The 57,671-nt window shown below is 46.6% G+C and carries 37 protein-coding genes and 6 pseudogenes (2 of these 43 cut by a window edge); 13 read left to right on the forward strand and 30 right to left on the reverse strand.

What is annotated here, in order from left to right:
* A protein-coding gene (locus ON05_RS00300; protein ID WP_029315025.1) for a PAS domain S-box protein crosses the window boundary here: on the reverse strand, window positions 1–4,342 show its 5' portion. It extends 641 nt beyond the left edge of the window; 4,342 of the gene's 4,983 nt are visible here — the first part of the coding sequence; the start codon lies at window positions 4,340–4,342; the stop codon falls past the left edge of the window.
* 143 nt (window positions 4,343–4,485) lie between these two features.
* On the reverse strand, window positions 4,486–6,537 hold the full coding sequence (locus ON05_RS00305; protein WP_236618852.1) for a response regulator: 2,052 nt from the start codon (window positions 6,535–6,537) through the stop codon (window positions 4,486–4,488).
* A gap of 563 nt (window positions 6,538–7,100) precedes the next feature.
* Between ON05_RS00305 and ON05_RS00310 the strand changes: the two genes are divergently transcribed.
* Window positions 7,101–7,529: a hypothetical protein gene (locus tag ON05_RS00310; protein WP_010470024.1), complete on the forward strand. Its 429-nt coding sequence runs from the start codon at window positions 7,101–7,103 to the stop codon at window positions 7,527–7,529.
* A gap of 102 nt (window positions 7,530–7,631) precedes the next feature.
* Here ON05_RS00310 and ON05_RS00315 read toward each other — a convergent pair whose 3' ends face one another.
* Complete coding sequence (locus ON05_RS00315) at window positions 7,632–8,942, reverse strand: ABC transporter substrate-binding protein (RefSeq protein WP_010470023.1); 1,311 nt, start codon at window positions 8,940–8,942, stop codon at window positions 7,632–7,634.
* A gap of 197 nt (window positions 8,943–9,139) precedes the next feature.
* Here ON05_RS00315 and ON05_RS00320 point away from each other — a divergent pair, with 197 nt between their 5' ends.
* The 4 genes from ON05_RS00320 (at window position 9,140) to gltB (ending at window position 18,750) form a co-directional block, all read left to right on the forward strand.
* Window positions 9,140–10,423, forward strand: a complete 1,284-nt coding sequence (locus tag ON05_RS00320; RefSeq protein WP_029315024.1) for an inorganic phosphate transporter — start codon at window positions 9,140–9,142, stop codon at window positions 10,421–10,423.
* Between the two features lie 550 nt (window positions 10,424–10,973).
* Window positions 10,974–11,780, forward strand: coding sequence for an SDR family oxidoreductase (locus ON05_RS00325; protein ID WP_010470019.1), 807 nt, complete (start codon window positions 10,974–10,976; stop codon window positions 11,778–11,780).
* Between the two features lie 363 nt (window positions 11,781–12,143).
* Complete coding sequence (locus tag ON05_RS00330) at window positions 12,144–13,964, forward strand: bifunctional serine/threonine-protein kinase/formylglycine-generating enzyme family protein (RefSeq protein WP_010470017.1); 1,821 nt, start codon at window positions 12,144–12,146, stop codon at window positions 13,962–13,964.
* 196 nt (window positions 13,965–14,160) lie between these two features.
* Complete coding sequence (gene gltB, locus ON05_RS00335) at window positions 14,161–18,750, forward strand: glutamate synthase large subunit (protein WP_010470015.1); 4,590 nt, start codon at window positions 14,161–14,163, stop codon at window positions 18,748–18,750.
* A 96-nt stretch (window positions 18,751–18,846) separates the two neighbouring features.
* Here the strand turns inward: gltB and ON05_RS00340 are convergent, their stop codons facing one another.
* Entirely contained in the window at window positions 18,847–19,434 is a 588-nt protein-coding gene (locus tag ON05_RS00340) for a Uma2 family endonuclease (RefSeq protein ID WP_010470013.1), read from the reverse strand.
* Window positions 19,435–19,565: 131 nt separating this feature from the next.
* Between ON05_RS00340 and ON05_RS00345 the strand changes: the two are divergent.
* From ON05_RS00345 to ON05_RS00355, 3 genes and pseudogenes are all read left to right on the forward strand, one after another.
* Window positions 19,566–19,814 (forward strand): annotated as a pseudogene (locus ON05_RS00345) (type II toxin-antitoxin system RelE/ParE family toxin).
* Window positions 19,814–20,137 (forward strand): DNA-binding transcriptional regulator, encoded by a 324-nt coding sequence (locus tag ON05_RS00350; RefSeq protein ID WP_010470009.1) that lies wholly within the window; start codon window positions 19,814–19,816, stop codon window positions 20,135–20,137. Before ON05_RS00345 ends, ON05_RS00350 begins: the two are co-directional and overlap by 1 nt.
* Window positions 20,138–20,387: 250 nt before the next feature.
* Window positions 20,388–20,645 carry a hypothetical protein gene (locus ON05_RS00355; RefSeq protein ID WP_236618853.1) on the forward strand — a complete coding sequence of 86 codons (258 nt, stop codon included), beginning with the start codon at window positions 20,388–20,390 and terminating at the stop codon, window positions 20,643–20,645.
* Window positions 20,646–20,707: 62 nt separating this feature from the next.
* Here the strand turns inward: ON05_RS00355 and ON05_RS00360 are convergent, their stop codons facing one another.
* From ON05_RS00360 to ON05_RS00400, 9 genes are all read right to left on the reverse strand, one after another.
* Window positions 20,708–21,109, reverse strand: coding sequence for a fasciclin domain-containing protein (locus ON05_RS00360; protein ID WP_010470006.1), 402 nt, complete (start codon window positions 21,107–21,109; stop codon window positions 20,708–20,710).
* 79 nt (window positions 21,110–21,188) lie between these two features.
* On the reverse strand, window positions 21,189–22,484 hold the full coding sequence (locus ON05_RS00365) for a CO2 hydration protein (protein WP_010470004.1): 1,296 nt from the start codon (window positions 22,482–22,484) through the stop codon (window positions 21,189–21,191).
* Window positions 22,485–22,532: 48 nt separating this feature from the next.
* Window positions 22,533–24,080, reverse strand: a complete 1,548-nt coding sequence (locus tag ON05_RS00370) for an NADH-quinone oxidoreductase subunit M (protein ID WP_010470003.1) — start codon at window positions 24,078–24,080, stop codon at window positions 22,533–22,535.
* A 72-nt stretch (window positions 24,081–24,152) separates the two neighbouring features.
* Window positions 24,153–25,988: an NAD(P)H-quinone oxidoreductase subunit F gene (locus ON05_RS00375; RefSeq protein WP_010470000.1), complete on the reverse strand. Its 1,836-nt coding sequence runs from the start codon at window positions 25,986–25,988 to the stop codon at window positions 24,153–24,155.
* A gap of 246 nt (window positions 25,989–26,234) precedes the next feature.
* The gene (locus ON05_RS00380; protein ID WP_010469999.1) at window positions 26,235–27,698 is read right to left on the reverse strand and encodes a cell wall metabolism sensor histidine kinase WalK; all 1,464 of its coding nucleotides are present in this window, start codon (window positions 27,696–27,698) and stop codon (window positions 26,235–26,237) included.
* Window positions 27,699–27,726: 28 nt separating this feature from the next.
* Window positions 27,727–29,052, reverse strand: a complete 1,326-nt coding sequence (locus ON05_RS00385) for an iron uptake porin (protein ID WP_010469997.1) — start codon at window positions 29,050–29,052, stop codon at window positions 27,727–27,729.
* Window positions 29,042–30,244, reverse strand: coding sequence for a histidine phosphatase family protein (locus tag ON05_RS00390; RefSeq protein WP_010469995.1), 1,203 nt, complete (start codon window positions 30,242–30,244; stop codon window positions 29,042–29,044). The genes ON05_RS00385 and ON05_RS00390 overlap by 11 nt, the downstream gene beginning before the upstream one ends.
* Window positions 30,201–31,277 carry a glycosyltransferase family 2 protein gene (locus ON05_RS00395; RefSeq protein ID WP_010469994.1) on the reverse strand — a complete coding sequence of 359 codons (1,077 nt, stop codon included), beginning with the start codon at window positions 31,275–31,277 and terminating at the stop codon, window positions 30,201–30,203. Before ON05_RS00395 ends, ON05_RS00390 begins: the two co-directional genes overlap by 44 nt.
* A gap of 257 nt (window positions 31,278–31,534) precedes the next feature.
* On the reverse strand, window positions 31,535–32,479 hold the full coding sequence (locus tag ON05_RS00400; RefSeq protein ID WP_010469992.1) for an aldo/keto reductase: 945 nt from the start codon (window positions 32,477–32,479) through the stop codon (window positions 31,535–31,537).
* A 321-nt stretch (window positions 32,480–32,800) separates the two neighbouring features.
* On the opposite strand from ON05_RS00400, the gene ON05_RS00405 reads away from it, so the two are divergent.
* Window positions 32,801–32,998, forward strand: coding sequence for an antitoxin family protein (locus ON05_RS00405; protein WP_010469989.1), 198 nt, complete (start codon window positions 32,801–32,803; stop codon window positions 32,996–32,998).
* Here the strand turns inward: ON05_RS00405 and ON05_RS00410 are convergent.
* The 9 genes from ON05_RS00410 to ON05_RS00450 form a co-directional block, all read right to left on the reverse strand.
* A complete protein-coding gene (locus ON05_RS00410; protein WP_010469987.1) occupies window positions 32,995–34,170 on the reverse strand; it encodes a glycosyltransferase family 2 protein in 1,176 nt (391 codons plus the stop codon). The genes ON05_RS00405 and ON05_RS00410 overlap by 4 nt on opposite strands.
* A gap of 149 nt (window positions 34,171–34,319) precedes the next feature.
* The gene (locus tag ON05_RS00415) at window positions 34,320–36,155 is read right to left on the reverse strand and encodes an ABC transporter ATP-binding protein (protein WP_010469986.1); all 1,836 of its coding nucleotides are present in this window, start codon (window positions 36,153–36,155) and stop codon (window positions 34,320–34,322) included.
* Window positions 36,156–36,204: 49 nt separating this feature from the next.
* Window positions 36,205–37,416 carry a glycosyltransferase gene (locus tag ON05_RS00420; RefSeq protein ID WP_010469985.1) on the reverse strand — a complete coding sequence of 404 codons (1,212 nt, stop codon included), beginning with the start codon at window positions 37,414–37,416 and terminating at the stop codon, window positions 36,205–36,207.
* A gap of 25 nt (window positions 37,417–37,441) precedes the next feature.
* Entirely contained in the window at window positions 37,442–38,608 is a 1,167-nt protein-coding gene (locus tag ON05_RS00425; RefSeq protein ID WP_010469983.1) for a glycosyltransferase family protein, read from the reverse strand.
* Between the two features lie 17 nt (window positions 38,609–38,625).
* A complete protein-coding gene (locus ON05_RS00430; protein WP_010469981.1) occupies window positions 38,626–39,810 on the reverse strand; it encodes a glycosyltransferase family protein in 1,185 nt (394 codons plus the stop codon).
* A 41-nt stretch (window positions 39,811–39,851) separates the two neighbouring features.
* Complete coding sequence (locus tag ON05_RS00435; protein ID WP_262560987.1) at window positions 39,852–41,042, reverse strand: glycosyltransferase family protein; 1,191 nt, start codon at window positions 41,040–41,042, stop codon at window positions 39,852–39,854.
* A gap of 360 nt (window positions 41,043–41,402) precedes the next feature.
* Window positions 41,403–41,756, reverse strand: coding sequence for a response regulator transcription factor (locus ON05_RS00440; protein WP_010469977.1), 354 nt, complete (start codon window positions 41,754–41,756; stop codon window positions 41,403–41,405).
* Between the two features lie 128 nt (window positions 41,757–41,884).
* Window positions 41,885–42,553, reverse strand: coding sequence for a response regulator transcription factor (locus ON05_RS00445; RefSeq protein WP_010469976.1), 669 nt, complete (start codon window positions 42,551–42,553; stop codon window positions 41,885–41,887).
* 158 nt (window positions 42,554–42,711) lie between these two features.
* Window positions 42,712–42,990: an acylphosphatase gene (locus ON05_RS00450; protein WP_010469974.1), complete on the reverse strand. Its 279-nt coding sequence runs from the start codon at window positions 42,988–42,990 to the stop codon at window positions 42,712–42,714.
* 643 nt (window positions 42,991–43,633) lie between these two features.
* Between ON05_RS00450 and ON05_RS00455 the strand changes: the two genes are divergently transcribed.
* Entirely contained in the window at window positions 43,634–44,443 is an 810-nt protein-coding gene (locus ON05_RS00455; RefSeq protein WP_010469972.1) for a WecB/TagA/CpsF family glycosyltransferase, read from the forward strand.
* 155 nt (window positions 44,444–44,598) lie between these two features.
* Here the strand turns inward: ON05_RS00455 and ON05_RS00460 are convergent.
* From ON05_RS00460 to ON05_RS00475, 5 genes and pseudogenes are all read right to left on the reverse strand, one after another.
* Window positions 44,599–44,826, reverse strand: a pseudogene (locus tag ON05_RS00460) (transposase); the annotation flags it as partial.
* 58 nt (window positions 44,827–44,884) lie between these two features.
* A pseudogene (locus tag ON05_RS00465) lies at window positions 44,885–46,412 on the reverse strand (IS5 family transposase).
* Window positions 46,413–46,527: 115 nt separating this feature from the next.
* Window positions 46,528–47,505, reverse strand: a pseudogene (gene tnpC / locus ON05_RS00470) (IS66 family transposase); the annotation flags it as partial.
* Window positions 47,466–47,603, reverse strand: a pseudogene (locus tag ON05_RS38290) (hypothetical protein); the annotation flags it as partial. The pseudogenes tnpC and ON05_RS38290, both read right to left, overlap by 40 nt.
* Window positions 47,604–47,886: 283 nt before the next feature.
* Window positions 47,887–51,012 carry an alpha-mannosidase gene (locus ON05_RS00475; protein ID WP_010472360.1) on the reverse strand — a complete coding sequence of 1,042 codons (3,126 nt, stop codon included), beginning with the start codon at window positions 51,010–51,012 and terminating at the stop codon, window positions 47,887–47,889.
* Window positions 51,013–51,284: 272 nt separating this feature from the next.
* Between ON05_RS00475 and ON05_RS00480 the strand changes: the two are divergent.
* Window positions 51,285–52,371: pseudogene (locus ON05_RS00480) on the forward strand (ISAs1 family transposase).
* Between the two features lie 169 nt (window positions 52,372–52,540).
* On the opposite strand, the gene ON05_RS00485 reads toward ON05_RS00480, so the two are convergent.
* The 3 genes from ON05_RS00485 to ON05_RS00495 all read right to left on the reverse strand — a co-directional run bounded on the left by ON05_RS00485 (window position 52,541) and on the right by ON05_RS00495 (window position 55,980).
* The gene (locus ON05_RS00485) at window positions 52,541–53,056 is read right to left on the reverse strand and encodes a hypothetical protein (RefSeq protein WP_175307165.1); all 516 of its coding nucleotides are present in this window, start codon (window positions 53,054–53,056) and stop codon (window positions 52,541–52,543) included.
* A 799-nt stretch (window positions 53,057–53,855) separates the two neighbouring features.
* On the reverse strand, window positions 53,856–54,761 hold the full coding sequence (locus ON05_RS00490; RefSeq protein WP_139025550.1) for a DUF3365 domain-containing protein: 906 nt from the start codon (window positions 54,759–54,761) through the stop codon (window positions 53,856–53,858).
* Between the two features lie 499 nt (window positions 54,762–55,260).
* Window positions 55,261–55,980, reverse strand: a complete 720-nt coding sequence (locus ON05_RS00495; RefSeq protein WP_039778378.1) for a hypothetical protein — start codon at window positions 55,978–55,980, stop codon at window positions 55,261–55,263.
* 635 nt (window positions 55,981–56,615) lie between these two features.
* Between ON05_RS00495 and ON05_RS00500 the strand changes: the two genes are divergently transcribed.
* Both ON05_RS00500 and ON05_RS00505 read left to right on the forward strand, forming a co-directional pair.
* The gene (locus ON05_RS00500; RefSeq protein WP_175307164.1) at window positions 56,616–56,885 is read left to right on the forward strand and encodes a hypothetical protein; all 270 of its coding nucleotides are present in this window, start codon (window positions 56,616–56,618) and stop codon (window positions 56,883–56,885) included.
* Window positions 56,886–57,502: 617 nt separating this feature from the next.
* On the forward strand, window positions 57,503–57,671 hold the 5' end (the start) of the coding sequence (locus ON05_RS00505; protein ID WP_010467588.1) for a hypothetical protein. Its footprint extends 746 nt past the window's final position; 169 of the gene's 915 nt are visible here — the first part of the coding sequence; it begins with the start codon at window positions 57,503–57,505; the stop codon falls past the right edge of the window.

Genomic DNA, 57,671 nt, shown 5'->3' on the forward strand with positions numbered 1-57,671 from the left:
ACCCAACAATGGGACCACCGATTGTCTGAGCGGGGACAAATTGTTCCGAGAATTTAAATGGAACTGAGAACCAAAATGTAGAGCCTTTCTCTACACAACTCTCCGCTTGAAGTGTTCCTCCCATCAATTCCACCAGTTGGCGAGATATGGATAGCCCCAGCCCTGTACCTTCAGCTCGCCGGTTCAGGTCTCCAACTTGCTCAAAAGGGTGAAAAATCTGCTCAATTTGGTCTGGAGAAATTCCGATACCTGAATCGGTGATGGTGAACTTAAGTCTGATTTGCTGGGACGTTTGTTGCTCGATCTCTACAGATAAAGTGACTTGGCCTTGATCGGTAAACTTAATGGCATTGCTCAACAGATTCAGAAGAATTTGACGAAGACACTTCTTGTCAGCCTGAATTCCTTGAGGTAGAGAGTCAGCAGGCCGATAGACAAACTGGATATTCTTTTCTTGAGCCCGAATTTGAACGAGGTTCACAATACTCTCTAATAGGGATGGAAAATGAATATCTGAGATATTCAGCTCTAGTTTTCTGGCCTCAATTTTGGCAATATCAAGGATGTCATCAATGAGTGTTAATAGATGTTCACCACTTTGATGAATGGTGTTTAAGGCTTGTTGATGACAGGGCAATATATTGTGATCGCGTTTGAGAATCTGAGCGTACCCCAAAATTCCATTCAGAGGTGTTCGTAATTCGTGACTCATATTGGCGAGAAAGTCACTTTTCGCTCGATTGGCCGCATCAGCTGCTTCTTTGGCAACTTGGAGTTCCTTCGTTCTCAGGACAACCCGATGTTCAAGCTCTTCATTGACCTGCTTCAGTGCTTGTTCAGCTTGTTTGCGATCGCTAATATCTTCGTAAGTCCCTAAAATACCAACCGTATTATCAAACGGATCTTTTAAGGGGATTTTATTGGTATCCGCCCAAACAGTGTCATTTTGCTCTGTGTTGAAAATCTGCAGTACATGTAGTTCAGGAATGCCAGTGGATATTACACGCTCATCATTTTGTTGGCGAGCGGCAAGGTGTTTGTGGGGCTTGGATAATGCATCATCCGTTTTGCCAATGACCTGCTCGGGAGAGTCGAGCCCCATAGATGCAGCAAAATTTTGGTTACATCCCAAGTAAATGGAATCATGGTCTTTCCAGTAGATAAGCTGGGGAATGTTGTCAATCACGAGGCGCAACAGCTGTTGAGATTCTCGCAATTGATTTTCAGTTCGTTTCCGGTCACTGATATTCGTAGAAACCCCTCCAATGGCATACACATGGCCTTGGGGGTCTAAGACTGGAAATTTATTGGCGATATAGGTGTGACGGCTGCCATCTGCATGGGTCACGACTTCTTCTATCGTTTGAGCCTGACCTGCAGCTATAGTATTAATGTCATTTTTTCGCAATTTTTCCGCAATCTGCCGGGAAAATAAGTCGAAATCGGTCTTACCCAGGAAAGTTTGGGGAGCAATGTCAAATAACTCTCCCAAGACTCGATTAAAGATGAGGTATTTCCCCTCTAAATCCTTTAAGTAGATTGCAGCGGGTGAATTATCAATCACTGCTTGCAGCTGCTTTTGACTTCGCCGGAGGGCGTCTTCTGAAGCTTGCCGTTCCATTTCCGCCCCGACCCGAGTTGCAAACAATTGGAGTACAAATTCCAAGTTACTGGTATCAACGGGTAAAGGCTTTGTATCAATAATCCCTAAATTTCCTATGACTTGTCCCTGGGAGTTTTTAATCAGGCAGCTAATATAACTTTCTCCCTGGGGAGATAAGTGCTTTGAGAGAGTGGGAAATTTAGCTGATAGAGCATTAGGGACACAACACCACTCATGTCGATAGGTTTCTAAACAAGGGGTGCCAGCTAAGTCGAAATCATAGGGAGAGGCAAAACTATCTCCAGTCCACATGGCCAAGACTCGGGATTGGGTCCAGGTGTCATCCTTTACCTTGGCAACAAATGCGTAGTGCACCCGAAAGATTTTCGCAAGGTACTGGACACAGGATTGATAAAAGTCTGAACCGGTTTTATCTGCAGTTCCTTTAACGATCGATTCAATTGCATTTTGTTGCTGTTTGCGGCGGGAGATATCACTCAAAGTTGTAATTAAAACTGGGTTGCGTTTGAGAGCTACTTTTCTAATTCGAATCTCTACTGGAAGAGAGACCATCGAGTCCTGGAAGTTTTTGGCAACATCTTCAAACTGGAGGCTAATTCCCTGTTCCGCTTGTTGAAAATGCTTTTGGAATAGCTGTAGTGAATCTTCAGAAACTAAATCCGTTAAATTCATCTGCAAAATCTTATCTCGCGTTAAACCATGGATATCCAATGTCCGCTGGTTTACATCTAGCAGCTGCCCTTGAAGGGTATGAATGTATATACCGTCATAGGCTGTGTTTAAGATGGTCCTTAAATCTTGTTGAGACTGCTTCAAGGCCAGAGTGCGACTACGAACGCGTGCTTCTAGTTCTGAATTAAGCTGCTCCAGCGCTTTAATTCCTTGTAATCTTTCTAGTTCTGCCCCCGCTCTAGCCCCGAAGATCTGCAAAATGGAATACGCAAATTCTCCATCAGGAATGGGAGAAGAACTTAAGCAGCATAAGACTCCGATGGGATTCCCTGCAGAGTTTTGCAGAATATAGCCGATGTAACTTTCTGCGTTCAGGTGAACCAAATCTGGATCTTCAGGAAAGGTCTCCTGCACCCCCCTTTCACAGCAGTAGGCACCATCCCTCAGAGTTATTTCGCAGGGAGTATGTGAGATGGGGTAGAGCACATTGGGCTGCATTTTGCCATCGGAGAAGAAAGCCAGGGTGGAAAGGTCTTCTCCATCCACTTGAGACAGCATCACTTCAGACATATTGAGAGTTGAAGCGATTTCTTGGACCAAGACTTGGAAGAAATCATCCCCTGTGACTCTGGAGGTTCCTTTAAATAACCCTGACAAAGCCAGCTCGGCTCGCTTGCGATCGCTGACATTTCGGATTAAAGCTAAAACTTGTCCTTGTTCAGATGGAAGGATGCGAGCCTCATAATATTGAGTGATATCATTCCTGGCAAGAGAATACTCGAATTGGTGAATCTGTTGTGACTCTAAGACTTCCGTCAAAACCTTCAGGAACTGTTTCGAGATTTCTTCAGGCAAAATTGACTGAATTTGTTTCCCCAAAAAGGCTTCAGGTTGATCAAATAGGTCATCTTGATAATGTCCTCCTTTGAAGCCCAATAATGTGCCATAGCTATTCACCCGCAGCAGCAAATCAGGGAATGTATCAAAAATGGCCTGTAATTCAGCATTGGAGCGCAGGATATCAGAGGAGTTTTCCTCCTGTTGTGCTCGACTTTGCTGTTGTTCTAAGGCAAGACCGGCGAGATCAAGTGCAATATCAAGAAATTTTTGCTCATATTCTGTGGGGACTCTGGAGGTTTTGAAATAAACTGCCATTATCCCTAGGACTTGGATTTGACTATCTAAAATTGGGAAAGACCAACAGGACTGAAACCCTTGGTCGATGGCGATTTGTTCTGCGGTGGTCAGAGGTGAATAGGTACTGAGTTCTGAGATCACGGGTTCCTTCGAATGAGCCGCTTGACTCAGGGGGCCACCTGTATCAGAAATTTTAATCCCCTCGACGATATTGCTCATCTCGGGTGGTAAATGAGGGGCAACCCCCAGACGTAAATAATGATAGGCATCAACCAACAGAACTGTCCCTCTACCCCCCAACAGATGGCATTCAAGACTATCCATAATTGTCTCTAATACTTCTAGACTCGGGGTCCCGGTAGCAAGTTGTTTAAGAATAGTCGTCTGAGCATCTTGCCAGCTCTCAATGTAGGCCTGTTGGGTCACATCTCGACTCACCATTAGCATTTGAGTGGGTTGGGCCAAAGAGAAAGACATTTCAGCAATAAAGGCTTCTCCTCCTTGGCGTTGGGCATATGTTTCACCTTGCCAGCCCTGATTGGGCAATAATTTGGGAAGAATATCTGTTTCTATTCGCCGGGCTTCTTCTTGGGAATAGAAGACTTGCCAAGGTTTCCCTAACAATAGCTCTGGGGTTGAATAGCCAAATAGGTTCAAATGCTGGGGATTAACGTAGGTAATACATCCGGCTTCGCATAGTGCGATCGCATCCGGTGCACCATCAAAAATAGAATATGGATGCGCATCTAAGCTGTTTCCGACCAAAGCTGAATGAGCTGGATCTGAGAGGGCAACTTGTTGTTCTAATTGATGGCAATACTCGACTAGCTCCTGGTGCAAAGAGTCCGATTCAACCAAAACCTGAGTTAAAGTGCTGAGGAGTTGTTGATTGCCCTTTAGATTCATCATCCTTCCCCTGGCAGAGCTACTCACTCCAGCATACCCTTATGATTTGAGATGCCCTCACGTCTAGAAATTTTGCTTCTCAGGCAGAATAACTTGCAAAAAGAGAATATTGAAGCTGAACCCATAAAATTATTACTAATTTAGGGTCATTGTACTGAGGTCCCCACCAGCGGCTCAATTAACTGAATGATGATATCAAACCGAAAATTTTCTGAAAGGGACAGCAATTGTTTGCGAATTACCTCATGTTCTGTCGGTAATTCGGCTAATAGATTGGCGGTGCGGTTAGGGTCAAGGCTCAAAGCCGCATCATAAAGATACTGAAGTTGGTCACTCTCAATGAACTCTAGCTGTTCTGAAGTCAGGGGAGACAACGTTTCAGGCTGTGGAGGACCCTCACCATCGTAGAGATATTCAACCCCTAAATGTAGGGCCAGTTTCTCAAAGATCTCGGATTCTTGAAACGGTTTACGGACAAAGTCATCAAAGCCTAAGGCCAACGCTTTTTCTTTATCTTCTTCAAAGGCAAAGGCTGTGAGTGCAACAATCACTGGAGTGGGTGCGGAATGATTTGCTTTAATCTGCTCCGTCGTCTCATAGCCATCCTGCCCTTCCATACGAATATCCATCCAAATTAGATGAGGATGCCAATCTAGCCACTTCGAAACAGCGGCCTCTCCACTATAGACAGCCTGAACTTCAAATCCCACCATACTCAGCAGCTTAGTCAGGAAACTACAGTTATCAGGCTGATCATCCACAATTAAAATTCGATAGACTGGCTGATTAGGAGCCAGACCGGTTACCTTCGCTTTTTCGACTAGGGATTTCTTTCCACAAGCCTGAGCCCGCTCCACGGGCACCGAAAATTTAAAGCAACTGCCAGCACCTAGGGAACTGGAAACAGACAAATTCCCCCCCATCAAAGATACAAATTGATGGCTGATTGCCAACCCCAAGCCTGTCCCTTCATCCACGACGCTTCGGGCCTGTTCTCCTTGTATAAAAGGGTGAAAAATATGCTCTAACTCGCTCACTGAGATGCCAGGGCCAGAATCTCGAACTTCAAAATTTAGCCAGTAGTGAGGGGTGAGAGGAAGATAAGGTTCCTCATTTAGCTTTGACTCAACAGTGGTTTGATGAATTCGAAAGGTGATATGCCCCTGCTCAGTAAACTTAATGGCATTGCTCAACAGATTCATTAGAACTTGGCGAAGCTTACCTTCATCTGTGCGTACATAATGGGGCAAGTCTGATCCCCATTCCAACTGATAATCCAGGCCTTTATGTTGAGCTTTGGTCGTCCAAATATCTTTTAGCGTTTTCAGTAATTCATGAAAATTAAATGTATCAATGTTTAGAACCACCTGTCCTGAGTCAATGCGGGATAAATCCAAAACGTCATTAATCAGTGCCAACAAGTGTTTGCCACAGCGATTAATGGTTTCTAATTCTTTGGTAAAGGACTGGAGCTGAGGTTCTCGGGCTAGCAATTGGGTATAGCCCAACACTGCATTCAGAGGGGTCCGCAACTCGTGGCTCATATTCCCCAAGAAAACGCTTTTGGCCTGATTTGCTTTGACCGCCTGCTGCTTAGCAATCGTTAAAGCCTGGTTTTGAGCAATCAGTTCTTGCTGTTGTCGTTCAATTTGTTGGTTCGCGACGATTTGTTGACTGTAGAGGGTGTCCAACTCTTTGTTTGTTGCATCTAAAGTCACTAAATCTCGATAGGAGCGCAAGGTTGTAATTACGGTTGTGAGTAACCGCTGTCGCGTGAGATCGATTTTTAAACGGTAGTCATTGATATCGTAATCCCTGATCACATCTAGTTCAGGCGCTTCACCGGGTTGCCCCGTCCTCAAAATAATTCGGATAATCTGATTATTTAAAGTCTTGCGAACATACTTCACCAGCTCTAGACCTGCTTGACTGGTTTCCATCACAACATCCAGGAGTAGCAAAGCAATATCAGGATGGTCGTGCAAAACTGTTTTTGCCTCAGCCCCTGAATAGGCAGACAGCAAATTCAACGGTCTATGTTCAAATTCAAAGGAACCACAAGCAAGAATAGTTGCTTCATGAACCTCTGGATCATCATCAACAATCAGGACTTTCCACGCAGGCAAAATAGAAGCGTTGGCTTGTTCGATGCATTCACTCGGGTCGTCTTCAATTACAAAGATAGGTGCATCAGGCATGAGGCTATCATCTGGATTGTACATTTCCCTGAACCAATCACCTGCACGTTAGTTGGACCATATAGCACCAACACTCTCATGGAAATAAAATAAGACAGATTAGAAGTAGCTTTAGCTGAGAAAGAAAGTTGTTAAACTCACTTGGGGCGAATCTATTATTCCCAATATCTATCTGATTCTACCGTAATCACAAAAAAGGATATATTTAACACCAAATAGGGCGCAAAACGTTAACTTTATCAACAATTCAACCTTCATCTATCAGAGCTATGCATTTAGCTTATTTTTTATCCGTCAAACTATGCATTGATGGAGAAAATAATTGATCAATCTAGTCTGTCTACTACGTCATAATAGGGTGTGATTTTAATCCCATTCATGTCTTATTTGTATGAGTAATGAAATGAACCCTGTAATGAGTGCGTTCATAATGGTTTGAGTCACCATAATGACTCATTTGATGTGTTTGATACTCACCTCAACTCGAAGTGACTGAAACGTACACTTTGGCTGAATAATGGGCATCCTAAGTAAGGAAGATAAGTCACAGGGCAATATTCAGTATGTTGCTAATTGATCAGGTAGACCTGGAAGCAAGAGGAATTACATGCCAAGGGGTTACCGAATTTGTTTTTTTAGATAAATGTTTTCAGAAGGGACAAACCTTTGAAAACTCCCAGCGGGAAAGGGCCATTGCTTCCTGTCGTCAAATGCTGGACGATGGTTTGATGAGCTTAATTGTAAATTATCAAAGCCATTTCACAATTTGGGTGGAATCTGAGCAGTCGCCATCTCCCTGTACATCTTCGTCGGCCACGCAGTCCTCCCATCCGAATGAGGCAGAAACCAATTCAGCAGATTGGAGTTACAAGCAAATCATGACCAAGCTCAATGAGCCGATTAACATGAAAACGGTGATGGCTAAATTGAATGAGCCCCTCAGCTTCAAGTCAATTTTTTCCAAAGCTGAAAAAAAACAATCTTCGGATTAAATTATTGGGCTAGGCAATTATAGGGACGACACCATAGTGACAAAAGACTTGATCTTCTTCTATCACTATGGCTGAAAAAAACGGTTAGATTATCAGGATTGATTATTCAGACGGTTGTACCTGGCCGATGACATTGAGTTTGCCATCCTCTTTAACGGTCCAAACATCATAGACCCCTAAGACATCTCCATTCTCATCAATATCGACGTTGCCACTAGCTCCTTGATAGTTGATCTCCTCACCTTTTTCTAGGAGTTTTAAGGCCTCACAAACATCAGTCGTTTCAGTTCCAGGGCCGTTAGCAACATCACGAAGCTTGGCTGCGATCGCATCTCCGGAATTGGACTTGGCGGCTTGGGCTGCCAGTAGTACCAGGGCAGTGGCATCCCAACTCTGAGGAACATAGGCCGGGGGGGCTTCATTCTTTTTAGACTTCCATAGCTCTGTCAACGACTCTAGCGCGGTTCCATTAGCACCGGGGACGGTTCCAATCGCTTTGGTAATAATAAATTTGCCATCACTGGTTTTACCCACTTGGCCAGCAAATTCATCAGACTTAACTCCATCCGTGAGCATCACCTGTACCCCTTCCATCAATCCTTGCTCATAGGCTGACTTTAAGAGTAGTGCTCCGGTTTCTGGATAGAGAATGGCCACCACAGCATCAGGTTTATTAGCAAAAGCTGCTGCAGCCTCTGTATCGAAGGTGGTTGCTTTGGGATCGTAACGGGTCGGTTTGGCTTCGTTGAGAATCGTACCCCCTAGCTTTTTGAAAGACTTGATAAATTCTTGTTCAAAGCTGACGCCATAGTCGTTATTGATAGCGACAGTAGAGACTTTCTGAAATCCTCTTTCCTGGGCCAACTTTGCTAAGGCTCGGGCTTGGTAGGTATCTGGTGGAGCCGTTCGTGCCCAATATTGGGTTTCACCGGACTTAAAATCGCCTTTCTGGGCACGATCCGTAAATTCTGTGCTGGTACTGCCAGGAGAGATGAGCAGAACTTTGTTGCGAACCGCCACATCAACTGCTGCTTGGGAGACGCTACTGGCAAAGGACCCAACCACTGCAGACACTTTTTTTACCTCTACCAGGTTGGTCATGGCCTGGCTGCCCTTAGTCGGATCGGTTTCATCGTCTTCAGACGTTAGCTCAACGGGCTTGCCATTCACGCCACCACAGGCATTTACGGTTTCCACCAGCAAAGGTACCGTATCAATCATTGGTACACCTAATGGTGCCAAGTCTCCTGTTGAGGGTAGTAGAGAGCCAATTTTTAAGCCCTCATCTTCTCCTGATCCGGGAGCATTGCCGCCGACTTGACAGGCACTTAACAATAAAACAGAGGCTAAAGCGGTAAACCGACGCAGTTGGCGAGGGTTTAGGGCTTGAAACAGTGCTTTTGGGTTATTCATGATGTATTCTTTTGATCCTCACCCGGTAGAGTCTTTCCGTTATCAATCGAATGGTATATCGCTAATGACGTTAAGTCTAAATTAAATCAGCAAATGCAATGGATTTGGGTAAAAGGGATGGATACCGGGGTGGGGTATGTATCCTCCAATTTTGCGATTACTGGAGCATCCCCAAAGAATCTTCTACCGGTTGGGCAATGGTTTTTATTCTTTTTGTCAGTGGACTAGCGTTTTATTTAGCCTGGAATTTAGGGGCCAATGATGTCGCGAACGCCATGGGGACATCGGTGGGTTCCAAAGCGGTTACCCTACGACAGGCTCTGGTGATTGCTGGGATACTTGAATTTACTGGGGCTATTGTGTTTGGCCGCCAGGTCATTCAAACTCTGACCCGCGGGGTGGTAGATGCCCAAGCCTTCGCTAACATGCCTCAAACCTTGAGTTTAGGCATGATGTCGGTGTTGATGACCTGTGGCCTATGGCTACAGATCGCCACTTGGCGAGGCTGGCCCGTGGCCTCTTCCCATGCCACCATTGGGGCGCTAGCGGGATTCAGTCTCGTGGCTCTGGGGCCATCGGCGGTGCAGTGGTCCATGTTGGGGATTATTTCTTTATCTTGGCTACTAACACCTGTTATCAGTGGAGGGATAGCAGCCTTAATCTACCGCCTTATCTCCCAAGGAATTCTGCAGTCACCGAATCCCCTTTCCCGCCTGAATGAATGGATTCCCTGGTTGAGTGCGGGCCTAGTCAGTATTTTTGGTGTGATTGTACTGCCTCAAGTCACCCATCCCCTTTACCAAGTGTTGCAAGCGCGTTGGCACTGGCAACTACCTGAGCAAGATCTTGCGATCGCAATGGGTCTCGCAGCAATCTTGACCCTATCGACCTGGAGTTGGAATAAACTCGATCGGTCTGCTGATTCCTACAATTCTTCTGATTCCTTCAACCTAGAGACTGACGCAGCCACGGTCGAAAGCCAATTGGCCCTTTTTCAAGTCTGTAGTGCCTGCTTTGTCGCCTTTGCCCATGGTTCCAATGATGTCGGCAATGCAGTGGCTCCCCTGGTCGTCATCACAGCTATTTTTGCGACTCAAGCCATACCCACTGCCGGAGCAGTGGTTCCCCTGTGGATCATGATTTTGGGTGGACTGGGGATTGTGGCAGGATTAGCGGTCTCAGGGAAAAACGTAATGGCTACCGTTGGCGAAAAAATTATTCCCCTGCAGCCCAGTAGTGGTTTTTGTGCTGAATTGGCCGCAGCCACAACGATTCTTCTCGCGTCTCGATGGGGACTGCCTGTCTCTACGACCCATGCTTTAGTCGGTGGTGTGATGGGTATCGGCTTATCGCAACGGGGACAGACTATTCAGTGGGCTACCCTGAGGCAAATTGCTGGGGCTTGGGGCCTCACGTTACCGATTTGTATGGGGATAGGAGCACTTTTGTTCTCTGGACTACAGTTCCTCACCGGATTGTAGCCGGAATGTGCTCCTCAGAAATGGATGATAGGTCTCCTCTATTCTCAGATTTAAAGTGGGGCAATCTTCTCCCGGATATGGACCTGAGTGTTAGCAATCACTGTTCCTAGGAAGACGCTCCATTCATATTTAATCTGAGAAATATATGTACTTATGTTGCTGCGATAAGAATATTATAAAAATTATTGCAAGTAGTTGATTTAATTGCTAGCTTGTGCATGTAGTGAAAAGCACCTCATGTTGAATATGTTGTCCACCGTGAAAAGGATGCAAAATGTAGTGTTCAGCACAAGCTAAATTATCTTGTGCTTACCTCAACCTTGAGGAGTCGATTGGATGCTTCAAGGAAAAATGGCCATTAGTTTTGCATTTTTGTAACTATATTTCTCAGAAAAGATTTTAATTTTTTTTACCTCGCTTTTTGAGGTCTATTAACAAATTTTCATCTCAAGTCATTCACTCACCTATTCTGTCGAGCGCTTTCAAGGATAGGACTGCAGTGAATGAACGAAATGCCCCATTCGTTGACCATTGTGTCGGGAGGTATCCCATGAAAATACAAGGAAAAACTGCACTGATTACAGGTGCATCCCGAGGGATTGGCCGTGCGATCGCACAAGAATTAGCCCAGCAAGGAATAGAAAAGGTTATCCTAGTTGCTCGAAATCAAGCCCGCTTACAGGAAGTCGCCACAGAAATAGAAGCCATCGGCACCCAGGCGGTTGTTCTTCCCCTGGATCTGACTCAAACGGTAGAGGTGAATATCGCCATTGCCCAGACTTGGAAGCAACATGGCCCCATCCACTTACTCGTGAACTGTGCTGGGGTGGCTCATCAGGCCCCTTTCCTGCAAACTAAGCTTCCCAAGGTACAGGAAGAGCTGTCTCTGAATCTCATGGGCATTTACAGCATGACTCAGGTCTTGGCGCGACGAATGGCCAGTAAAAAAGAAGGACGAATTGTGAACGTTTCGAGTTTGATGGGGAAAATCGGTGCCCCAACCATGGCCACCTACTCCGCCACCAAATTTGCAATTTTGGGCTTTACCCAAGCTCTGCGCACGGAGCTGGCTGCTCACAATATTAAAGTCACAGCCTTGTTGCCATCTCTCACAGAAACAGATATGACTCGCAATACCCAACGGTTTCGCTGGGTTGCAGCAATGACGCCCGAAAAAGTGGCTAAGGTCTTAGTCAACAGTCTGGCAAAGGAATCTCCCGAAATTCTAGTGGGTTGGCAAAGCCATTTAGCTGTTTTGGGTAACCGATTTGCCCCCAGACTTTTGGAATGGTGGCTTCAATTCACCGCACCTCGGTCTGCACAACCTAAGAAGTCCATCTGGAGTCGAGGGTATTAATGTTTGGAGCCAGTGGGAAGCAATATTATTTCCCGCTGGCTAATGCCTGCAGACTTTTGAGTTCCCTGGGGCCATCTACTGCAAACTCAGTCTTCATTGCAAGCTAATCTCAAAAAGATATTGCCAATATTCGTATCGCCTGAATGGCACCGTGCTCACTGGAGAAATCTAGCTTAAAGGGTGCAATTCAGGTCAAAATCCTCAGGATTAACAAATGCCAAAATCAGGAGATGAACACCTATAGAGATGTTCAGAAATTAAATCCACATAATTCATAAATCGAATTGTAAATTTGCGAACATATATAAATCAGCAACCCTCGGTACTCTGATAGTTACGGGAAGTTTCTATGGTCCAGATTAGATGGTCTATTGTCTGAACCCGGATTGCCAGAAACCAGTCAATCCCAATCTCAATCAACAGTGCCAATGTTGTGGGAGATCTCTTAATTTACTGCGGCATCGATATAAGATTCTCGAACCTTTAGGCCAGGGAGGATTTGGGAAAACCTATTTAGCTGAAGATATTGATAACTTCAATGACCTTTGTGTGGTCAAGCAGTTGATTTGCCCAACCCAAGATCAACATGTAGAAAAGAAGCTACAGCTCTTTTTACGGGAAGCACGGCAGCTTCAGAAGCTCAAACAGAACCCGCAAGTTCCGAGTTTACTCGCTTATTTTGAGGACAATCAACATCCCTATTTAGTTCAAGAATTTGTGGATGGCCAAAATCTGCAAGAGGAGCTAGAGCAAGACGGTATTTTTAATGAGGATAAAATCCACCATCTACTGCTGGATCTCCTCCCTATTCTGCAGGATATTCATGAGCAAAATATCATTCACCGAGATCTTAAACCCGTCAACATTATGCGACGGTATGCTGATCAACATTTAGTTCTGATCGATTTCGGGATTGCTAAACAAGATAGTTTTTCAAAACTGATGCAATCTGGCACCATTCTAGGCACCGAAGGGTTTGCTCCTTTGGAGCAATTTATCGATGGCAAAGTCTGCCCCGCTAGTGACCTATTCAGTTTAGGCGTTTGTTGCTTTAATTTATTGACAGGCATATACCCGGATCATCTCAAGCACCTCCAAGGCTATGCCTGGGTGAAAGAATGGCAAAACCATTTACCCCAACCCATCAGCCAAGAGTTAGCCACCATTATTGACAAATTATTGCGTATCAAACTATGCGATCGCTTTGCCTCTGCCGATGAGGTTCTAGCCGCCTTAGCTACAGTCTCACCCAAGGGTGGAGGTAATGATTTAACCTTTCCCACAACCAACTGGCCCACAGCTATTTCCACCTACATTTCCCCTCGGTACAGGCAAAGTAGGGTGTCTCTTCTCTCTTCTGCTTTAAAGCCCTTTAGTTATGAGGGGCTGGAAGTGGATCCACAGGGAAAATTTATTAATCGCACCCAATATCTGGGTCAGCGGTTCTTAGAAGACCTAGGAAATGACGTCATCGAAATGGTTGCAATTCCGGCAGGGCAGTTTTGGATGGGATCTGCAGACCATGATCCCCAACGATATGGTGATGAAGGTCCACAGCATAAGGTTTCGATTGCCCCGTTTTACTTGGGTAGGGTATTGATCACCCAAGCCCAATGGCAACAAATTATGGGCAGTAACCCATCTTCCTTTCAAGACCCTAAACGTCCCGTAGAACAAGTGTCTTGGATAGACGTGGTGGAATTTTGTCAGCGTCTCTCCCATCGAACTGGGCGACCCTATCGATTACCCAGTGAAGCTGAATGGGAATATGCTTGTCGGGCCGGGACAACCACTCCTTTTCAATTTGGAGCCAGCATCACCTCCGATCTCGCCAATTTTGATAGCAATCAAGCCCATGATTCTGGTCCCCAGGGACAGTATCGAAAACAGACGACGGAAGTGGGGTGTTTCCCCGCTAATGGGTTTGGGCTCTATGACATGGCTGGCAACCTGTGGGAATGGTGTCAAGATACTTGGCACAGCAGCTATCACAATGCCCCGAATAATGGCAGTGCTTGGGAGGAAGACGATAGTTCCTATCGGGTTCTGCGGGGTGGTGCTTGGATCTATTCCGCCCGGTACTGTCGATCCGCTGCTCGATACTATGTCTCCCAGGACTGCAGCAATTTCTATATTGGCTTTCGAATTGCCCTGTCGACCCTAGCCCCTGAAGGAGTGGCCTAGATAGCCATCCCCCTGGACATTCGTGGATTTGATTTCCTTGAATTTGCATTAAAACCTACGGTTAATTTAGTTTCTTCGTAGGAGAATTTAGATTGACTAGAGTTAAAGCTTATAATGCTGGTCTCAGGATTCTTTCCCTTAGGCTGTGGATAAGCGGCCTAGTCCAGTTACAGTTCGAACCTTCAGATCACCCAATATGAACAGCAATACCACTCCTGCCCACCAAGGTCTCTACGATCCACAATTTGAGCATGATGCCTGTGGGTTGGGGTTTGTCGTTCATCAGTTGGGTCAAAAATCCCATGACATTATTGAACAGGCCCTGACCATTTTGGTGAATCTGGATCACCGGGGAGCCTGTGGCTGTGAAACCAATACGGGTGATGGCGCGGGCCTGCTGATGCAGATCCCCCATGGTTTTTTCCAGAAAGAAGCAGCTCGCTTGGGATTTGAGCTGCCAGAACCCGGACAGTATGGGGTCGGGATGATCTACGCATCCCCCGATGCCCAAGAGCGGCAAGCCAGTCGCCGTGCCTTTGAGCAGGTTGCTACCCAAGAAGGCCACAAGGTCCTGGGTTGGCGAGACGTACCCACGGATAATTCCTCCTTGGGTAACACGGCTAAGGCCAGCGAGCCCTTTATGGAGCAGGTCTTTATCCAATCCAGTCCTGATGTGAAGGATGATATGGCCTTTGAGCGCAAGCTGTATGTGCTGCGCAAGCTGTCCCACAATGCCATTCGCCCCACCGGCATTGATGGACATTGGTACATTTCCAGCATGTCCTCCCGCACTATCGTCTATAAGGGCATGTTGATGCCGATTCAGGTGGGGCAGTATTATCCCGACCTCCATGATCCAGATATGGAATCGGCCTTGGGATTGGTGCACTCGCGATTTAGCACTAATACCTTCCCCAGCTGGGACCGGGCTCACCCCTATCGCTACATTGCCCACAACGGCGAAATCAATACCATGCGGGGCAATATCAACTGGATGCTAGCTCGCCAGTCCATGTTTGAGTCAGAGCTATTCGGCGAGGATATGGCTAAAGTTCAGCCCGTGATTAACGTGGATGGCAGTGACTCCACCATTTTCGATAACACCCTAGAGATGCTGTTCTTGGCGGGACGCTCCCTTCCCCATGCCGCCATGATGATGATTCCCGAACCTTGGACGGCCCATGAGTCCATGAGTGCCCAGAAAAAAGCCTTTTATAAGTACCATTCCTGCTTGATGGAGCCCTGGGATGGTCCTGCGTCCATCTCCTTTACCGATGGCACCATGATTGGGGCGGTTTTGGACCGGAATGGCTTGCGGCCCTCTCGCTATTACGTCACCAAAGATAACTTGGTAATTATGGCCTCAGAAGCTGGGGTATTGCCCATTGAGCCGGAGCGAGTGGCGAAGAAAGGCCGCCTCACTCCTGGACGGATGTTTGTGGTGGATATGGCGGCAGGACGGATTATTTCCGATCAGGAACTCAAAGATCAGATTATTTCTGAGCATCCTTATCAGGACTGGTTGGATCAACAGATGGTGAGTGTTGATCAGCTCCCTGCAGCAGACGCTGCTCCCGAATATGATGCTGAAACTGTTCTGCAGCGGCAGATGGCCTTTGGCTACACCTTTGAAGAATTGCGAATGCTAATTGCCCCAATGGCCAATAACGGGGTAGAGGCGATTGGGGCCATGGGAACGGATACCCCCCTAGCGGTGCTTTCTAATAAACCGAAGCTGCTGTACAACTATTTCCAGCAATTGTTTGCCCAGGTGACCAATCCCCCGATTGACTCGATTCGGGAAGCAATTATCACTTCTCCTGAGACTACTATTGGCTCTGAGCGTAATCTACTCAAACCTGAACCAGAAAGCTGTCATCTTCTAGAACTCAAAACGCCCCTCCTTACTAATGCGGAGCTGGCCAAAATTAAAGCCCTGAATGGCGATCCGTTTAAGTCGGTGACCCTGCCAATTTTATTTGATCCCAATGCTGGGGTGCAGGGCTTAGAAGCGGCCATGAAGGGCATTTGTCAGCAGGCAGACGATGCGATCGCAAACGGTACCAGTCTGATCGTATTGAGCGATCGCAACTTGGATCATGACCATGCTCCTATCCCTGCCTTATTGGCTGTCTCTGGTCTTCATCACCATTTAATTCGGGAAGGAACTCGGACTCGGGTAGGTCTGGTGTTGGAGTCCGGTGAACCCCGTGAAGTTCATCATTATGCGGTTCTGATTGGCTATGGCTGTGGTGCCATCAATCCCTATGTTGCCTTTGAAACCATTCACGACATGATTCACCAGGGGCTGATGGTGAATATTGATCCGAAAACGGCCTGTAAGAACTACATCAAAGCCGCCACTAAAGGCGTGATTAAAGTAGCGTCCAAGATCGGAATTTCCACCATTCAAAGCTATCGCGGCGCTCAAATATTTGAAGCCATTGGCCTGAATAAATCAGTAGTGGACAAATACTTTAGCTGGACGGCCTCTCGCATTGAAGGGGCAGATTTAGAAGTCCTGGCAGAAGAAGCGATTCAACGCCATCGCCATGCCTTCCCTGAGCGCGATGTGGAAGTCCATACCCTGGATGTGGGAGGGGAATATCAATGGCGCAAAGAAGGGGAAGCCCATTTATTTAGCCCCCAGGTGATTCATACCCTGCAGCAAGCCACCCGTGCCGGGGACTTTGACCTGTTTAAGAAATACTCAGCCTTGGTAAATGAGCAGAATGAGCAGCTCTTTACCCTACGTGGTCTACTGGAGTTTAAAGATCGCCAACCCATCCCCATCGAGGAAGTTGAACCAATTGAGGAAATTACCAAGCGGTTTAAGACCGGAGCCATGAGCTACGGCTCCATCTCCAAAGAAGCCCATGAGTCTTTAGCCATTGCCATGAACCGTGTGGGTGGCAAGTCTAATACCGGGGAAGGCGGTGAAGACCCGGAACGCTTTACCTGGACGAATGACCAGGGCGACTCTAAAAATAGCGCCATTAAACAGGTGGCTTCCGGCCGCTTCGGCGTTACCAGCCTCTATCTATCTCAGGCCAAGGAAATTCAAATCAAAATGGCTCAGGGGGCTAAGCCAGGTGAAGGCGGTCAGCTGCCAGGGCGTAAGGTCTATCCCTGGATTGCCAAGGTGCGCCACTCCACGCCGGGGGTGGGTCTGATTTCTCCCCCACCCCACCACGATATCTACTCCATTGAGGACTTGGCAGAGCTGATTCACGACCTTAAAAACGCCAATCGAAGTGCCCGCATCAACGTCAAGCTCGTCTCAGAAGTGGGCGTGGGCACCATCGCCGCTGGGGTCGCTAAAGCCCATGCGGACGTGGTACTTGTTTCTGGTTTTGACGGGGGCACGGGAGCCTCACCCCAAACCTCCATTAAACATGCCGGACTGCCCTGGGAGCTAGGGATTGCCGAAACCCATCAAACCCTAGTGCTGAATAATCTACGTAGCCGAATTGTGGTAGAAACGGATGGTCAGCTAAAGACAGGCCGAGATATTGTGATTGCCGCTCTCTTGGGAGCGGAGGAATTTGGTTTCTCCACTGCCCCCCTGGTTAGTCTTGGCTGCATTATGATGCGCGTTTGCCACCTCAACACCTGCCCCGTGGGCGTCGCCACCCAAGACCCACAGTTGCGGGAGAAATTCTCGGGTGATCCTGCCTACACCGTTAACTTTATGAAGTTTATAGCCCAGGAAGTGCGGGAACTGATGGCCCAACTGGGATTCCGAACCCTAAATGAGATGGTGGGCCGTTCAGATGTCTTAGAACCGCGCCGCGCTATCAATCACTGGAAAGCCAAGGGATTGGACTTCTCTAAGATTCTCTATCAGCCGGATGTCTCTGACGATATCGGTCGTTACTGTCAGATTCCCCAGGATCATGGTCTAGAAAAGTCCCTGGATATGACTACCTTGCTGGATCTGTGCCAGCCTGCCATTGAGAAAGGCGAGCAGGTCAAAGCCACCCTGCCCATTAAAAACATTAATCGGGCGGTGGGGACTATACTCGGCAACGAAATCACCAAACGCCATTGGGAAGGACTGCCTGAAAACACGGTTCACCTCCATTTCCAGGGTAGTGCGGGACAAAGCTTTGGCGCCTTTGTGCCTCCTGGTGTCACCCTGGAGCTAGAAGGCGACGCCAATGACTACTTTGGCAAGGGCCTGAGTGGCGGCAAGATTATGCTTTATCCACCTAAGGAATCAACCTTTGTGGCCGAAGAAAATATTATCGTTGGCAATGTCGCCTTCTATGGGGCCACCAGCGGTGAAGCCTATATTCGTGGCATTGCGGGAGAGCGCTTCTGCGTGCGGAATTCTGGGGTGCGAGCAGTTGTGGAAGCCGTTGGCGACCATGCTTGTGAATATATGACGGGCGGTCAAGCCGTGATCCTTGGACCTACGGGTCGTAATTTTGCTGCTGGAATGAGCGGTGGAGTAGCCTATGTCCTGGATGAGGCTGGAGATTTTGCGACCCGATGCAATACGGAAATGGTGGGTCTAGAGTCCCTGGAAGATCCTGAAGATATCAAGGATCTGAAGGAGGTGATTCAGCGCCATGTGGACTATACCCAGAGTGAGAAGGGGGCTAGGGTCCTCGCGGATTGGGAGGCGATGGTCCCTAAGTTTGTGAAGGTAATGCCTCGGGATTATAAGCGGGTATTGCAGGCGATACAGACTGCGATCGAGGATGGCTTGAGTGGGGATGACGCCTTGTCAGCCGCCTTTGAGCAAAACGCTAAAGATGTTGCCAGAATTGGGGGGAGTTAATACTCTTCAAGCAAAGTGATGAGTAAAGTGGTTCCCACTGATTTGCCAATACTTCGAAACTACTCTAGAAATCTAGGCATTATCAGTTAATGGGATTTAAGTATTTCTGCTGAAAATAATGTTTAACTTTAACTCAAAATCTGGCAAAGTCTCTCCACCTGAGAGGGTTTTAGGGTTGTGCAACACTTCAACCATTCGATTAGGACGATAGATTTCTACCCGGAGCGTTTTGGGATTGATTAACCATCCCAAAGAGCAGCCATTATCAAGATATTCCTGCATCTTGGCCTGCAAAACTTCTATATCATCTGTTTCTGAAGCTAATTCCAACACAAAGTCAGGGCAAATAGGAGCAAACCCCATACGCTGCTCTGGCGTCAAAGCATCCCACCGTTCTTGCTTCACCCAGGCTGTATCGGGCGCACGAGTATTGCCATTGGGTAGCTTAAAACCCGTAGAAGAATCAAACACCATGCCCAGCTTTTTACGCCGGTTCCAAATCCCTAAGTCAATGGTAAATTCTGCATTGCGGTTTCCCCCCTCACTTCCAGTTGGTGACATGATAATCACTTCTCCTTGGGCAGTCCGTTCCATGCGCAGATCAGGATTGGCACGGACCAATTCCAAAAATTGCTCATCGGTTACGTACAGAGTTTGGGGGATTTTAACGGGGACATTGACCATTATTCTAGATGCCAGTAAGGTAGGCTCTATTTTTAGTTTTAAGCTTAAACTTGAGGATTAGGACGTTGTATTACGTTTCATAACATTAATTCGTAATTGCACAAACACAGCATGGACTGGTTGATGCCGATTTGGGTGGCGTCATCAAACAGCGTATCGCTCGAAAAGGGCAAGGCAAATCAGGGGGGTAACGCACCATTATCTTTTTTCAAGAAGGAGATAAATCCTTTTTTATGTATGGGTTTGCCAAGAATGAACGCGACAATATTACCCAGGACGAGTTAGCCGCTTTCAAAAAAGCAGCAAAAGAGTATCTTTCACTTACTGAAGCTCAAATAGCCACATTACTTGATAACCAAGCCATGACAGAGGTGATGTGATGAGTAAACCCACACAATACAAGTCAGATGCCTTTGCGGCTATTCACGAATCAATGGAAGCCCTGCACCAAATCGGTGCCATTAGCAAAACAACCATGCGTGAGTTTGACGAAACTTGCCTCACACCTATTCAGCCGATGTCTCCTGATGATATTCGAGCTTTGCGAGAGCATGAACATGCCTCGCAACCTGTGTTTGCCCACTACCTCAATGTTTCTAGCAATCAAGTCTCTGATTGGGAGAGAGGTGTTAAAAAACAAAGTGGTGCGGCCATGCGCCTTTTGACGATTGTAGACAAGAAAGGACTACATGCGATCGCATAAATAAACGCTGCCAAAAAACAGACAACCCAGTTTGAGAATAGAATGCTCAAACCTCCAACTCCAATTTCTCACATCCACTCCGCCTTGCTAGTGACCGTAAGAACATTTCTACCGATTTGGATTTAAATACTGAATTATCGATTTCAAGCCTGAAGAATTCGCTGTCAGTAAGAACAACTATTTCATTCTTGAAATTGATAAATACGATTCCGTGATTTCTCTGTTCAATTCCTAGAGAAATGATCAGATGATGCTAGTGGACAAATCCTCACAGACACAGATGATGTTGACAGAAATATTAGCCGAAGCTTTAGCCGTGACTTCCGATAACTTGCTCTTGGCAAAATTAATGTTTGATTGTGCGAGTGAAGCGACGGATGAACTCAGCTTAGAAGCCAGACAAAGATTAGGACTCGTTCAAGCTGGGCTTTCGTTGGCATTTGAAGGCTTGGAATGCGATGAGTTACAGGAATTGATCCAGCAGGCGGATATTTATTGCGAACTTTAAGGGTACGCCTTTTTACCAAGACCTGATGAAAAGGAGTTGTGATGCTTAAAAGTGGTCTTCGGCTACCCCATCAGTAGAACTCGATCTAATACATGGATGATGCCATTATCCGCTTCAATATCAGCGGCGATCACCGTGGCATTTTTCACTTCAAATTTCTCAGCGGCTCGGATGGGAATAGGGGAACCTTCCACGGAGACCACTGACTCTAGCTCTTGTAGATCCGCCTGAGTGAGCTTGCCAGGGACGACATGAAACGTCAAAATTCGGCTGAGTTGGGGGATATTTTGCAGCAAGGTGTGGATAGTGCCGTCAGGGAGCTGGGCAAAGGCATCATTCACCGGGGCAAAAACCGTGAAGGGACCCGGACTCTTTAAGGTGTCCACTAAATCCGCTGCCTGTACGGCTGCAACCAACGTCGAAAAGTCATCAGACCCAACCGCAATATCAACAATATCCGCCATTATTCGAAACTCCTTTAACCGCAAATTTCAATAAATTTAGCAGTCAATGACTGCTGAGAAGGGATGAAACACACAAGGCCTAGCGATAGTCTTGGCGTTGAATATCCATTAACCGAGCTTCAGGGCGCTTAAACCGATCCAGTTGGGATTCAAAGAAGTCGCGATTGGCCTGTAGATGTTGAGGATCTTCATCATCCAGGGGATAGAGGAGTGCCTGGCGAAGAGCCTGAATCACGGCTGAAGTGACGCAATACATGGACCGCTGAAAGGTAACCCCCAGTTGAATCAGCGTATCGTCCTCGCCTCGGCAATATTGTTGGTAATAGTCCACCAAGTAGGGAGGAAGAAAATGGAGCATATCCTGCATCAGCAGTGTAGGCGGGATACCAGCCGAGCCAACGGGAAACACATCGGCATAGAGAATACCGTAGTGGAAGTCTTCTTGGTTTTCTGGAACCTGTTTGGCTTGGGCATTGTAGGATTTCGTGCCTCGAAAAGGAGAGGTGCGATAGAACACCGCTTCCACATAAGGAAGGGCTGCTTCATAGAGCCACATAAACCCTTTGGATTTGGGGATAATTTCGTAGCACTCACCCCGAATATAGACATGGTGATAAATGGGACGACCTGCGATCGCAAAGATGCCATTGACCAAAAAGTTCATTGCTTCTGGCACCGACGTCAACTTGCCTTCATCGTAGAGATCCGACATCTCGAAAAAGACAGGAGCCATCACTTCCCAGAACAGACCCAAGTTGGAGTAGTAGGATAGCTGCCGCACCTGCTCTATAAACATATCGGGAAACAGCTTATACAGCCCCAGCATGACTGGGTTGCCTTTGAAGTAAACCTTAATCGCCCGATCGGCATTGGCGACATACTCATCCGTATCCAAATAGGGGTCAAACTGACCTCCCATATTGCGATGCCAGAACATGGCCCGCATACAGGCTTCCGCAAATTCCATATTGATGCGGTCATGCCACAGGTGATGCAGTAGCTTAGGCAGTTTACGCTTGACCTCACCCTTTTCCATAAATTCCAGCAATTCTGGATGAGCGGTGGCCTCGCCTCGCCAGATCCGCAAATCGGCATCATCCCCGGCATAGTGATTGTGCAGATCCAGGTACTCTTTGGGTAAGAAATACTTGAAAAAAGGCAACGGCTCTAAGAATACCTGCTCAGCGATATAGAGCAAGTTGCGCCAGTAAAAATCCATCGGCACGGCATAGGCTTTGTAAATCCCGATAATCTGCTTAAGGTTTTCTGGCGTATCCGGTAGCATCGCCCCACCCGCTTCCAGGCGATGAATAATATCAGCGAATTGATGCTGGGAAGGAGGGAGTTTGGTTGGTGTCGAAGTCGGGGCACTCATAGGAATTGCGGATGACTAACAATAAATTAAGAGGGAAAGAGGGGTGGACTAACTGAGGGAGGAAGAATCCCCAGTACTTAGCAGAGTGGGCGTCGGCTCAACTTCAACCATAAAGGTTTTAGGGGTCGGTGTAGAGAGGTGAGCTTCAGCGAGGAGTGCCGCTGTTGTCGGTTCACTCCAACGCACCAACCAAGACGGTTGCAGCCCCAAAAAGATGATCAGCACTGTCAACACTAGGGCTGGAACGCGCTCATTCCATTGCACCTGTGGGTAATAGGCCGTGCTACTATCGAGGCGACCAAAACAGGTTCGGTTCAGCAAAATGACGAAATAGACCGCCGTCAATCCTGTTCCCACCACGCTCAATAGGGTCTGAATTGGGAAGGCAGTATAGCTGCCTTGGAATACCAAAAATTCAGCGATAAAGCCCACCAGTCCGGGAATTCCAGCACTGGCCATCCCCGCAAGCACCAGGAGGGCGCTGACTAAGGGCAGCCCCCGCACCGGGTTCATCAAGCCATTGAGCACGTCTAACTCTCGTGTCCCTACCTTGGTCTCAATCAGTCCGACCAGGTGGAACAGCAACGCCAAAATTAACCCGTGGGCAAACATTTGGGAAATGGCACCCACCACGCTCAGTTCAGTATGGGCTGCTGCTGCCAGGAGAATATAGCCCATATGCCCCACGGAGCTGTAGGCCACCATCCGCTTGATGTCTTTTTGTGCGATCGCAGTCAAGGCACCATACAGCACACTCACCACTCCCCAAGTCGCCAAAACGGGCGATAAGGTTTGCCAAGCATCGGGGAAGAGGGGCATACAGAATCGGAAGATTCCGTAGGTGCCCAGTTTAGCCAGCACGCCCCCTAGCAAAATAGCCACGGGCGTAGAAGCCGCCACATAAGTATCAGGCAGCCAGGTATGCAAGGGGACCAGGGGAGTTTTAATCCCAAATCCCAGTAGCAACAGAATCAGGACCCCATACTGAAGATTGATCGGTAAATCCTGACCGAGTAAAACCTCGTAAGAAAAACTGCTGGCCTCACTAAACCAAATCACCCCTAAGAAGCCCGCTAAAATCAGGCCCCCAGAGGTGGCAGTGTAGAGCAAAAACTTAGTGGCTGCACTGCCCTGTTGGGCGCTGCCCCATATGGAAATCAGCAGGTAAAACGGAATCAGCTCGATTTCGTAAAAGAGGAAGAACAGCAGCAAATTTTGAGCTAGAAACGCCCCCGCAACCCCGCCGTTGATCAGCAAAATCAGGGCGTAAAACAAACGAGGTCGTTTGGTTTCAACGCGGCTGCTATAAATCGCAATCCAGCTGAGCAGGCTATTGAGGACGATTAAAGGGAGTGATAATCCATCTACCCCCAGTTGGTAGTCCAATCCCAAATCCGTTAGCCAAGACCGAGTCTCTTGAAACTGAAGGGCATTGTTACCCAAATCAAATTGAGTCCCCACAGCTAACGTTAAGACCAGGATTGCCCCCGATAGCAAGAGGGCGGCCAGACGAACCTTACGACCCGTGACTTGCTGAGGCAGCAGGGCAATAATGATGGCGGCAATACAGGGAAACCAAATTAGTACACTGAGCATGAAAATTTCAGGTATTAAAAAAGACGGCAGGAGGAGTGAGAGCAAACAGAAGCAGAGGAATCAGTTGCAGGCTTAAAGCAAAGACCGCAGTAGCAGCAGTGTAAGAACGAACACCCCAGTGATAATGGTCAACAGATAGAACTGGGTTTGCCCGATATTTCCATATTTCAGGACTTCACCAGTGGTGACAGAGGTACGGGCAATCCAGTTCACAACCCCATCTACCACTTTGCGATCCAGCCAATCCGTTAGACGAGAAATCCCATCAACGCCAGAAACAATGCTGGAGCGATAGAGGGTCGGGGTGTACATATCGAAGGCAAAGAAGTCTTGAACCGAGGTCCAAGGCAAGCGAACCGGTTTGGGAAAACGGTTACCCACATAAATCAACGCCCCTAGACCACAACCCATCAAGCTAGACGCAGCCAGCAAAAACCCAGCTTCATGGTTCAAAACCGACCAGTGGGGGAGAAGTTCCAGTTTTTGCAGAATGATCGGCAAATGCAATGTTGTACCCGCGAGGATGGTGGTCGGTAAGGTGATGGACCATAGATTTTCTGGAGATCGTACCGTCATTTGCTGACGCTCTCCGGCAAAGATCAAACCAAATTCTCGGATAATGCTAAATCCCGTTAAGGCATTGACGAGCAATACGACCCCAACGAGGACTGGATGCTGAGTCCATAGCCCATCGATTAACTCTAAAAGTGCCCAAAACGTACCGAAGGGCGGTAAAGCGACCAAGCCTACCGTTCCCACCAGATAGCTCAGACCAGAGATGGGTCGACGGCTCCATAAGCCCCCCATCTGAGTCAGGTCTTGGGTGATGGCGTTGAGAATAATTGACCCTGTACTCATAATCAGCAGGGACATAGATAGGGCATAGGTCAGCATCAACAGCAGCGCTGCATTGAGCTGTTGGGTCCCGACGGCGATAAATATCAGCCCCATATAGACACTGGCGGAGTAGGATAAGGCCCGCTTGATATCAATTTGTGCGATCGCAATCAAGGTACCGCCAATCGCCGTAATCGCCCCCACCGCAATCATGGTGGTTAAGGCAATGGGTGAAAGGCTAATTACTGGAGATAGCTTTAGGATCACCCAAGCTCCAGTCGATACCACCACGGAATTCCGCAGAATCGTTCCAGGGACAGGACCTTCCATAGCTTCATCCAGCCAGAGGTGCAGGGGAAATTGAGCACATTTGCCCATGGGACCTGCTACCAGACCTAGGCCCAACCAAGTCATAACTGTCGGGTTAACCTGGGCCGTTTGCGCCCAAATCGCCATTTCCCGATAATCCCAAGTTCCTGCCAAAGGGAAGATAGCCAGCACTCCCATCAACAGGAATAAATCTCCGACCCGCTTGGTGAGAAAGGCATCCCGAGCCCCCGTGACCACCAGGGATTGGTTAAACCAAGTCCCCACAATTAAGTAAGTGGCCAGGGTCAAAATTTCAAGAATAATGTAGCTAAAGAATAGGGAGTTGCAGAGGACCAGGGAACACATCCCCGTTTCAAATAATGCCAGCAGGGCAAAGAAGCGCGCCCACCCCCAATCCATTTCCAGATAACCAATGGCATAGAATTGCGTCAGCAAGTTAAGGCTCGTAATAACAATGCCTGCCCCCAGGGTGATAGAGGAAATTTCTAAGGGGATATCGAGGGTCAGCCCCGACACTTCCAACCAGGTGATATTGATGTACTGAGGGGGCTGGTTCCAAAAACTGGGGAAGGTGACCACGCCATGCAAAAAGGCACAGAAGGTCGTGACAATATTGACGTAACCGGCGGGACGAGGCCCTGTCCGACGAATGATCGAGGGCGTCCACAGGAGGGAAATCACCATGCCGATCAGAGGATAGCAAGGGATAAACCAAGCTGTTTGGATTAAAAACTGCAGCACAACTGATTCCAGAGCTAAAAGAAAAACTTATATAGACTTAAATCTACGTTTATATAGAAATAAGTATATGAATATCTATATAGTAATTCTGTAACATAACTTCAAAAAAATCAAACATCTTTTTCTATCGGCTGAGTTTTTCTACTCAAAGGGTTACTGTCCTCCTTTGGATAGACCAGATCGGATCAATCGAAGTGGAATTGATCTTCAGAAAAATGATCTTGAGAAAGAAAAAAAGATGACTCGTTAGACAACCGTTCCAAACTGTGAAGAGATGGGAAGCGTAATCGTGAAAGTAGAGCCCCTACCCGGCTGACTCTCCACGTCAATTTTACCTCGGTGGGCTTTGGTGAAGGCTTTAACAATGGCAAGACCTAACCCTGAGCCGTCGGACTGACGTTTACCCAATCGAGCAAACCGATCAAATATGCGGAGCTGTTCTTCTAGGGTCATACCTTCGCCGTTATCTTTGACCCAAAAAATAACCTGGGAAAACGTTTGCTTACAGCCCAATTCAATCGTGCCAGAGGCTGGAGTATGCTGAGTGGCATTCCTCAGTAAATTCAGCAGCGCTCCGGTTAATCGCTGGCGATCGCCCATCATGGAGCTAGAGCAGTTCAACTGCAGTTGCCAGTCTCGATCAGCCAAGGCTTGTGCTTTGGTGAACAGTTCGTCCATAAACTGGTTTAAATCGATCATTTCGTATTGAAGAAAATCAGGACGCTCTGATTTGGTCAGGGCAATCATGTCATTGACTAATCGGCCCATCCGATCTAGTTCATCGAGAACCAGCTCAATGGTTTCCTCCTGTTCCTTGGGGTCATCTCCCATCAGTTCTAGATGGCCGCGAACAATGGTAATCGGGGTTCGAAGTTCATGACCCGCATCATTCACAAAGCGTCGCTGGCTGTTAAAGCTGTCCTGAAGTCGATCCATCATGGCATTAAAGACTCTGGCTAAATCAGCCAATTCCCCTGAGCCTTCTGTTGATAATCGTTGAGTTAAATCGGATTCGTTGATGGAGCGGGCTGCGATCGCAAGTTCTCGCACCGGCTTGAGTAACCGCCCTGTCACAAACCAGGCCAACAGCAGGGAGATTACAACGACGGCTCCCTCAATCAAAACAAAGGTATATACACTGGTTAAAGCTTCGTTCTGTTCACCAGCCGTAGCATGGGCAAGGACCATCACACCCAGCTGTTCACTGTCCACGATGAGTGGTTCAGCTTTATAGATAATGGTGCCAATTTCAGGTAGATCTGTCGGTTCCTCTCCCCGTTCAAATTGGGTTGAACTCTCCCATTTTTCATAGAGGTCTGACCCTGGACGCATGGGCTTGAGTAACCGAGGTGGATTCGCGCGGTAAAAGTCTCCACCAATAATAAAAATAAAAAAATTGTCGTCTTCTGGGAGTTGATTGGCTAAGAAATCATCGGCGAACCTCTCCAAATCTTCCACAGATTGATTCGGCTGGCGTTCCCAGTTCATATAGGATTCATGAAAAACTTCTTGTGCTTCAATCAAATCATTTCGAACCCGTAGGGAAACCTGATTGGTAATGAGCGATTTATAGAGCGGTATGGCAAGCCCCGTGAATATCCCCAATAGCGAAATGTACAGCAACAGAATACGCGTCCGAGTTTGACGAAAGAACCGTCTGATCACTGAGCGCTGTCGCCGTCCCAAGGGGGAACGTTTGGAGTCAATCACGAAAGGTCCTCTTGATGATCGAGCCATTTTAAAAACGAAACAGGGTGCGTAGGGTCCCCACCACGATGGGGGACTGATTGGGATCTGGAGCCGTAATCACAACTATGCCAGGCGTAAGGGTAATATGCTCATTCAACTGAACCTGATAAAACACTTCTAAATGCCAGGCAGGCTGAGCATCTGAAGATACGTGAGGTGGGCGGCCGATAATCAATCCCCCCAAGGTGCGATCGCGGAATAAATTCTTATATCCCAGTGTAAAGGCCCAATTGAAGATGTCAGCTTGGAGCTGGTTCGGCAGATCCGTCGCTGTAGCTCGGGTATATCCCGTCCAACCCGATAGGGTCAGTTGTTGACTGATTGTAGCCGTCCCTTGCAGCCCCACGGAATGGGAATTGATCGCATCGCTTTGATCCAAAAATGGATCGTTGGCCTGCTGACTGCCGGTGCCTGTATCCAATCCGTTTAGGCCATAGGTGTAGAGCAATCCGAAGCGAATAGAATCAGCCGGTTCCAGGGTGACTTGAGCAAAGGCAATGGATTCTTCATTAGAAAACACATCCTGATTATCCCCGAGATATCCCAAACTGATATTAATGCGGTCGTTAAAGTTATGGGACAACCCAATCCCCGTACTTCCCCCCTGGCGATACAGAGGATTACGCTGACCAAAGCGAGAAATTGCCCCCCGACTACTGCTACTAAAGAGGGGATTTAAGGGATCAGCAATATCGCTAATCGAACCCCCAATTGCTTGGACAAAGACTTCTGTATCCTCTCCCACTGGGAATTGGTAGTCCAGACGACTCAGGGAAACTTGATATTGATCTGCTCCCTGAATCGATAACCGGGCCAGATCTGTGTCAAACACATCATCGAGTTCAACAACGTTGGCCGTTTGTAGCCGTAGGCGGAATCGATCCTCTCCTGAAAAACTGGTTTCAATATTGAGACGAATACGACTACCAAAACTAGGTTCGTTGGCATTTTTAGACTTTTGACGATCACCGGCTGCCTGAATCCATGAAAAGACGGCTTCACCACTGAATTCAGTGCTAGAAATTGAGTCAGTTGACTCATCTGAATCTGAGATTAACGGTTCTTCGGGTAACTCTGGCCCAGAGCTTTCCCAATCTTCAAGCTGCCAAACAGGAATAACGGGTTCCTCAAGTCGCTGCGACTCCGGTACACGGATTGAGGTAGGAGCTGTTTCCGCGAGGGCACTGGGGGATTTTAGCACCATACCACTCACGACTCCGAAGAACCCACTCCACATCAATAATCGAGTCAAGCCAAACACCGGAAATTGGGAACCTGGCCCTCCCTCTAACTGATTGACACCCCTAGGATGCACAGGCAAAGATACCTTGTTGAAATAAGGCTGGACCAGCAAAATTTATCGTTTGCAGAATGGGTGCGGGTTGAGACGTTGGACAGTGAACAACGCTGACTCGGCCAGCTAGCTGTGGCAATTGCAGCACTTGCTCTGCCCCCATAATCTGGCTGATCATCTGTTGCAATAGGTGGGACGGTGCGACCAACACTCCCGTCATCATGCTCTGTTCTGAGGGATGGCGTTGGTTGAGGGTCCTTAGCCACAGGTGATGAAAGTCAGAACAATGGGTATGCAGTTGAACCGTTTGGGGGTGTTCGGACAAAATAGCTTTGCTCAGTGCCTCAGCTGGATCCCCTTGACTGACGCTAAAGCTCAAATCTTGAGGGCTTAGTAAAGTCCGCAGGGATTCCACGGTCTGATAACGATGCTCTTCACTCGGCACCAGTAACAACCGTAGTCCCTGTTTGCCTGCTTTTAGCTTGGGAAGCGCTTCTCCCAGATGACTGGTATCATTCATGGCTTCTAGGTGGGCTGGTTGACCTTGCCCAGGGAAGCGCAATATGCTGATGCCGCAATTGGATTGCTGCAAGGCTTGAAAATGGTGGCAGGACAGTCCCAGGGCAGTTCCTATCAGGGCGCGAATCGTCCCCCCATGACTGACGACTAATAGGGTTTGTCCAGAATGCCGCGGTAAAATCTGTTGCCAAAACTGATGAGCTTGATCATAGAGATCTTGAACCGGGCGGCGAACCCCTTGAGGTCCAGCCATTTCAAATAGATGGGGATGTTCCATCCAGCAGTGGTAGTCTGTAGCCATCGTTTCCCGGACATATTGGTAGGGGAGTCCTGCCCAACCGGGAAGATCCACTTCTTTAAGATTGGGGTGAGTTTTTATGGGTACTGAACGGTGCAAGGCAGACTGGATCCCTTGAGCCGTTTGCTGGGTTCGCTGTAACGGACTGGTATAAATGGCAGAAAAAGCAGTCTCACGAAGCACGAGACCCGTTTGATGAGCATCTGCAAGCCCCTTCGCGGTTAGAACGGATTCGTCGCTGGCCCCTTGATACCGACCTTGGTCGTTAAACGTACTCCGACCGTGGCGAAGGAGGATGACCCGAGTCGGTGCAGGGGTTTGAGTGTTGATCATCTTTTCTAGACCTCCAAGACTAAACCGTTTTGCTAAATTGAGCTTGCCTAAGGCGGCGGGCATAGCGATTAAACCAGAAGTGATTTAAAGGACGCTCTAAGGCAATCAACCGCTTTTCCAACCAAGGATTGCCCTTGCCCAGGGTTAAGAATCGGACAACTGGCTTGATTAACAGCTCGTGGCGACGACTGCCTAATCCGGCATAGCGTTTCGTAAAGTATTTGTCTTCAGCCAGATTCCACTTTTGGCGTAGATGGTCCAAACTGGCTCGGTCCCAAGCATCACTCCAACGCAACATAAAGTAGGGCAGATCCGACCATTTAAAGTCGGGCAGTTTTAATTGCCCAAACCAGGCCATCAGTCCAGCTTTGTTAGAGGCCAGCCCCAGGGTATCTGTGGTGACGATCGCCTCCCGTTCACTGTAGATGCGTCCTCCTGCCTGAGTGACCATAAAGCAGAAGTCGATATGTTCGCGGGTTGCCAACATGCCTTCATCTAGCAAGCCGATGGTGGAAAAGATGTCTCTACGAACCAGCATGCAGTGGAACTCTACATAGTCACACTGAGTTCGTTGGAGTTGATCTGACACATCTGCGATCGCACGTCCGGTCAAATAGGCCGACTGTTTAATCCGGCGACGGGTCTGACCATCCTTTACTTCTGTTTTGATATAAGATTTGCCCCCAGCGTTATGAATCACCTGATGGGCCGGGTTGCCAATACAAGTCAAGGGACCAACTACTGTGGCATTCGTTTCTTCCGCACAGTTAACTAACTGGGTTAACCACCCCCGCTTGACGATCACGTCATTCTCAATAAAGACCACATAGTCGCTATCCGTATGATCAAGTACATACCGCAACCCCACATTTCGAGCTTGGTTGGGGGAAATATAGTGGTCTGTGGTTAAAAGGGTGAACGACTGTTTTTGGGATTTTTCTTGCAGATAGGTCTGTACGGAGGCCGGGGAACACACATCCACAAACACTAAGTCGAAGGGATAATCCGTATTGGCATAGATGCTTTCTAAAGACGTTTGAGTATAGCTAAACCGCTCTCTGGGACCTACAACAAGGGTGACTTTAGGTGGTTTCATAGTCTCCTCCAAGGAGTGATGGCTTATGTAGAGATAAAGCATTCCTTCCCCGAGCAACCCTCAATTAGCTTTTGCGAGAATTATGCAAATGGCTGGAGCTGGGGACTTTCAGATGGATTCAGTTCAATGGGGATGAGAGGGAAAGGTGAGCGTTATTCAGAACTCGTGTTGTTCTTTAGGGTTTATTCTTCAATTTGTCTTTCAAGGAAACGTGAAAGTGCCATGAGAAAACTTTCATCTTGATGAGAGCATTGACTTTAAGCGGCAACTGGTAATTTGGTCAGACGAACCAATCGTTCTCGTTCTGCTGAAGACAAGCAAATATTTCCTGTTGCTGCATTTGCTTGGGCTTGTTCAGGTGACTTTGCACCTGGTATTGCAACGGGCGATACCGGGTGAGAAATAACGTATTGCAAAGCTGGGGTGACCATCTCGGATCCAGGCTGCAACGCTGTTTTAAGTTGTTCAACCTTGGCTAACTTACGGTCAAGCTTGGCTTTAGTGCGATCGCTGTCATACCATTCCGATCTCACCGTATCCGTAAAGACGGTCTGGGAAGAATATTTCCCCGAAAGCAGCCCTTTATGCAAAGGACCTCGGGCCAGTACGCCAATGCCATGTTCTTGGCAATAGGGTAGAAACTCTTTCTCTGGATTGCGGCTCAGTAGGGAATAGTCCACTTCGACCACGCTACAGGTATGGTTGACGTTGAATCGTTTCAGGACATCCAACCGATCCGTGGAAATGCCGTAGGCACGGATGGTTCCTTCGGCTTTCAGTCGTTCAAACCTCTCTAAATAAACACTCGGGTCTTCAATTTTGCCTTCATGACAAAGCATGACATCAATATAGTCAGTCTTTAATCGATACAGGGAGGCATGGGTACAAAGCCGCACCATGTCCACAGTGGTCATGGGAACCGTCTGACCACTACGGCGACCCCATCGTCCAATTTTGGTGACCACATGAACTTGGTCCCGAATCCCGTGGAGCGCTTTTCCCAACCGTTCTTCTGATAGTCCAGCTGGAATACCGTAGGATTCAGCGGTATCAAAGATATTGACACCATTGTCGAAGGCACTACGGACAGTGGCTAAGGCAGTGGCTTCATCAATTTGCCCCCACTGATTGCCGATGTTCCATGTGCCCATACCAATGGCAGAGACTTGTAGATTGGTGTTGCCTAATTTTCGATAGAGCATATTCGTTAATCCTTGGATTTGTGAGGTTGAAACTGAAAATGGGTTGCTTGTAAAAAATGCTCAAGTAGAACTGATGCAAAGCAATAGTTGTTCGAAATTTTGCAGCCTTCTTATGCTGCATTCAAACCTACTAGTCCCCAATTCTGCGGTGAGAAAACTGGATTCTGTTATTTCCCTTCTAAGATGGGGACCAGTGCAAGAATTGTGTTGAGCCAATCTAGACAGAAGTCGTGGCTTAATTTATTGAATCGATACCAAACCAAAATTTATTTAAAGAGGGAATTCACGCCAGTTTTTGTAAACGAGTCAATGGAGCGTCCGATGCAAATTGTTGAAGCTGTATTTGATGGAGAAGTATTTCTTCCTGATGCTCCCCTAAATCTGCAAGAAGGGGCGCGGGTTCGAATTACAGTTGAATTAATTGAGAAACCTCAGATAAATGAATCTCCTTCGTTTCTTAAAACAGCTCAATCTCTGCAATTAGAAGGGCCATCGAACTGGTCCGAACAAATCAATTAATGTTGCATTAACGAGTGATTCCCACTTTCATCAGATAGAGATTGCTGTCTTATTTCAGCATTACTCCCTGTTTGGGGGAGTAACTTCGAGATATCGTTGTTGGGATGTCGAAAGCCAGATATCCGCTGGGCATTAGCCAAACGATTGGCATGGCGCTTAGAGAACCAGCGATTGAACCGTTTCTCTAGATTAAAGAGCTGTTGCTCAATCCACCGGGTTACGGGTTTGCCAAGAAAAGCGAACTTTTTAGCAATGGGTCGAATTAGCACTTTGCGTCGTCGTTGTCCCAATTTCTGATACCGTTTCTGAAAATAACTGCTCTCTTGCAGCCCCCATTTTTGCTGGTAATGGAGGAGATTACTGAGTTCCCAAGCATCACTCCAGCGCAGCATAAAGTAGGGTATGTCGCTCCACTGCAAGGCCGGGGCAGGTGGATGGGTTAAGAAGGTAACGACGGAGTCTGGTTCCAGGTAAATCAGTCCACCCGCACGGGTGACCATCATGCAGAAATCGAGGTACTCTTTCGTGCAGGAAAAGCCTTCGTCTAATGGGCCAACTCGATCAAAGATAGCCGTCCGCACCAACATGGCATGAAACTCTACAAAGCCTGTCGGTTGGCGATAAAGCTGATCGCAGACTTCGGCAAGGGGCTGATTCTGATAGGGAGTGCGTTCTTGAATTTTCCATCCCCCTGTATGGTCCAGGGTGCCAGAAGGATTGAGTTCACCTCGGGCAAAGGCACTGTAGGCAGCTGGTGCCATATAGGTGCCCCCCGCACAGTGGACGATGGTATGGACAGGGCGATACTGGCAGACTAAGGATCCGACTACAGTGGCTCCTGTTTCCTCTGTACAGTTCACTAATCTCTCCAGCCAGCCCGATGTAAAAACGACATCGTTATCAACAAAGACCACATAGGGGGTTGTGACGTACTGGAGTCCCAAATTTCGGGCTTGATTTGGAGACAAGTAGGTCTCTGATCGAACGACTTGAAACCGGCGAAGCAGAGATTGAAATTCAAGATTCTGTCGAAGTTTATGAGGAGAGTTATTGTCTACATAAATCAACTTGAAAGGGACAAAGGTATTTTCGAAAAGGCTTTCTAGAGATTCACGGGCAAACTGAAACCGTTCTCGGGGAACGACAATTATCGTGACATTAGGGTTTGACATGGGTATAACCTTGAAATCGATGGGATGTAGCTGTTGAGGATCTCCCCTTTTGAGAGGAAGCAGTGGTAAGCGAATCGGAATTCTAATGACCCACCCCGCCCTGCGGGTATCCTTCACAGGAGGGAAGAGTTCGATTTTGACGAAAGTCTTTAGGCGGAGAGAGTCTTAGGGGACAGAGTTGGTTGTTCAGGGTAGATGGCTGACTGGAGTTGGAAGAGGGCTGCGTAATGTTGGCCTTGGTGCATCAGCTCCTGGTGGGTTCCTTGTTCTAGGACTTGTCCAGCTTCGACATAGAGAATTTTGTCAAAGTCTTTGGAAACACTCAGGTCATGGGTGATCAATAGGGTCGTGCTGCCTTGAGTCAGGCGTTTAAGGGCTTGATTGACGGCTTGCTCACTTTTATTGTCTAGACCCACCGTGGGTTCATCGAGAATAACGATAGGGGCTTTGCGGATGGCGGCGCGTGCGATCGCAACCCGTTGCCGCTGTCCTCCCGATAAAGTAGCTCCGCGTTCACTCATGAGGGTTTTGTAACCATTGGGTAAATCCATGATGAACTCATGGGCATTGGCCAGCTTGGCAGCCCGACGCACCTCTGCATCTGTGGCACCCAGGGAACCATAGGCAATATTGTCGCGAATTGAGGTGCCAAACAAAATACTGTCTTGGAGAACAATGCTGATCTGGTTCCGCAAAGAGTCCAGTTGATACCGCCGCAGATCTTGGCCATCAATCAAAATTCGGCCGGAATGGGGGTCGTAGAGACGAAGCAGTAAACTGACGAGGGTTGATTTACCACTGCCCGAGGGACCGACAAGAGCAACTCTTTGACCCGGTTTCACCTCAAAACTGAGGTTTTGGAGGGTATCCTGATTGTCTTGATAGGCAAAGCTGACATCTTCAAACTGAATAGAGCCTTGGAAAGGGGAAGCTGCGATCGCATCTTTGGCATTACGCACTTCTGGCTCTACATTGAGTAGGTCTATAATCCGTTCTGCAGATACGATACCGCGAGAGATTTTAGCCATTTGTTTCGCCAGTTCCCGCGTGGGTTTAAAGGCCGTTTTGAGATAGGTAATAAAGACCAACAGATCCCCTGGAGACGCCTTTCCCTGCTGAACCAAATACACACCTCGCCACAATACCAATGCGGTGGCTATGGCAACCAAGATCTCAGCCGTCCGTTTAAGGCCTGCCGAAAACTGTTGGGTGCGGGCACTTTCTTCTAAACTCTTGCGGTTGTCATGGACAAAGAGTTGCTCTAATACTCGCTCTAAGGATAGGGCCTGGACAACCTTGATGGCACCAATGGACTCTGCAGCCGTTGCTGCCATTGCACTTTCACGACGACGTTGCCGCTGGGAAATTTTGCGAATGCGCTGAGTAATACTGACCGTTGAGAACATAAAAACCGGCAGCACCGCCAAGGCAATTAACGCCAATTCCCAATCCATCCAGAACATCACCCCAACCATGCAGAATAGGGTAAAAATATTGATGAGTAAGGGCAGGGCATGGTTGATAATCACATCCCGTAGGCGATCCATATCGCTGGTGATGCGGGTGAGTAAGTCTCCACTTTTAGCTTGGTAATGAAAGGCTAAGGATAGCCTTTGGAGATGACGATAGAGCTGACTGCGAATATCAGAAATCATTCGGCTCGCGGCTACTGATAGACTGACCAAGCTGATATAGGCAGACATGGCACTCAGTCCTGCCACTCCAACAATCGACAAGGCCAAAATCAAAATCAAAACGGAGGGATTAACCTCTCCCAGAACAGGAAGGTCCGTACTATTGGCATCGGGAAGCAATACATAGTCAAAGATCAGCTTGAGGGGCCAGGGACTGAGTAGGCGGGCCAACACCTCGATCACTAAACCGATAATGGCAACTGAAAGTAGGGCTTTTTCTTGACGGATCTGGGGCCAAAACTGGTGAATCACTTTGCCCAGACCTGGAAATATTTGGATAGGTTGAGTCATACTGGCTCACTCCGAACGGTTGTGGCGGAAGGGGGATGGAATAGGCACCTTAGACGAGTGAAAGCGTTTTAGGCGCAGCAGTCCCCAAAACTTGTTCGTAGACTTGTTGCCATTGACGTTGTTCAACCGATGGGGCCATTTTCTGGAGGACGGTTTCCCTCGCAGCTAATCCGAGTCGTTCGCGGAGTTGGGGCTGGGTTATCAGAGATTGCAGGGCTTGGGCTAACGCATCGCTATCAGCTGGACTGACCACCAAACCATTAACGTTATCTTCCAGAATTTCGCCAATGGCATCGACGTGGGTTCCAACCACTGCTTTAGCCGCTAGCATCGCTTCTAATAAGGCATTGGGGCAGCCATCATGCAAGGATGGTATAGAAAAAATATCCATATAAGGCAGATAGGCTAAGGCTTCTTTACGGCTAACTTTGCCAGTAATCACAATCTGCTCGGCTAATCCGCTGTCCTCAATCACTTGCAGCCAATATTCACGCTCTTTGGCAACGAAATCACCCACAAATAGCAGGGTTGATGGGGTTTTGAGTGCTAGAGATTGGCAGGCATCTAGCAAATATTCCAAACCTTTCTTGTCCCGGAAACTGCCAACAGAGCCAATGACGGTTCCCTGCAGTTTGTTGGCTAGTGCGGGCTGAGATAAATTGCTGAAATCGAGAGGTGCGATCGCATTCCAAAACGCCGATGATTTAGCCCGAATACTAGGGACTAAAGCGCAAGCCCGCTGCATTAAATCTCTGCTCACAAAGGTGGTCCAAGCAGAATTTTCTAGAGTCCATGTAATTTGGCTGAACTGTTGAGGACTAAAGGCATGCTTGTGCAGATCCGCGCCTCGCACGCTGTTAATAACAGGAATTCCGGCCTCTTGTCCTAATAACGTCGTTAGGAACCCCATTTCGTTAATAAAAAAGGCATGGAGGGCATCAAACTGATATTGCCGCTGCAACAGCTGAAGCTGTCCGTATAGATCGCAGAAATAGTCTTGTTCCTTCGCCTGGGTTGACCGGACAGCGGGCTGCAAGCGGTGAACAGTCACCCCATCTTGCTGAGTGGTTCGACAGCTAGGACGTTGGAATTCTCCCGCTGCAGCTTGGGCACGCTGTTCGCGGAATACAGCCCGAAAAACTGCAACATGGACGTCAAATCCCAGCTCGATCAACATATGGGAAATGCGTAGAACTGACTCGCCCACACCGCCAATATCAGGTGGGAATTCCAGAGCAGTGATACAAATCTTGCGTTTCATAATCATGTTCTCCTAACGGGTCTATTTACCGAGCAAGGGCAACCGTCTGATTACAAAGCTGGCGCAAGCGCTTGGCCGTGTTTTCAGAACCCTTGAGATTAATGGCATGAGATGGCTTAGCCGTATGTAAGTGTTGGAGGATGGAATGGGCCAAAGCTGAGGGGGAAAGCTGGTCAGGGGACAACACATCAACGGCCCCCAGTTGGGCCAGTCGGGAGGCCCGAAGCCATTGCTCATCCGCTTGGTCTGGGGAAGGGGAAGGCAGGATCAGAGACCGAACCTGGGTACTCAACACATTCATGGTGGTGTTGTATCCCCCCAAGCTGATAGATAGATCGGCCCCATAGAGGTAATCCATTAAATTCGGAGTAAACCGTTGCAGGGTGATGTTGGGCTGAGAAGAGGTTAAAGTCTTAAGGGAATGGAACTCCGACTCCGACATAAATGGGCCGGCAAAAGCATAGATCCGATGAGGAATAGTCTGGTGCAGAAGGGGACCCACCTCACCAATAGCCTTTAGCAAAGAATAACCGTATCGCCCTCCTCCCACGCTGGCGACAATCCGAGGGGACTTTAGATCCTGTTGCACAGACGAAGTGGCTAGAGATTGGGCGACATACCCGGTGTAAAAGACTTCGCAAGTCAGGGCATGGGCGGAGGGGAAGCAAGTGTCTAGGGATTGGAGATTGCGATCGCAATGGCAAAGCACTAAATCATAGAACTGCCGAATTTGATCTAGAATCCGAGTCTGCTTTCGAGCCAACCCCTTTTCACTCATGGATTGGGTCATGATCAGATCTCTGAGACTGCAGACCACTTTGACTTGAGCTGCTTTAGCGCGCTCTAGTAAGGGCAGCAATTCGAACGCCATCTTGTACTTACTAAAGGGGAAGCACTCAGTAATCACACAGTCCGGCTGGAATTGTTCGAATAGGCCAAGAAGTCTTTGTCGACGAGCGATCTTTACTGATTCAACTGATTGATTCAGGGCAATCAATTCACCTGCTTCTTCCCAAAGAGCAGGGAGATAGACCACCTCCACGCCATCAGGAATTTCAAACTGATCAATGGGCTCTCCACCAATCACCAGACAAACCTGAAAGCCTGGAACTAAACTACGAATAATTTCAGTACTGCGGACTAGGTGGCCCATTCCGGCCAAATACTGGCAGTAAAATAAGATCTTCTTCATCTGACTTCCTCAGGCGATTAAGCCGCGACAGCGGGATGGTTGTCATAAGCAAGGGATCGTACTTGCTGAGCCGTTTTCTGTACCCCATCCAGATCAAATCGAGTGGATTGAGGCTTTGAATTCAGAGCTCTTTCTACCCGTTGAGCTAGACGTTCAGGGGCTACATCAACTTTTTGCAGCATCTGAGCCACCCCAAGCTCGTCTAATCGGCGGACTCGTATCGTTTGTTCTTGATCGTCGTTGCCTGTAAAGGGCAACATTAAGGCATTCACCCCCGTGGTCAAAATATTCATCGTGGTGTTGTACCCCGACATGCTGACTGAGAGATCCGCCTGCTCCATATAGGCGAGTAGGTTGGGAGTATAGCGGTGAATATGTAGGTTATGACAGTCTCGGCCTGCCTGTTTTAATTGCCAAAACACTGACTCAGGAATAAAAGGTCCCGCAAACATCTGAATATGGTGGGGAATGCGCGTTGACAAGTATTCCGCTGCACCGACCATTCCCCTCAGCAACTCATGCCCAAATCGACCACCCCCCACACTGACGAGTATCATGGGAGACTGTCGGCTCAAGGCCCATCGATCCACCAATGTCAGTCGATTATTTTCGGGTTGTTGGGCCACATAACCCGTATAGTGAACCTCACAATTGAGATCCTCAACCCGAGAGAAGCTGTCTTCCAGGGGATGTAAACTGGGGTCTCCATGAATCAGCAACTGATCAAAGTATTGATTCATCAGTCGGCAAATTTTAGCTTCATGGCGGGCTTGGTCTTGCTTGGTCACCACGATATCGCGCAGACTGCAGACCACTTTGGTGCCATTGGCCTTAGCAGCTTCCATTAGCGGAATCAACTCAAAAGAAAACCGCCGTCGGCCAAAGGGGAAGAGTTCCACCATCAGCACATCAGGTTGAAAAGTTGCTATTTGGTTAAGAAGTAAGTGTTTACGAGTTTCCTGAACAACTTCCAAGCTCACGGATTGATCCACCGGACGCAACTCACGAAACTCGATGTCGGTCTTGATTGCTGGCAAATTGACAACAGTGACGCCATTGGGAACCTGGTAATTCTGAATCACTTCCCCCCCATTGATAAAGCAAATCTCAAAGTCTTCCACTAGGCCCCGCACAATTTCCATGCTGCGGATCAGGTGACCCATGCCTAGAATGTGTTGGCAATAAAACATCAATTTTTTCATAACTAATATCCAGAATTTGAATTACAGAAAAGTAGCTGCCCTTAAGCCAAAGCCGGTTCTCGAGCAGGGGGGCGAAGGAACAAGTTGGATAACTGATTCGCAATATTTGGTAGACCCTTGAAATCGAGTTCTAAAGAAGGGGTTGCTCGATCCTCTAGTTGGGCGATGACCGCTTGCATTAAGGTCTTAGGCTGAAGATGATTGGGGTGAATCGCCCGAATCAATCCGTTGTGCATAAACCGTTCTGCCCGAATCAGCTGTTCCTGGGAAGGGGTAATTCGAGGAACCACAACTGTACGTTTGTCCAGAGCTAAGATTTCAGTCAGGGTGTTGTATCCTCCCATAGAGACAACAGCATCAGCAGCATCTAAATAACCAATTAGATTGTCCGTAAATGCTTGAACTTCGACACCAGAAAATTGCAAGGCTTGTGTTTGGATATCCTGCTGCTGGGATAAGGGCATCTCTGGACCGCAGAGAATAACGCTTCGAACCTTCACCTGATTTGGAAGGTATTTCAATCCTGCGAGGTAAGCTTTCACCAAGGGATAACCATCTTCTCCTCCACCTGGAGTCACTACCACCAACTTCTCTGAAGGCTTTATCCGCAGGAACCAGCGCAGTTCCATTCGATTGAGCCCTTGAGGCGATTTACGAATATAGCCGCAATAGTGAACCTTTTTCACAATCGGTAATGGGAATTGGTACTCTTGAGCAACATCAAATAACTCGGCCATTCCCACCACTAGGACTTGGTCATACCAGGATTGGATCGCCTGGTAATATCCCTGTCGTTTCCATTCGCCAATTGTTTTTGCAGGACTATCCAGAATATCTCTAAGGAGTAGTACTTTTTGGGTTTTTGGCTGGTGAGTTTCAAGATGTTCTAGGGTGCTCAGTAACTCCTTTTGAATCCCATAGGGCTTTTTGTCAACAAGCAACACATCTGGTTTGAAGTGCAGCGCTGCTGAATGAATTAAGTGGGAACGCCACTTTAGAGTTTCTTCTAACTCAGTTCCCAAGTATTTTGCGAATAAAGTTCCTGACTGTCCTCGATTAAGGCAAGGAAGTTTGATGTAATCCAAGCCTTTAGGTAGCCGAAAGGCTTGCAGCATCGGTGAACCAGACACCAGTAAAATCGATAGGTCTGTTTGGTCCTTCAGCAGGTATTCACAGATAGAAAGCATTCTGCGGAGATTGCCAAGACCGAATGCGTCATGAGAGTAAACCATCAGTCTCATTGAACGGTCCTCAAAGAATTAGGTCAGTCGATGCAAGGGAATATAGTTAAATTGTTTGAAGTTGACGGTCTGATTTAACCTTTGGTAGGGCTGGAGTTGGACGCCCTATTCCCACATATCCAGTACCGATTACACAAACTTTCATAAATAATGAACCTCTCCTAACTGCGCTGCTCAGTTATCTACACCCTGACAAGGAGGAGTTAAGGTTCAATGAAACTAATGTGAGAAAGGGTTCATGAGAACAGTTTCATGAGAAAGCTTTCATAGAAAGCGTTTTAAGGGTTGGGTAATACAGCAACACCTCAACGTCTCACTGTTTTGAAGAACAAGAATAGATTGACAGATTTATTAATCGGTGAGATGTCGCTGAATCGTTTCTATTAATTCAGAGAATTGAAATGGCTTACTGATAAAATCTGTGGCTCCAGAAGCCAAAGCCAACTCATCTTGATCCACAAAAGCAGTAATTACAATAATCGGAACCTTTAATCCCCGTTGGCGTAAGGTTTGGAGTACAGTCCAACCACTGATAACAGGTAGTCCCAAATCCAACAACACAACATCAAACGCTTCCAGGTTGGCTTGGTCCAATGCCTGCTGACCATCAGTCACCAATGTCGATTGATAGCCATGCTTGAGTAGTCCCTTTTCTACGAAACGGGCTATGCGCTCTTCATCTTCAACCAGGAGAACCCGCTTCATATGGAATAGAAGTGATGCGTCAGTACCAATACTCCCTTTAGGCCGAAGCACTACAAAGTGTATTTATATGAAGCTAGCTCAAACAGCCCTTAAGGAACATGAGAATCTTCTCATGCAGTAAGTTGACTCTAAGTCTTTAACCGATACCCAACCCCACGAACGGTCTCAATAAGTGAGTTGCCGAGCTTCTTGCGCAAATAGCCAACGTAAACATCAACGATATTGGAACCAGGATCGTAGTCATATCCCCAGACCCGATCCAAGAGTTGCTGCCGACTGAGGACCTGCCCAGGGTGCCGGAAAAATGTTTCTGCCAGAATAAATTCTCTGGCTGGCAGTTCGATCCATTGATCATCCACTTTGGCCTTACGAGTACGCAGATCTAAAACCACATTATGGGCTGTCATTGTCATCGCCTCAGGAGGAGTGCCACTAGACACTGTTCTCAGACGAACTCTAACCCTTGCCAATAGCTCTTCAAACCGGAACGGCTTTGTCATGTAGTCGTCCGCTCCTCCTTCAAGTCCAGAGATTTTATCTTGAATATCATCTCTGGCGGTCAAAATGATGACAGGGAGTACAGAACCTTGACCTCTCAAATCAGCTAAAACTTCTAGCCCATCTCTACCGGGTAATCCCAAATCTAGTATCAGTAGCTCAAACCCATCACTTAAAGCGAAGGATAAGGCTTCATGGGCATTTCCTACCGTAGTCGTAGCGTATCCGTGGCTCTTTAAACCTTTTTCTATAAAGGATGCAATTCTAGGTTCATCCTCTGCGATCAGAATATGTGCCATCGATAGTGGGCAGTTGTTTAACAATGACTACTTCTTAGACGATCATAATCACTGATACAGTTCCTCGACAATAAAGCCTGCTAATTTCTTTTTTCCAAAACCTGACAGTTACAATTATGAATATCAATAAAATCTTGAAAAAGATGAGCCAATTGCCATCATCTAAGAATTTCAAACGCTCGAAATTTCCCTAAAGATTCTTCATCAACATCAACCTTACTGACCTCTGCCGCAGGAGGTCCTTGTTTAAACCACTCAATTAGTTTATCCACTTGGGTGCGCTCTCCTTCCGCCATGGCTTCAACGCGCCCATCTGGCAAATTTCGGACCCATCCTACTAGTCCTAGGGACTGGGCTTTAGCTCTTGTACTGTAACGAAAACCCACCCCTTGGACCTTTCCTGAAATCACTGCTTTAAGGCAAATTATATTTGACATAATCGATTAGCAAATCCTTTAGATCACCACCAAAATAAATAATAGAAAAGAGTGGTACCCCATACTCAAAATATTGGCATCTAGCGATGAATACAGAAAAATTAAAAACAGTTCCAGTAGAAAAATAGTTAATTGATAATGAATGTCAATTGTTTAAGGTGATGTAAACATGGCTCAGTACTGCTGTAGCCCGTACAATACAATCTAAATCTGTTGAAAACGTCATAATTCAGTGTTATAACGGCTTAAGTGCTAAAAAAAACACAATATTTGTAGCTTTTTGGTTCATTTACGTATTGAAATCGATTATAAAAGAGCTATCTTTCCCAGGTTCTCAAATACATAATTCCTAGGAAAAGGAGCTAGCTATCACTATTCCGATTATAGGCAGTCGTTGTTTCAGACGTGTAGCAGAGTTATCTATCTTTGGTTAAGGGCTTTTTAATTGAGAATCTTTCTAACTAATTTAAGTTGATTTAGGGCTAATAATAAAGTTAATAGTAAAAAAAATGTCTTAACAGCGTAATATCTTTACCAAACACTGACATCTATATAGAAATGTGCACGAGTTTATATTTTTCTCCAAGAGAAAAAAAGTCAGCGCGGTTTATGTAATATTACTCACTGTTGGAATCTACTCTAAATGCAATCTGAAGCATCCGTTCTAGAACAAAATACTCTTGTGAAAGAACTCCCTCGCATTGATATCATTGGCTCCCGAGTAACGGCAGCTTCTTTTGATGTCCTAAATGAGGTGATTTTAGATTGGGCCAAACAACGACTCAGCAAATGTATTTGTGTTGCCAACACGCATATGTTGGTAGAAGCGCACCGAAGACCCAGTTTTGGCGAAATAGTTCAACAAGCTGATGTTGTGACCCCCGATGGCATGCCCTTGGTTTGGATGCTGAGAATATTGGGAGCTAAAAACCAAGATAGAGTTGCTGGACTTGATCTTCTACAAGACCTTTGCTGCAAAGCAGAGAAGGAAAAAGTTAGCGTCTATTTTTTGGGATCCATGGATCTCATTCTCCAAAAAATGAGAACCCGTTTACAGGTGGAGTATCCTGATTTAGTAATCGCTGATATGGAGCCTTTACCGTTTAGACCGCTCACCGCAGAAGAGGATGACGCTTTAATTCAACGGGTTAATGCTAGTGGGGCTGGCCTTGTAATGATTGCCCTTGGATGCCCCAAGCAGGAATGTTGGATGGCAGCTCATAAAGACCAAATTAATGCAGTTATGATTGGTCTTGGAGGCGCGTTTCCAGTCTATGCAGGTATACATCGCCGAGCAAGCGGCTGGGTCAGGCACATGGGAATGGAGTGGTTTTACCGACTTATCCAAGAACCTAAAAGATTATGGAAACGTTATGCTTCATCCATACCCGTATTCATATACTTAGCTATCAAGCAGCTATGTTATCGGTTTGCCAGTTTAGCTTTTAAGTAATTTGGTGATACCAATTCATTTTCCCCAATCAAAAAAATGCTTGATTAGAATTCTATTCAAGTTTGCATGTCTCTCTTGGCATTGGATAACAGTTTTACTGGCCCTTACCATTGCCTATCACTGAATGCAGTGATTCAGTTTCTTAAAACCGGTCGTTACTGCCCAGGCTGAAGCACTGGTCTAACAGGATTGTCAGCAAAAATACTTTTGAGTGCATCCAGTACAGGGATATCTTGCTTTCTCAAAGTTGAAATATAACCGCGAATGCGGCAGAACTGCTGGGCACCTGCCAAGGAGCGAAAACATCCCGATATCTTCTGCTTCAACTTCATCATGCGGATATCGCGCTCAGCCTGATTGTTATCAAAAGGCACCTGAAAATCATACATAGGGTTTGCTGAAAAAGTAAATTGAGCTAATTCCTGGCATCAAATCGTACAATCAACCCAGTTGTGACGGCCAGGGCCATATTCCTTCACTGGCCCTAGAAAAGCCCCAAGGCAGCCCTGGCAGCTCCATAACGCTTTCCAACACCAGCAATCCCACCCAAAAATGAATGATAAAAGGTGGCGGAGCCACCGCTCTAGATTCATCACCAAGAACGTGATAGCAATCGCACTAGCAGCCGTATCCGCTAACTTCGCCATCACTCGATTCAAGCCAAATCTTCGCTTGGCCTGCCCAAACTTGCCCTCAATTTGGACTCTCACCTTTTCGTCCTCCCGTGCTTGTTGCTTGAGTTGGCCCTGCACCTGGGGGTCTTGTTGAGGTCTTCCTAACGGTGGTCCACTCAATCGGATACCTCGAGCTTTACACCATCGTCGATTAGCTCGGGTTCGATAGATTTGGTCGGCATGGACTGAGAGAGGATAATGGCCAAAGCGACGATGAAAAGCTTCCACTTGATATTGAAGATGCTGGGATTCATTGAACGCATCCCAGCTTAAACGTTCCAGAAACACACATCCGTTGACACAACTGAGGGATAGCTTGGCCCCAAACTCAACAGGTACTCCAGCTTTGCCTCGGACCATCGGTCGGACATGAGGCTGAGTGAGGCTGACAATACGGTCATCTACTCGACGCACGTGCTGTTGATACATCCACTCTTGCTGTCGAAAGACTTCATGAATCACCAGCAACAGACGGTACTGTCGCCGGGACAGTCGGGACAGAGACGCTCCTAAAGCTATCAATCCATCAATGTGGGCTAGATTCCGACGCACATAGCCCAACTGCTGACGAATCCCTTTACGAATCAGCTTGCGACTCGGTTGACGTTTCTTGGCAATGGCCAGATAAGCTTTGCGGGCCTTTTGGCGGTAGGTGCGAGGTTTGCCCTTGAGAGACAGCATGACTTGAGCATATAAAGCATCAAGGATGGCTTCACTCGCTTTGCGGGCATCATTGAGCAGATCTAAGTCTGTCGGATAGCGAATATCGGCTGGCGCACAGGTCGCGTCTATCAACAATTGGCCCTGGTTGGGAGGGGCAGGAGGCTCATCTTCGTCATCTTCAGGAGAAGGAGATGACTCAGGGGACATCACAACAGGAGAACCCTCAGATGCGAGCACTGATTCCACGACTGCGTCGTTGACTTGAGTCAGCAGCTCTAGATTCAACCGTTGGCGAAAGTGAACCAGCATGGAGGCATCAAACGGAGCACTCTCTCGATATTCACTAAAACCCAGAAAGTACTGCAAGTAGGGGTTCTCTCGAATCTGTTCTACGGTCTCTGCATCGGATACACCCAGTTTCTCTTTGATGATTAAGGTCCCTAAGGCCACACGAAAGGGTTTGGCAGGTGCCCCATGGTCTGACTGAATTGCTCTGCATACTCTGACTCAAAGCTCTCCCAAGGAATCAGCTCGGCGAGTTTGACCCAGCGATTCTCTTCTGATAGTTTGCCTCCGAAGGGCAAGTAGAAGTTCTTAAAGGACAGTTGACCGGGGGATGGGCGACGATACATTGGGGTGCATGTGCAAAGGTTTTGAGTATTTTGAACGATTTTCCTTGCACTTCTCAAGGGCGCTCAACACTTGGATACACTGCAAATATTCAACCTTAGACTTTCGAAGCAAGCCCTACATAAACGCCAAGACAGCAGCTTGGTGCTTTCGAAGTCGGTCGAGCAAGTTTTTGGGTGTACTCTGCTTCTGCTTGCCTCGTTTCTTGGGTGCATTTTCATCGACGGTTGGCATTGGATTATGCTTGAATCCATCGGCTAACACTTGGCGATACCGCTGCTCAAACGCCTCGACTTGTCTCGCATCGAGAACGCTTAAGTGTTCAGCTTTTGCCCGCTCTACCTCAGCTTTGATATCTAGCAGCAGTGAGATCATCTCCTCAGCCCAAGGTTGTTTGTAGCGTTCAACAATAAATCGGAGTTCGCGCAAATGATGGGCATTGCATAAGCTATGCGTACAACCATAGCGGGCATAGCTCTTCCAACCATCATGAATACTCGTGCCCGTAAAGTTTGGCAGAATATCCATTTCGTCCATCGCTGCTGTGCCGCGTTTGGCATGGACAAAGTAGTAGGTTAATCCACTCGTACAAGCGACATGCAGCCACCACAACTTGCTGTTGACTCGTAACCCCGTCTCGTCAAAATGTCCCACAGCTGCTTGCTCAATAGCGTCTTTGATCTGGGCTTCAATCGGTTCTAATTGCTGGGCACAGGTTGTACGGGTGTTGCACAGGGTTCCTTCAGAAACCTGACAACCCAAGAGGTCTTTAAGCAGTTCACGGGTGCGCTCAAACGGCAACAGTTGAGCCTCCATCAAATACACCATCAAGCCTTTGAGATTACTGCCATACTGAACCACATTGGTGACATCGCTGGGGAATTTACCCCGGTTCAAGGTTTGACAGTGCTCACAATATTTGACTTCTGCTTGATGCTCGATGACCTGTAATGACAAGGAGGGCAGCTCATGAACCTGGCGCAGTTCATACTCAAGGACGGCGACCTCTGTTAACGAGGCACCACAGCCTTGACATTGAGTGACTGGATGTAACACTACGGCATCGACGGTTTCACGCCATTCCAAGGTACTACCGGGATGGCCTTTTGACCCCCACTTTTACGCTTACTCTTACCCCGTAGACTTTTGGTCCGCTTCCCAAAGCCATCGCTTGAGGGTGGTTTACTACTGTTCCGACTATCTTGCCAAGATGCTCTTCTAGTCGCTCTATCCGTTTAATAAGAAGGGTGACCAGCTCAACAACTGCATCCTCTCCTTGATGGTAGATTGCTCGAATATCAGATTCACTAATTTTCTGGTCAGAGACTTTCTTGTTCAACGAATGAGTACGGATTGACTGCTGGTGTGCTTAAAACATAGTCTCAGATAGAGTTATACCTTCATTCTCAACACAATGATTTAAGCCTGGGCAGTAACAACCGGTCTAAGTGAGGACTTCCTCTTGATCGTCCCCCATTATTGACTTGTAAACATTAGTGTTCTGATTTTCCACGGGGCTACGACATTTGGGCGATCCATCTCATAATTCGTTTCTAATAAATCAATAGTTTGTTTGAAATGGAGGTTCAAATCGTTCGTGACTGTCAATGGTGCTTCTTCTCCATGACATTCATAACAACGCATCACCCAGGCTTTAGGCTGATCCTCGGATCTCTTTAAGGCCATCAGCACTAAATTATCTGTCCCTAGCGATAGGAACTGATTCTGAAGCAGTCGTCCCTGCTTTTTTTGATCTAATGGAATCAACGTCCGGAGAGGGCGATTGATTTCATATCCCTTGTGGGTGGTTCGGGCTGTTTGCCAGGAACCTGCATGGGGGTAAATGGCATAGGTAAATTGATGATGACCGCGATCGCATCCTGGATCCGGCCAATTCGGACTGCGTAATAGCGTCAACCGCAGTTGGTCAGGTTTAGCATCGTAACCATACTTACAGTCATTCAAGATGCTCACACCCGCTGTACCATTAGCTTCTGTTAAGTCAGCCCATTGCAAGGCTGGCACTTCCCACTTTGCCTGTTCTCTATCGGTTAGTTGAATATTTGGCAAAGTAGGTCGCTGAATCGCACCACAGGGAATTTCGTAGGTGGCAGAGTCAGACGATATTGTGAGGGGGAACGCCGTTTTGACCAGTACTTGGCTCTCTTGCCAATCTACTGTAGTTTCAATTTTGAGTAATGGTGCATCCGTATCTAGCACATAGTCCTGGCAAAATTGGGATTGACCAAACTGAAGTTTAACCCGCAATCGCTGCTGTAGGGGACCTTGACTCAACCATTGAATGGATTGCAAGGTTGCTCCCGGTAGTCGCTTGTTCTCGTAACTAGGGTCTATGTTCCAAGCATCCCAATATTGGCCTTTGTCGGTGAAGAACTGGAGTTGATTCCCTGGGCCAGACAACATTTGGCGTTGGGTTGCTTTGTCATAAATTTGAGCTAGCTCTCCAGTTGATTCAATAACTTGCACCTGTAAATAGTCATTTTCCAAGATCCAATTTTTAGGTGCAATGTCGGGTTGAACAGGTTTAGCACTTTCTAACGGAGATAACCAATAGAGCTGATACCCCACTGAAGGCACTGCAGCTATAAACCCTAAGGCGTTAGGTTGATTGGGGTGGTGCTGAACGGGCTGCGTTTCTCCCTCAATGGTGGAAATTTGCCATCGTTTCTGAGCATCGGGCAGTTCTACCCACACTAATTCAGAGCGGGGCCAGTTCAGAGAATTAAACACAATAATGGGAAGGCTATCTGAGGTGGGAGCCTGAGGAATGTCAATCGCGCTTGCGATCTCATCCAACGCGATATGCAAATGTTCGGTTGCGGTCTGTTTGGCTGATTCCCAATCCCGATTTGCATCCACGAAAACTTGGGGGATTGAAGACCCTGGCAAAATATCGTGGAACTGGTTAAACAAGACCTTCTTCCAGGCTTGTTCTAGGTCATCTTTGGGATAGGGATGATCAAGGATGAGGGTTGCGATCGCATTCCACAATTCAGCCTCGTAAAGCAGTTTTTCGCAATCGCGGTTGTAGCGTTTTTGATCAGCATGGCTGGTGTAACACCCCCGATGCAATTCTAGGTAGAGTTCATCATCCCAAACGGGGACCTGTTGAATCTGAGTTTCCACCTGTTGGCAGAAGCGTTCAGCCGTGGTTGGTTGGAGCTTTGGGAACAGGGGAGATTGCTGCCACTGACGAGCCACTTCCAGCATGTCGCGGGTTGGACCCCCACCATGATCACCAACCCCCGGCAACCATAGACAGTCTTGCACTCCCGTTGCCAATTCCCATCCCTGGGCATAAGTTCCCATTTTGACGGGGTAAATCTGCTCTCCAATGGGAGGCAACATAATGCTGAAAATTTCAGTACCATCTGGCGATCGCCACTGAAATACTTCATGGGGGAACTCCGTGGTATCGTTCCAACGCAGTTTCTGGGTTAAGAAATAGTCAATGCCACTCTGCTTTAAAATTTGGGGGAGCTGCCAGCAGAATCCAAAACTATCAGGAAGCCAAGCTGTTTTGCTGATGCAGCCGAATTTTTCTTGGGTATATTTTTGCCCATAAAGAACTTGACGGACCAAGGATTCGCCACTAATCAAGTTTAATTCCGGTTCTACCCATAGCCCGGCAGCTATCTCCCATGTGCCTTTATCGACTTGTGCTTGAATTTGAGCAAACAGGTCTGGACGGTTTTGCTCAAACCAAGCATAAAGGGCTGGAGAGGAATGGCAGAAAATAAGTTCTGGGAAATCTGCTTGTAAATTCAGAACCGACTTGAATGTTCGTTCTGCGGCTTCCCAGGTTTCTGCTACGGGCCAGAGCCACGCTAAATCCAAATGGGCATGACCAATCCAGTTGATTTGGCGCTGCTGTAACCAGGTTTTCCAAGGAGAAAGATGTTGATAAAGTTGGTTCAAACTAAGGCTAAATGCTTCAGGATCATCGACCTGGGACCAGTTGATGGCGGTAATGGCTTTATTTAGAGAGGCTGATGCTTCTGGCGCAAATTTTGTGAGATAACCTTGTAATACAGCCAATTCATCGGCGACTTTACCTGGATCAAGAAGAGGAGGTGAGGGTTCGTATATCAGTTGAGAGCCCACTAATGCACCCGGATCATGACCAGGGCTAACCAGTCGAAGGGCAACCGTAATTTCCTCCCCAGGTTGAGCCGCAGAACTCAAAACAATCCGAGCCGTACAGTCGTATAAATCTCCTGCTTGGACCAACGCTCCGTTGACAAAAATTTCGGCTTGTTCTGCCCACCAAGTCAGAGCCAGCCTCAGTTTACAGTCTTTTAGAGGGTAGCGAAAATGATCATTGGGAATGGAGATAACCTGTCCCAGCCACAGCACTAAACGACCTTGGGGCCAGTCAACATGCTTCCTAGCATTTAACTGTCTCGGAGACCATGTTTGCCAAGTCTGTGGATTAAAACCTTTTTCGACAGGCAGATCATCTAAACAAGCTTGCCAATTGCCTTGAATATTCAACTGAGTCAGCTGACGTAGTTTCAACATCGCAGAATCAACAAGGTTCTCCTGCTCAAGGTTCTGTTCTGGAGTGGATTTTGACTGCATATGCTATGCCATTGAGACAGCGCGTAACCCGGAGAATACCAAAGATCTCTCTTTAGTCATTCAGCAGTATAGAACCCATTTATGATCTTGCATGAGTTATAAAGATTCGAAAATGCTAGACATTACCAGGTTGTCTGATTGAGATGGCCCCCATTTTCTCTCAAGAATCAGATAATTCAGGCAGCTTACCCTGGTACCAGGCAATGCAGGGTTGTTTTACGTTCCTCCTAGAAAAAATAGGATGGTTCTACTGACCAACAGTAGAGAGACCGATGAGCCATCTAATCGATACTTTGAAGCAAGTCCCGGATTTCCGCAGTGCCCATGGCCGTATTCATCCGTTATGGCTGCTGTTGCTATTGATGGTGATGGGCATGCTTGCTGGATATCAAGGGTACCGTCCGTTAGAAACCTTTGTGAGCGATTATCGCCAGCCTTTAAGTGAGCTATTGGGGCTTGAGAGCCTCGAAGTTCCGTCTCACTGTACCTTTCGTCGAGTGATGAAGGGGCTTGACTTCCAAGCGTTGAGCCACCAATTTGAAGCATGGATGCTCTCGAAAGCCCAGACTCACTCTCCCGATAATTATGCAGCCTCCATTGATGGCAAACGGATTCGTCAGGGGCTGACAGATGCCAAGGGGAAGCAGCGTTTGTAGGGTTGGTGAGTTTATTTGCGGTGGAAGCAGGCATCACCCTCAAGCTCGAAGCCCTCACTCAGGAGGATAATAGCGAAATCAAAGTCGTCCAGGCTTTGTTGGAAACCCTTCAACTCGATGGCTTGCTGATTACCATGGATGCCTTACACGCCCAAAAAACACTTGAGAAGATTGTGGCCTCGGGTAACGACTATCTTGTGGCGGTCAAATCCAATCAGGGAAGACTTTACGACCACCTCCAGACTTACTTTGAGTGTCTTAAACCCATGGCTGAGCACATCCACTCCGCCCAAAGTAGAGGACGAGATGAACATCGGTGTATACAGGTTTATGAGCCTGTCGGCATAGCCTTACAGGAATGGGAGGCAATTCGCTCTGTGCTTTGTGTCCAACGATGGGGCACTCGCAAAGGAAAGGAGTATCACAATACGGCCTATTACATCAGTTCAGCTGCCACCTCACCCCAGCATTGGCAATCTCTGGTCCGAGAACATTGGGGCATTGAAAATCGGTTGCATTGGCCGAAGGATGTTGTTTTGGCGAAGATGATTATCGACTCGAAGATGAACAAGCACTGCTCAATTGGTCAGTGCTTAGAACTATTGGGATTAATATCCTGCGGCTAAACGACTATCAATCCCTCAAAACCGCGATGACTAAGCTGGCTAATCGGGTCGATATTATTTTTTCGCTGCTAACTTAAAACAGCCCTGCCAGGCAATGCGCTTTCGATGGCCAGAAAGCTAGAAAAACAGCTCAGTGTCAATCAAGGTTTGTGAAGATGAAACTGGGATTTTAGCTACAGCCATAAAGAAATTTAAAGAAGATATATTTTAAATTGAATGTGATAATTGTTGCCTGCCAACTCTCAGCTAATGATTGGCTCGGTATTTCTGTTCTAAATACTCAATCTGCTGGGAAAAATCTGAGAGTTTCTGATTTAAATCAACTGGTACTTTGGCGGTTGATTGAATCTCTGGGATACTCGTATCTACAAGACTTTTGGCAAGCAAATAGTACTCGATCAGTTCACTCAAAATGTGATACCTTTTCTCAAAATAGTGGCGTTTTTTTTGAAGTGTTGACAGGGCATTTCTTTTAGATATGTGATCTTCAGCGTAGGGCTGTAACTGATGAGTTACACGGTATAAGCTTGAAAACTCAGTACGTAACTGGCGGAAACGCTGGCCCCAATTATCACTCTTTCTGAGCAGCTGCTGAACTAAGAGTAATCGATCGCGGAGTTCAACATTTTTTTCTTCTCCTCGATAGATTTTATTGATTGTTATTGCAATTGCAAGACTACATAGAATTGCAGCAACAATAATTACATTAATGGCTCCTTTCAACACTATACCTATTAAGAAGATTAGAATCCCAGTTGCCATTGCTCCTTGCAACTGAAATCTACAGATTTGCCGACGAGGGTGAATCAAAAGCATAGTGCTCACGGCATTCATTTCTATCAGTAATATAGGAATGAGTCTCCCAATACCTTTAAGGGGAGTTAGTACAACAATCGATGTACCAATACCGATTAGCGTTTCCAGTTCAACTGTTTTAATAGATCCATTCTGTAGGTGAATTCGAGCGTGATAGATGACTCGATGATCGTTGCTATACCCTAGCCAAGCTCCAACTACAGCCCCTGCAGAGACAAGATAGCTTGAATGGCAATGAGAACATAGCACTGAGCATTTTCGTAACGACTGTTTATCGTTGGGTATATACAAAAAACGCTTACAGGTTGGGCAGTTAATTTTCATCCTTATTCCAGACGGATGACAAGTTACCCTACCGAGACATTTGAATTAAAAGGCTTCTAGGTTAGGCCATTCAAGGATACTATCGTGTCTAGAAGGCTGTAAATTATTTTGTGAGTGTGGTTTAAACCATATTCACCTTATGACTATAAAAGATGCATTTTTGCTTTCACCATCCCCATACAAGCTCAGAAATCTTATATTGAATTCTGGCTGATAACCCTCACTAAAATGTAACTAATAAAGTAGATTTCCTGTTTTATCGCACTCAAATTGGAGGAAATTGAATAAAAAAAGGCACCTCTAGAAGTTAGAGATGCCTATGTATTCCATTATGGAAACAACATAGTATTCGCAATCGTTTTCTATAAAGCTAACTGAAGCACTAGCTGGTACCCAGTATCGATGGCTAAGGAACGGTTGATTAGTCCTTTTTCTTTCTCAAGCGATTGGTTGCAGAAACTAGGCTTCGACGCATTAGTTCGACCGCCTTTGCCAACTCTCCAATCTCGTCTGTTCGACTCGATTTGATCTCTTGCTCTAAGACACCGCCACTCACTTCACGAGCAAGACGAGAAATATGAGTAACGGGTTTGATAATAAAGCGCTGAATCAACTGATCCATCAGGATAAAAATACCTGAGAACAATCCAGTCAAGACCACAAAAGCAACCAAGCTGCGTTGAAAAACTAGGGATTTAACGTCTTGTAGAGGTACACCTACAACGCTGACGCCAACAACTTGTCCAGAGGTATAACCATAACCCGTACCCGCTTTATATAAATCTGTGATTTCTTTAGGGGCTGTCGAGGCCGTGCCATGGCACTTTAAGCAAGAATCTTTGCTGACAGAAGGTCGAGAGGAAACAAGATAGTTATTCCCTTCAATTTTGCCTTCCCGAATTAAGTCCTTTAAATCTCGATCTTTCCGGAATGTTTCTAAGATTTCTTCTTCTAAGGGTTGCGGTAAGTTATCAGGGTTTAAGGGATTATCAGAAGCTACTTTAATATAGTAGTCTGGCTGTACTTTTAAAAAATGACCTGATACCTTTTTTGTCGCAACTGTTGAAGATACAGCCGGAGGGTGGAAAATTTGTTTTTCTAGTAAGGGCGGACGAACATCCTCAGCAATAAAAGTTCTAAGGGACTTAACCATATCAACCATTAAGCCAAGTTCTTTATTTGCAGTGGCATGGACTTCCTTATTTGTCCAAACACCAATGACAGGAAGCATAATGAAAAGAGTTAGCAGATATAGGCTGATCAATATTTGCCTAAATCTCCAGAGAAGGCTCTTCTTCGATGCAACATCTTCAACTGTATTGACCACCTTGCTTTGCTCCTATTTGTCAAAGTATTGAATAAACAAAGAATGCTTAGCATATCTAAGCAATACACTGAATGTATAGTGCCCTACCTAAGGAAAATATCGCACATAAAAGTAATCTTTTTCTACAATATTTGGTAAAATATAAGAGCAAATTTTATTAGAAATATTCTACGAAAATTAATTAATAAAACGAAACGTACAATAATGCTTAAGAGATTACTATTTAGTCCCTTATGCTATCGTGCTAAAGTCTAGGATTCTGATGCTCCTGAATGAAGCTTTAGGATAATTTCTACTTAAAATAATCTTGTGAATGAAAAAAAATAAATAACACTTGGCAAGTAGTTATAGATTGATTTCTTCTCAGAATTATTCCAAACTTTTGTAAAAGAGCTACAGTTTGCAACGACTATATGGGATTGTTTGCCAAAGCAGTATGAACATGTTTCCTCATCACTAGAAGAAAAAATTCTGATAATGGGAAAGCTATAAAGACTTCTTAATTCTGGACGAGAATAATACCGTTCATCTGCTCTTTAATTACGCTTATGAACTGCTTCTGATACTCTTCTTCATCAATCTCATTGATTAAGATTTCAATGAAAATGGCTAAATCTCTCCGATCTTTCAATAAGCTGATTTCAGCATAAGCATCATCATATATAAGCCCAGAAATAGGCCCCACTGCTTGCTGTAAGGCAGACTTTATCGTAGGTATCGTTGAATGTGGAATTTCAGTATATTTTGGCTCAACTGGAGTTACTAAACCTGACTGTGCAACGGTTACAGGAGATGCATTCGATTCTTGATTCGATTCTTTATGGCCGTTAACTTCAAGGGCAATATTCTCAGGACTTGGAGCTAATGAGGCTGTTCCATTAAGTTCACGGGGTTTGAGTGAAGCCTGATATTCCTCTAGTGACTTTGGCAGTTTGATACATAACTTTTGTAAGATTTCACTCGTTTCTGGTAGTACTCGATGAGTTTTGGAATGTTCTAGAGAATGCTTGCGCACAACAAAACTCTCAACTTCCATGCCAAGAACGGCGTTCAATGCGTTTGTACCAGACAGTGAGCCATAGCGAATATACGAGATTTCACCTTCTTTCACAGAAACCATCGCAGTATGCTTATCTTTGGTCGAGATAAGATATGTTATGTCTGTTTTCTCATTAATGTTCCGTAATAGTTGAAGAACTAGATTTAGATATTCATCCATGCTAAATATGAATGTCGATTAAGCCATTAACAAATTGTGTTCACACTCAGTTGATGCAATGCAAGATATTTGTAGTAATTTTTCAAATATTTACTTTAAGAAAAATTCGTAACACCTCAAAGGCAGTAGTGCAACATTGCTATTTCGATAGTCTCCGAGCAAAGGGTAATAAATCTCAACCGGGGCAATCGATATTTTCAGGGGTAGTGGATACCTCTAATATGCCCATTTTTTTTGCTATCTACAATATAATCAAGGATCAAATCAACGCTTAACATTGCTATTCGTTCAAATTCTTGAATGAATAGCAATGTTAAATCTAAAGATAATTACCTCGTTTGGCATGGATCTGTGAATAGGCTCTCAATCAACAATTAATCGCTTGTAGAAGGTGATTGTAGGCTTTTATCTGGGGTTAGTACTCTTTTTAACTAGTTTTTTTATCAAGATGATAATAATCTAATGAACATCGGCTTTAGTTTAAATTTATATATTTAAGCTCAACTTCACTAATGCTAAATAAATGAGGCCAAAATGATTGTTTCCGTGGATCCCAATTATACTCGAACAGCCAGACTTCCAACTGCCGAGGTTTCAAGTATTGTCTTTCACTTCATGTTGGTTGACTAAACAGAATGAGTAATACTGAAGTAGGGCTGTTTACATTATCCCTCTGGGGAAGACTCACTCAATTAACGTCTCAATTTTCTCAATACTTTTCTCAGACATTTTGGCTTTCTTTAAGGCTAGTTGTAATGTCTGCCAATTTTGCCGTGTTGGATTTGCGATCGCAGTTTCTAACTGCCCCAACCAAACCAGTTCATTGGGCGCAACCGGCCAATCTTTTTGGCCTAGAGCAAATCCTAAATCTCAATGCTGATCTATGCCTTACCCACAAGTCCTGAAGTACTTACCAGCAAAAGACTTGAGGTGAGCTAACCCCCCTTATTCTTTGCCCCAGAGAATGCCTAGTGGGCACGGCGAGGAGGTTGAACCCCTATTCTGTCGTTGACGATGCTGTGGAAAAGGCCAATCTACGGGATATTGAAACATTTGTCTTAGCACCAAAAATGCTTCTGCATATGCGTTTAATCCACTTGTGGGTAAGGCATAGTTGACTAGAAACACTGGTGCAACTAGTTAGAGATAATAAGCCCAAGCCAATCCATAATTTCAAAATAGCTTTTTGGTTGTTCATCTCTAATCCCAGATTGTTGTCTGGGACTAGGGTGCCCATCAGAAAGGAATATTCTGTAGATTATCCTTTGGCAACCATTGCACACTTAGAGGATACAGAGAGCATTAGTTTCCAGAAAGAACCCCGGCAGGAGAGGCCGGGGGTGGGATGAGTGACGGTTCTCTATCGAAACAGATGTAAGGTCTAGGAAGGGTGATTTGAAAATTGGAACCACAGGTTTTAGTTGGCGCTATCATAGCCCCCTCATTTATCGAAATCTGTAAAATTGAGTACTTGGCCAATTTCCGTTAGGATTTCTTCAAGAAAACAGTCTTCCTCCGTCCTATGCCCCGATTTGATACCTACCGATTGCGCATGACAGCTGAGGAAAATCAAGGCTGGAGACGGCTTATCCGTCGTCTTTTTCCGCTGACTGAACGAGTTGAATTTCAACCTCGTACTGCCTATTACGACACTGGAGAACAACTGCAATGGACGCCGACACAAGAATTGC

The organism is Acaryochloris sp. CCMEE 5410 (assembly GCF_000238775.2).
Lineage (GTDB): Bacteria > Cyanobacteriota > Cyanobacteriia > Thermosynechococcales > Thermosynechococcaceae > Acaryochloris.

Coding starts and splice junctions, on each gene's coding strand:
- ON05_RS00445 (WP_010469976.1), bottom strand. CDS start 42,553: ATGGCACATATTCTGATCGCAGAGGATGAACCTAGAATTGCATCCTTT.
- ON05_RS00440 (WP_010469977.1), bottom strand. CDS start 41,756: ATGAAGCGGGTTCTCCTGGTTGAAGATGAAGAGCGCATAGCCCGTTTC.
- ON05_RS00305 (WP_236618852.1), bottom strand. CDS start 6,537: ATGCCTGATGCACCTATCTTTGTAATTGAAGACGACCCGAGTGAATGC.
- ON05_RS00365 (WP_010470004.1), bottom strand. CDS start 22,484: ATGAGTGCCCCGACTTCGACACCAACCAAACTCCCTCCTTCCCAGCAT.
- ON05_RS00330 (WP_010470017.1), top strand. CDS start 12,144: ATGGTCTATTGTCTGAACCCGGATTGCCAGAAACCAGTCAATCCCAAT.
- ON05_RS00475 (WP_010472360.1), bottom strand. CDS start 51,012: ATGCAGTCAAAATCCACTCCAGAACAGAACCTTGAGCAGGAGAACCTT.
- ON05_RS00425 (WP_010469983.1), bottom strand. CDS start 38,608: ATGAAGAAGATCTTATTTTACTGCCAGTATTTGGCCGGAATGGGCCAC.
- ON05_RS00405 (WP_010469989.1), top strand. CDS start 32,801: ATGCAAATTGTTGAAGCTGTATTTGATGGAGAAGTATTTCTTCCTGAT.
- ON05_RS00485 (WP_175307165.1), bottom strand. CDS start 53,056: ATGGCAACTGGGATTCTAATCTTCTTAATAGGTATAGTGTTGAAAGGA.
- ON05_RS00370 (WP_010470003.1), bottom strand. CDS start 24,080: ATGCTCAGTGTACTAATTTGGTTTCCCTGTATTGCCGCCATCATTATT.
- ON05_RS00455 (WP_010469972.1), top strand. CDS start 43,634: ATGCAATCTGAAGCATCCGTTCTAGAACAAAATACTCTTGTGAAAGAA.
- ON05_RS00350 (WP_010470009.1), top strand. CDS start 19,814: ATGAGTAAACCCACACAATACAAGTCAGATGCCTTTGCGGCTATTCAC.
- ON05_RS00450 (WP_010469974.1), bottom strand. CDS start 42,990: ATGTCAAATATAATTTGCCTTAAAGCAGTGATTTCAGGAAAGGTCCAA.
- ON05_RS00320 (WP_029315024.1), top strand. CDS start 9,140: ATGGTTTTTATTCTTTTTGTCAGTGGACTAGCGTTTTATTTAGCCTGG.
- ON05_RS00325 (WP_010470019.1), top strand. CDS start 10,974: ATGAAAATACAAGGAAAAACTGCACTGATTACAGGTGCATCCCGAGGG.
- ON05_RS00360 (WP_010470006.1), bottom strand. CDS start 21,109: ATGGCGGATATTGTTGATATTGCGGTTGGGTCTGATGACTTTTCGACG.
- ON05_RS00430 (WP_010469981.1), bottom strand. CDS start 39,810: ATGAAAAAATTGATGTTTTATTGCCAACACATTCTAGGCATGGGTCAC.
- ON05_RS00390 (WP_010469995.1), bottom strand. CDS start 30,244: ATGCCCGCCGCCTTAGGCAAGCTCAATTTAGCAAAACGGTTTAGTCTT.
- ON05_RS00410 (WP_010469987.1), bottom strand. CDS start 34,170: ATGTCAAACCCTAATGTCACGATAATTGTCGTTCCCCGAGAACGGTTT.
- gltB (WP_010470015.1), top strand. CDS start 14,161: ATGAACAGCAATACCACTCCTGCCCACCAAGGTCTCTACGATCCACAA.
- ON05_RS00500 (WP_175307164.1), top strand. CDS start 56,616: ATGAGTAATACTGAAGTAGGGCTGTTTACATTATCCCTCTGGGGAAGA.
- ON05_RS00400 (WP_010469992.1), bottom strand. CDS start 32,479: ATGCTCTATCGAAAATTAGGCAACACCAATCTACAAGTCTCTGCCATT.
- ON05_RS00435 (WP_262560987.1), bottom strand. CDS start 41,042: ATGGTTTACTCTCATGACGCATTCGGTCTTGGCAATCTCCGCAGAATG.
- ON05_RS00315 (WP_010470023.1), bottom strand. CDS start 8,942: ATGAATAACCCAAAAGCACTGTTTCAAGCCCTAAACCCTCGCCAACTG.
- ON05_RS00495 (WP_039778378.1), bottom strand. CDS start 55,980: ATGGATGAATATCTAAATCTAGTTCTTCAACTATTACGGAACATTAAT.
- ON05_RS00310 (WP_010470024.1), top strand. CDS start 7,101: ATGTTGCTAATTGATCAGGTAGACCTGGAAGCAAGAGGAATTACATGC.
- ON05_RS00355 (WP_236618853.1), top strand. CDS start 20,388: ATGCTAGTGGACAAATCCTCACAGACACAGATGATGTTGACAGAAATA.
- ON05_RS00395 (WP_010469994.1), bottom strand. CDS start 31,277: ATGAAACCACCTAAAGTCACCCTTGTTGTAGGTCCCAGAGAGCGGTTT.
- ON05_RS00415 (WP_010469986.1), bottom strand. CDS start 36,155: ATGACTCAACCTATCCAAATATTTCCAGGTCTGGGCAAAGTGATTCAC.
- ON05_RS00340 (WP_010470013.1), bottom strand. CDS start 19,434: ATGGTCAATGTCCCCGTTAAAATCCCCCAAACTCTGTACGTAACCGAT.
- ON05_RS00420 (WP_010469985.1), bottom strand. CDS start 37,416: ATGAAACGCAAGATTTGTATCACTGCTCTGGAATTCCCACCTGATATT.